The following is a 56193-nucleotide window of genomic DNA, read 5'->3' as shown; positions in this document are numbered from 1 at the left end:
GCCCTGGCCCTGTACGCCAAGCCGGGTGTCGAAGAGGCCTGCCTGAGCCTTCAGCAATTGGGCGCGGACGTTTGCCTGCTGCTCTGCGCAACCTGGTTGCAGGCGCAGGGTGTCAGCGCTGATGCCGAGCGCGCGCAGGCCCTGGGCGACCTGGCCCGGACCTGGCAGCAGGAGGTGGTGATGCCCCTGCGTAGCCTGCGCCAACAATGGCGCAGCGCTGGGCAAAACGATCCGCAGTTGGCCGCCTTGCGTGAGCAGGTCAAGGGCTTGGAATTGCAGGCAGAGAGAACGCTACTGGAGCGCTTGCAAGCGTGCTCGCGACAATGGCCCGCGGGCTCGAACGAGACCACGGACGATTGGTTGGCCCGGCTGGCACCAGACCGTTGCCGCGACCACGACGCGCTGCATCAGCTGCGCGTCGCGGCGCAACAGCTTCAGGAAGCCGAAGACGGCGTCTGAGCTGGGGCGCTGGCCGGGGCCGAAGCGGTCGAGGCTGGCGCTGCCGAGTTGGTCGCAGAGGCCGAGCTGCTCGCGGACGGTGCAGGCTTGGCTTCGGCTGGCTTGCTTTCGACCTTGGCAGCGGCAGGCTTGGCTACGGCTGGTTTGGCGGCAGCTGGCTTGGCCGGTGCTTTAGCGGCAGCGGGCTTGGCGGCGGGTTTGGCAGCGGTTTTCACGGGTGCCTTGGCAGCGGCCGGTTTGGCAGCAGGTTTGGCCGCGGCGGGCTTGGCAGCCGGTTTAGCAGCAGCGGTTTTGGCCGGTGCTTTGGCGGCGGCTGGTTTGGCTGCAGGTTTCGCTGCAGCAGCTTTAGCAGGCGCTTTGGCAGCTACTGGCTTGGCGGCTGGCTTGGCGGCTGGCTTGGCAGCAGGTTTGGCTGCAGCGGTCTTGGCCGGGGCCTTGGCGGCTGCCGGTTTCGCGGCAGTTTTGGCAGCTGGCTTGGCGGCAGCGGTTCTAGCCGGGGCCTTGGCTGCGGCTGGCTTAGCAGCTGGCTTGGCAGCAGGTTTGGCTGCGGCGGTTTTCGCCGGGGCCTTGGCGGCAGCGGGTTTAGCTGCGGTTCTGGCTGCTGGCTTAGCGGCAGCGGTTTTTGCTGGTGCTTTGGCGGCGGTAGCTTTCACCGCTGGCTTGGCAGCCGACTTAGTCGCAGCAGGTTTGGCTGCAGCTTTGCTGGCAGCAGGCTTGGCAGCAGCACGCTGGCCGAGTGCCTTGCCGGCTGCTTCACGCACTTTGCCAACACCCTGGGCAAGTTTCAGGCTTTCCTGAGCATCACGCTTGAGTTGCTGGATATAAGTACGGGTCTGCGATTGACGCTCCTTGAGTGAATCGAGCAATGCTTCAAGTTCACCCGCGGCTTTATGCGCCTTGTTCTGCGCCTTGGCTTTGCCGGCCTTGGCCGCGTCCTGCAATTTCAGACGCGAGTTGTGCAGTTTTTCCTGCGCCTTGCCACGTTGCTTTTCCAACTTTGCCAACAGTTTCTCTGCATCCGCCAGCGCTTGCGAGCAGGCATCTTCCAGATGTTCGAGCAGGCTACCGGAAAGTTGCTGGAGCAGGTGCAACGGCGTACTTACTGGCTTCTTCTTGGCCGACATGGTTTACCTCCTGGCTGACGAGATTGCGGCTCATACTATGCTTCTGCTGCTACCGCCGCTAGGGCATGTTGACAGTATTGTTAGCGCCGCGTTGCATGCCTGGGCAAAGTTGTTATCTTGCAGCTCCGTGCAAGTGTAGTTCGCCATTAAAGTATTGCTGATATTTACACGGGGCCGACAACAAGGCTGGCATACTTGCCACTCTTCGCAGCAGGAGTCGACCGTGCCTCGTTATCTTGTTTTTGGCCTGTGCCTGATGGCGCCCTTCGCCCTCGCCGCCGCTGATAAACCATCGTCCAACGACCAGGACCTGGCCTACAGCCTGGGCGCCAGCCTTGGCGAACGGCTGCGCCAGGAAGTCCCCGGCCTGCAACTCGATGCCCTGGTCGAGGGCCTGCGCCAGGCTTATCAGGACAAACCCCTGAAGCTCGACAAGGCGCGCATGCAGCGCATTCTTGAGCAGCACGAAGAGCAGGCCAATGCCGCTTCCGAGCAGACTCAGGTGAACCAACTCAAGGCCGTGGAAACGCGCTTCATGGCTAACGAACGCGCCCGCAAAGGCGTACACGAATTGCCCGAAGGTATTCTCTACAGCGAGTTGGTCGCAGGCACTGGTGCTCAGCCAAAGGCCACCGGCAAGGTGCAGGTGCGCTACGTAGGGAAGTTGCCGGACGGTTCGGTGTTCGATCAGAACCAGCAACCACAATGGTTCAGCCTGGACTCGGTAATCGAAGGGTGGCAGGTGGCACTGCCGAAGATGAAGGCGGGCGGCAAGTGGCGGCTGGTGATTCCATCGGCCCAGGCTTACGGCGCCGAAGGTGCGGGCGACTTGATCGCGCCCTACACCCCGCTGGTGTTCGAGATCGAACTGCTGTCGGTGGCGGACTGATCCGGGCCATCAGGCCTGGACCGCATCCTCTTGCTTGTGGGCGTTGTGCAGCACTTCGATCAGGCAGTCTTCCAGTTCGAAGCGCTCACGTAGCAAGGCACCGAGCTTGCTCAACTTGTCGGCGAATCGCTCAGGGTCGGTGCACTCACCTTTGGCACAGTGGTCGTTGAACGCCAGGGCGATCTGAGTGCTGTCATCGATGCGCGGGTTGATCTGGGTAGCCAGCTCCAAGGCACCCTGATCACCGAAGGCCTTGGCTTCGCTGACCAGCTGTTCGCTGATTTCGAAATGCCAGGCCGAGACATAGTCGACCAACACCGCGCAGAAACCGCTGTTCTTGTCCTTGTCGGCGAAGGCCGGCTTGGCATCGCGCAGGGCACGGAAAGACTGCACCAGCTCCTCGCGTTCCTGGAGCCAACGGTCAATCAGCTTGTGAACCCCGCCCCAGCGTTCCTGGGCATTCTGACAACTATCGAGCATGGCGATTCTTCCCTTCTGGGTAGATGCCGCTGCACCTCGTTCCACAACTCTGCGGCACAAAGGTGACATCAGCAGGACGGCATCGAGCAGTTGTGTTTTTCGGTATCCGTGCAGGGAGATTATTCCCGCACGTGCTGCCCTTCAAGGTACGCATTGGACAAAGTTCATACAAGCGTTTCATCCCTGGGTATTACGCCATTGGTCGAGCAACCGGCCCAGGCTTGCGCCAAGTCAAAGCGTGTTGAGGGTGCGGAAACGATACGCCAACAGGCGCGACAGGGGCAGCGCCGCGAGCAGCAGGAAGGCCAGCAGGCTCCATTCGGGCAGGGTCAGGTCAAGAAAGCTCCAGGTCAGCGAGCCGCAGTCCGGGCCGCCCAACAAAAACGTCTTCAGACCCTGGCTCCAGGAGTGCTCGAAAAGCCTGCCGATAGGCGCCGGGCAGGTCTCGATAGGCATGCCGCTGCCCTGCAGCCAGACATGCCGCGCCGCCAACAGCGCGCCACCTGCCGAGCAGGCCAGCGTCAGCCGCGCATAGGTGCGCCAGCCCAGCCCCGACGGCGCGTGAACAACTGCACACAAGCAGACCATGGCGTACAGCGCCAACAGCAGGCGCTGGCTATAGCACAGCGAGCACGGCGCAAGGCCCAGGCTGTTTTCCAGTACGAAGGTTGCGCTCAGGATCGCCAGCGAGGCGAGCAAGGCAGGCAGGTAGCAAATTCGATAACGGGCCAGCGACATGAGCGATGTAGGTCCCGGGGTAGTCAGTGACGTGACTTGAAACGGTAGAGGAAAGCGACAGTTTGTTTCAAGGCACTACAGTAGAGACAAGTCGCTGATTGCGCGGGAAAAGTTTCAACTTTGCGTAGGAAGATTCTGATGGCGGTCCTGTAACCCGGCCGAATGCTTGTGGCTAAACGCCGTACCCCCGGACCTGCACATCATTGCGCAGGTCCGGAGGTGGGTCAGGCGCGTACGCCCTCGGGCAGCGGCAGCGCCAGCAGGCGCTCATCCAGCAACCCCAAGCCCTCCTGGAACAACTGATTGCTGCGCTCGATCTCGCCTAATCCTGCGAGCAGACGCGCAAGCTCGGCACAGGTTTCTGGATTGCGCTCCAGGCGCAAGCTGCTTTCCAGATAGTCACGAGCTTTGCCCCAGAGACGATTCTGCAGGCTCAGGCGGCCCAGCGTGAGCAGCAGGCTTGGGTCTTGCGGGTGGTCCTTGAGCCACCCTTCGGCGGTCTGCAACTGCCGCGCGGGGTCTTCACCGCGCACCAGCCCGTAGAGCCTGGCCAGGTGGCTCTCGTATTGACGCTTGAGTGCCGCGCGCAGCACCTGTTCGGCCTCACCCTGGGCGCCCACCTGACGCAGCTGTTCGGCGTAGGCCAAGACCAGTTGCGGCTCTTGGCGCTGGGCCGAGGTCAGCTGCTGCCAGGCGCGCTCCAAGGCTTGGCGCGCGCTCTGGGAGTCTTCTCCTCGGGTCGTCGCCAGATTCAGGTTTTGCCCCCAGGCACGCTGTTCCAGCTCGGCCAGCTCGTTAGCCGGCAACACCTTGCCCTTGCGCAGCTCGGGCAGCAGGCGAATCAGCGCCGGCCAATCGCCGCGCTGCAGGTACAATCGCTGCAACAGACGCAGCACCTGGCCGTTGTGCGGGTGACGCTCGTGCATCGCCAGCAAGGTTTCCAAGGCGCCATCGGCTTCACCACGGTCCATCTGCAGTTGCGCATGGGTCAAGGCAATCGCCAGTTCTGCTTGCGGCTGACGCTCCAGGGCGCGCTCCAGCAGGTTGTCGCTGTCTTCGCTGCGGCCCAGCTCGTTGGCTGCACGCGCAGCACCGAGGTAGTACAGCAGCGGCTGGCGCTCGGCCTCGGCGGCGCGATGCAGGTGACGCTGAGCGCTGGCCCAGCGGCCTTCGGCCAGATCCAGCTGGCCTTGCTCGACAGCGATGCGCGTGCGCCGACGGCGGTTGCGCCGCGACCAAGGGTTGACCACACCACTTGAGGTCAACACCAGGCCAATCAGGTAACGCAGCAGCCACACTGCCAGGACGATACCCACCAACGCGCCCAACGCGGCCCACAAGCCAGACTGGTAGCGAAAGCTGCCATAGGCGATCAGTACGTAGCCGCTGTGCTTGGCAATGGCGATGCCCAACGCTGCGGCTACTACGATCGCCACTACTGCCAGCAGGTAGACCCGCTTCATGGCTTGCCCCCTTCTGCTTCAGTCGGCAGATGGCGGCGCTGGATGTAGGCCTGCACTGCGGCCAGGCTTTCGCTCAAATCGGGGGTAACTACCGAGACCGGCTGTTCGGCCAAGGCGTTCAAGCTGTCGAGCATGGCCTTACTTTGCGGGTTGTCGGCGTTGAAGTTGGCCAGCAGCACGCTGCGGGCATCGTCCAGGGCCTGGGTATAGACCTTCGCCTCACCATTGAGGGCCGCCCACTGGGCTTGCTCGATGGTCAGGCTCAGGGCCAGGCGCAACTGATTGAGCGACTGCCCGGCCAGCAGTGGGCGGACGTTGTCGTCTGCGTTGAATTCGATCTGGAAGTACTTGGAAATCTCTGCCCACCACTGCGACCAGCGGCTGGCACCATCGCCGTCGGAGGTCAGCGCGCCGAGGGCGTCGGCATTGCCATCGAACTCTGGCGACTGGGCGCTCAGCTGCTGGACTTGCTCGCGCTGGGCAGCCAGCTTGAGGAACAGGCCGGTGCGGTCAGGTTGCGCAGTGCTGTTGAGGGTAGCCAGGCTGCGGGCCAGTTGCTCGCGAGCGGCGAAGGCACCTGGATCGCTTTGTTCACGCAGGATCTCGTCAGCGCCTTCGACCAGGGCCTTGGCACTGGTGATGTCTTGCAGGGCGGACAAGCGCAGGGTCGCCAGGCGCAACAGGTGTTCGGCTTCAGCCAGGCGCCATTCCTTGCGGCTCTCGCCCAGCACGGTTTCCAGGCGTTGGCTCAGGCGCTGCTGATCGCCCTGCAGCTGCGACACCAGGCGGCGCCGATCTTCCAACTCACTGGCTGCCGGCAGACTGGCCAGCTGGGCGCTGATTTGTTGATCGCGCTGCTGCAAGGCAGCGGTCTGCTCGCTCAGCGCTTCGAGGCGCTGGCCCTGGCCTTGCTCGCTGCCTTGCAGCTGTCGCACCTGCCAGACGCCCCAGCCCCCGACCGCGACCCCGGCGGCACCGAGCAGCAACGCCAGCACTGCAAGGCCATTGCCTGAACGCTTGGCGGGCTTTGCGGCTGGGGTTTCCAGCGCGTCGGCTGCGGTGGGCTGTTCGTTGTTGGACAAGACAGTTTCGCTCACGTATCCATCCTTTGCATGGGGGCGCGTCGCTCTGAGCTTAGCGCCTTAAGAGGCAGGTGCAGCGCTGCGCTGCACAGCTGCCAGCAAGGCCGTGGCACTGGCGCCACGGCAATCCACAATGTGTTGGGCGCCGGCCGCTCGCGCTTGCTCGGCTACCCGCGGGCTTGGCACGAACAACGGCAAATGCGCCAAACGTGGCCAATCTGCACCTGCCAGCTGGCGCAAGTGTGCAAAACCCTGCCCACTGCTGACCACCAGGCCATTGAGGCGTTCCGCTTCGATCTGGCGTACCAGTGTGCCCGGCGGGTACTGCGGCAGGCAGCGGCGATACAGTTCCAGATAATCGACACTAGCACCTTGCTCAGCAAGACGCTCTGCCAGCAGTTCACGACCTCCGACACCGCGGATGATCAATACCCGTGAATCCGCCCTGGCGGTAGCCTTACGCAGATCGGGTAGCTCAAGCAAGGCCTCGCTGTCATCACCTGCAGTAGGGCAAGTCACCAAAAGCCCAGCATCCTCAAGCACGCGGGCGGTCGCTTCACCCACCGTGAACCAGCCCTCGCGGGGTGCTTGCAGGCCGGTCTGGGCGAGCCGTTCGAGCAATAAGCGGGCAGCCGGCTTGCTCACCACGATGAAGGCCTGGTAGCGCTGTAGCTTGCTCAGGCGCAGGGTTTGTGGCGGGTCCAGGGCAACTGGCTCGATCGCCAACAGCGGCAGGCTGCTGCTGGCGATACCGGCAAGCGCCAGGCTGTGCGCCAGTGCCGCACAATCCTCTTCAGGTCGGGTCAGCAGCAAGCGCCAGGGGCTCACGGATGGCCAGCCTCGCCATAGACTTCCTTGAGGATCGCCTCGGCGCCCTGCCCCAGCAGGTCTTCGGCGACCTGCACGCCCAAGGCTTCGGCTTGCGCGCGCGGCGCACGCGCCTCGGCGACCAGCAAGGTGCCGCCACTCGGTTGACCCACCAGGCCACGCAGCCACAGCTGCTCGCCTTCGAGCACCGCGTAGCAGGCAATCGGCACTTGGCAGCCGCCATTGAGGTGTTTGTTGAGCGCGCGCTCGGCCACCACTCGGTCGGCGGTATCAATGTGGTGCAGCGGCGCCAGCAAGGCGTGGATTTCACTGTCGGCGCTGCGGCATTCGATACCTACCGCGCCCTGGCCACCGGCTGGCAGGCTGTCGTCGACGCTGATGCTGGAGGTAATACGGTCTTCAAAACCCAAGCGAATCAAACCGGCAGCGGCGAGGATAATGGCGTCGTATTCACCAGCATCGAGCTTGGCCAGGCGGGTGTTGACGTTGCCGCGCAGGAACTGGATCTTCAGATCCGGCCGACGCGCCAGCAGTTGGGCCTGACGACGCAGGCTGGAGGTGCCGACGACGCTGCCCGCTGGCAGCGCTTCAAGACTGGCGAAGCGGTTGGAAACGAACGCATCACGCGGATCTTCGCGTTCACAGATGCAATACAGACCCAGGCCTTGCGGGAAGTCCATGGGTACATCTTTCATCGAATGCACAGCGATGTCGGCTTCGTTGTCCAGCAGCGCGGTTTCCAGCTCCTTGACGAACAAGCCCTTGCCGCCAATTTTCGCCAGCGGCGCGTCGAGCAACTTGTCGCCGCGGCTGACCATGGGCACCAGGCTCACCCGCAGGCCTGGATGAGCCTGTTCCAGGCGCGCTTTGACGTATTCGGCCTGCCACAGGGCCAGGGCACTTTTACGGGTGGCAATGCGGATTTCGCGAGTGGACATGTAACGCCCCGATGCAGAGAGATGCTGTCGATGATAACAGCTCCTCCGGGTCTGCCTGCAGACCCAGATCAGCAATCGACGGCCCTCGCCGCAAAGGCGCGGTGCTGCCCTGCGCGAGCAGCTGCCTGGGTTGTGTCAGTGCAGCCCCTGCATCATCTTGCGCACGCCGGCCACATGCCGGCGGCTGACCGTCAGCGCATCACCGTCCAGCCCTTTGAGGAACAGCTGGAAATGCCCAAGCGGCGTGCGCTGCAAACGCTCGATACGCTCGCGGGCCACCAGCGCATTGCGGTGAATGCGCACGAAGCGTTCGCCGAACTCGTCCTCAAGCGCCTTGAGCGGTTCATCGAGCAATACTTCCCCGGCCTCGTGGCGCAGGGTGACGTACTTGTGGTCGGCGATGAAATAGATGACTTGCGGCAGGGGGATCAACTCGATGCCCTTGCGCGTTCGCGCGCTGATATGGCTGCGCGGATTGCCACCCCCTTCATTGGCCGGGCGTGTCAGCGCCGCCAACTGGGCGCGGTTGGGTTTTTCGGCTTTACGCAGGGCATCACGCAGCGCCTGCGGCTGAATCGGCTTGGCGACGTGGCTGAGGGTACTGTCCTTGAAGGCTTCACTGTCGTATTCATCGCCAGCGGTGCAGAACACCACAGCTGGCGGCGCTTCGCGTTCGCACAAGCGTGCAGCGACTTGCAAGCCATCAAGGCCGGGCATGTCGATATCCAGCAGGACCACGTCGGGCTTGTGGCTTTCGATCAGGGCCAGGGCCTCATCGCCGTTGGTGGCGCTGGGCTCCAGCACGGTGTAGCCCTCCAGCTCGCCTAGCAAGCGGCTTAGGCGTTCGCGGGCTTGGGGTTCGTCATCAACGATCAGGACATTCATAATTGCGCTGGATTCCTGAATGAGTCTCGCACGGGTATAGCGTAGACAGGTGTGGGTCGACCGACACCGCGGTCACGCTCTAGACCGATGCAATGGCCAAAGATTCACTGGTCCGGCAGATTCACTGCCAGTCCTTTGTCCAACTGTAGACGGTCCGTGGAACACTGCCGTTCAATCGCTAAATATCCTTACGCAAGACAGGGTCTGGTGTTTTCTCGCGATTTCAATCGACCGGCGCCCTGCGGCAGCCCGCGCAACCCTGCTATTATCGGCGCCACTTTTTATCGTTCACGCCTTCAACGAGTGAATCCATGAGCACCGACAAGACCAATCAGTCCTGGGGCGGCCGCTTCAGTGAGCCCGTCGACGCCTTCGTCGCCCGCTTCACCGCCTCGGTCGATTTCGACAAGCGCCTGTACCGCCACGACATCATGGGTTCGATCGCCCACGCCACCATGTTGGCGCAGGTCGGCGTACTCAGCGACGCCGAGCGCGACACCATCATCGATGGCCTGAAGACCATCCAGGGCGAAATCGAGGCCGGCAACTTCGACTGGCGCGTCGACCTGGAAGACGTGCACATGAACATCGAAGCGCGCCTGACCGACCGCATCGGCATCACCGGCAAGAAGCTGCACACTGGCCGTAGCCGTAACGATCAGGTGGCCACCGACATCCGCCTGTGGCTGCGTGACGAGATCGACCTGATCCTGGCCGAAATCACGCGCTTGCAGCAGGGCCTGCTGGAGCAAGCCGAGCGCGAAGCCGAGACCATCATGCCGGGCTTCACCCACCTGCAGACTGCGCAGCCCGTTACCTTCGGCCACCACCTGCTGGCCTGGTTCGAGATGCTCAGCCGTGACTACGAGCGTCTGGTCGACTGCCGCAAGCGCGCCAACCGCATGCCCCTGGGCAGCGCCGCGCTGGCCGGCACCACCTACCCGATCGACCGCGAACTGACCTGCAAGCTGCTGGGCTTCGAAGCTGTGGCCGGCAACTCGCTCGATGGCGTCTCCGACCGTGACTTCGCCATCGAATTCTGTGCCGCCGCCAGCATTGCCATGATGCACCTGTCGCGCTTCTCCGAAGAGCTGGTGCTGTGGACCAGCGCCCAGTTCCAGTTCATCGACCTGCCTGATCGCTTCTGCACCGGCAGCTCGATCATGCCGCAGAAAAAGAACCCGGACGTACCGGAGCTGGTACGTGGCAAGAGCGGCCGCGTGTTTGGCGCCCTGACCGGCCTGCTGACCCTGATGAAAGGCCAACCACTGGCCTACAACAAGGACAACCAGGAAGACAAAGAGCCGCTGTTCGATGCCGCCGATACCCTGCGCGACTCGCTGCGCGCCTTTGCCGACATGATCCCGGCGATCAAGCCACGTCACGCGATCATGCGTGAAGCGGCGCTGCGTGGTTTCTCCACCGCGACCGACCTGGCCGATTACCTGGTACGCCGCGGCCTGCCGTTCCGTGATTGCCACGAGATCGTTGGCCATGCGGTGAAGTACGGTGTCGATACTGGTAAAGACTTGGCCGAGATGAGCCTGGACGAGTTGCGCCAGTTCAGCGATCAGATCGAGCAGGATGTGTTTGCCGTGTTGACCCTGGAAGGCTCGGTCAATGCGCGTAATCACATTGGCGGTACTGCACCGGCGCAGGTGCGTGCGGCTGTAGTGCGCGGCAAGGCGTTGCTGGCTGCGCGATAAGCTTCATTGCGAGGGCTTCGCCCTCGTTCGCGGGGCAAGCCCGCTCCCACGCGCAGCTCGACTCAAGGCGTGGGAGCCTGATTGCCAGGGCTACGCCCTCGTACCGTTCTACGCAAGGCGTGGGAGCGGGCTTGTCCCGCGATGGCTGCAACGCAGCCTTTCGCTCAGATCAGCGCTTCTTGCTGATCATCTCCAGGAAGCCCGGCATCGCCGCTGCTTTATCCGCGAGAATCTTCGCCATGTGCGGGTTATCCCCCATCAGCGCCAGCAGCGCCTTGGCCTGCGGGAAGTCTTCCAGCAAGTCCAGGTTCAACACCTTCTTGCCCACCGCACACGCCAAATCGACCGAGAAACAGAACATCAGGTCGGCGAGGGTCAGCTGCTCGCCAGCAACATACGGGGCGAACTTGCCATTACGCTTGAGCGTGGCAAACCCGGCAATCAGCTCGGCACGCGCCTTCTCCTTGACCAGCGGCTCGACCGCCTGGCCAAAGAACGCCTCGGCGTAGCAGGTACGCGCGGGGAGTTCGATATACAACTCGATCTCCCGCAGCAGCTCGCGCACCTTGGCCTGGCCGAAGGCATCGGCTGGGAGCAGCGGCTTGCCTGGCTGGGTCTGCTCGATATAGTCGAGGATCACACTGGTTTCACTGATAAAGCCATGTTCGGTCTCCAGCGTCGGCACCTTGCCACGTGGGCTGATAGCCAAGGCCTGGGGGGTTTGCCCGCCAAAGAAGGTCACCTCGTCGAACGGCAGGCCCTTCTCCAGCAAGGCCAGCTTGACCATGTTGTAGTAGTTACTGACCGAAAATCCGTGAAGCTTGAGCATTGATACAGCCTCCAGGCCGTGTGGGGATGGCCCCGGAGTTATAGCCGCAACCCCTCGCCATGACCAGCGTCATGCACCGCGTCGATGGCCGGGCATTGCCTGCGCGAGCATGGCAAACTGTGCACTTCACTACAGGAGCACCGCCATGAGCGAACCCCGCGACATCGATACTGATGAAGAAGAAGCCTTCGCCGAGGCCACCCTGACCCAGGCCATCGAAAACCAGATTGAAAGTGGCGAGCCCCCCGCCGCCAAGGCCACCTTCAACAAGCTGACCCTGGTCGGCTACGAGCGCGAAGACATCCTCAACCTGATGGCTTACGTGCTGGCCATCGAGATCGACGCCCTGCTCGACGAAGATCGCCCGTTCAATACCGAGTGGTACGAGAACGCCTTGCGGGCACTGCCGGAGCTGCCACCTGAGGCGGATCAAGGCGACCAGTAAAAAGTCTGACTACACTCCACGCTCAGGCACCCATTGCGGTGCCCCATCCTTGTCTGGAAGTCAGGAGTTGCCATGTCCCTTACCCCCGAGCTGATCGCTGAACTGGAAGTCCTTGCCCTGTTCAATCTGGACAGCAGCCAGGAAGGCATCCAAGTCCACAACAACGCCTCCCCCGCGCTGATCGCCGCCGCCAAGCGCCTGCACGAAAAGGAACTGACCGACCAGCCCGATGGTGGTTATCTGACCAGCCTGGGGCGTGATGCGGCTGAGCATGTCCAGTCACTGCTGATCATTCTGAAAAGCGCAGAGACCGCCTGATTTCTGTAATCCTGTTCGCGGCCAAGCCTCGCTCCCTGCATATCCCTGTAGGAGTGGGCTTGCCCGCGAAGAGGCCTACAGCCCCGCTAAAAATCTGACGCCAAAAATTCACATAGCCCTTATCCGACTTCCCCGCTCAGGCTAAACTCGCCACAGCCCCGGCCTGACCCTGAGTGCGCAATGAACCACCCCCACGAAATTCGCCCCGATCTGGATGAAGGCATCGACCGCAAGGTGCTGGCGAAATTGCGCGCGCGCTTTCTGCTCATCAATAACGGTCGGCTGGAACGGGCGATGGACGGCCTCTCGACACGCCAGCAGCAGGTGCTCACGCTGCTGCCGCTACTGTTCCACGTCAATCACCCACTGCTACCGGGGTATGTCAGCGGCAACACCCCCGCGGGTGTGTCAGGCTTCGAGCCTGAGCCCGAGCTGGTTGCCGAAGCCCAGCGCCTGGCCCGCTCGTTTACCCACAAGGCGCGCCTGGGCAATGCGCCACGGCCCATTCACGGTCTGTTCCTGATGGGCAGCCTGGGCACCCTGGCTCAGGCCGAACAAAGCGACATGGACCTCTGGGTCTGCCACGCCCCGGGGCTTGGTGAAAGTGCACTGGCGGAGCTCAGACGCAAATGTCAGCTGCTTGAAGCCTGGGCGATGAGCCTGGGCACCGAGGCGCACTTTTTCCTGATCGACCCGCAGAACTTCGTCCAAGGCGAGCGCGACAGCCAGCTGAGCTCCGATGACTGCGGCACCACCCAGCACTATCTGTTGCTCGACGAGTTCTATCGCACCGCGATCTGGCTGGCCGGGCGCACCCCGCTGTGGTGGTTGGTACCCGTGTATGAAGAACACAATTACCAGGCGTACACGCAAACCCTGCTGTCCAAGCGGTTCATTCGCGCCGACCACGATCTGGACCTTGGCCACCTGGCGCACATCCCGGCAGGCGAGTTTGTCGGAGCCGGCCTGTGGCAGCTGTTCAAGGGCATCGACTCACCGTACAAATCGCTGCTCAAGTTACTGCTGACCGAGGTCTATGCCAGCGAACAGCCGGCCGTGCGCTGCCTGAGCCTGGATTACAAACAGGCGGTATTCGCCAACCAGCTCGACCTCGATGCGCTCGACCCTTACGTGATGGTCTATCGCCGCATCGAGCAATACCTGCAGCGGCGCGGTGACCAGCAGCGCCTGGAGCTGGTGCGCCGCAGCCTGTACCTGAAGATCAACAAGAAACTCAGCGGCCTTGGCCGTTCGCGCAATGGCGACTGGCAGCGGCGCTTGCTCGCCCGACTGGTCGAGGAATGGGGCTGGGACGAACGCCAATTGGCCCTGCTCGACAGCCGCAGCCAGTGGAAGGTGCGCCAGGTCGCGGTCGAGCGCCGCGAGCTGGTCGCCGAGCTCAACCACAGCTACCGCTTCCTCAGCCAGCTCGCCCGCGAGCAGAACGCCAGCAGCCGCGCCGACCAGCGCGACCTCAATGTGCTCGGGCGCAGGCTTTACGCGGCGTTCGAGCGCCGTGCCGGCAAGATCGAAGTGATCAACCCTGGGATCGCCCCGGATCTGGCTGAAGACACCCTGACCCTGGTGCAATCACCCAACCGCAAGGAGCCAGGTACCCACCACTGGGGCCTATACAACGGCAATCTGGGCGTGCACGAGTGGGAGCATTTCAGCCCGATCAAGCGCTGCCGCGAACTGCTTGAGCTGCTGACCTGGGCGCACCGCAATGGCGTGATCGACAGCAGCACGCGGCTCGCTCTTCACCCCGGCGTCAGTGACTTGAGCGAGTTCGAGCTGTTCAACCTGCTGGGCAGCTTGCAGCAGAGCATTGCCCTGCCGCTGGAGCCGGTCAGCGAGGTGCGCCTGTTGCAGCCAAGCGTGGCCGACGAGATCCTGCTGCTGGTCAACGTTGGCCTGGACCCCCTGCGCCACCACCGCGACCTGAACATCCTCATGACCACCGAACGGACCGACTCGCTGAGTTATGCCGGCGTGCGCGAAAACCTGGTGCTTAGCCTCGACCAGATCACCCTCAACAGCTGGAACGAAGTGCTGGTGCAGCGCTACGACGGCGAGCATGCCCTGATGCGCTGTTTACGCGACTTCCTCAACAGCCTGGGCCAGCGCAGTCATCGCCCGCGAGTGCGGGTGCGCTGTTTCTGCCATAACCGCGCCCAGGCAATCGCCCAGCGGGTCGAGGAACTGTTCGACACCGCGCAACTGCTGCTCGATCAAAACTTGAACCACCGCTACTTGGTGCAGATTGCCCAAGACACCCACGCATTGGAGCTGCTGCCTGGGCATGTCACCTTGGCCACACTGGCCAACCATGAAGACGTGCTCAGCTACCTGGGCGAGGAGCGCGGCCAGTACAGCCCCTTGCACCTGGATGCCAATGCCCTGCAGGACCACGACCTGCCGCGGATTCTTGAGCTCGGCCAGCCCGAGTGCATTCAGGTGTTCTACCGTCTGCTCGATGGCTGGGCCGACCTGTATGTGCTGGATGAATACAATGCGCTGTGGCAACAGCGCCTGCCGCTGGATGATGAAACCCACCTGCTGCTGCCGCTGCAGCGCTTCCTTTGTTCGGTGGTCAGGCGCCGTGATGCCCAGCTACCGCTGGACAGCCTGCAAGACTCGCTGAGCATTATTTATTACCAATTGCTGCCGGGAAGCGGCAAAACTCGCAGCATTGAACAACGGCCAGTACCCGTCGATGGCAGCGACCAGCCTTATTACGAAGTCCAGGCTATCTTGCAGAAAAGCGCTGGCGACGGGGTGCATGTCACCTTGTATTGCAATCAGCAGGAGTTTTCCGAGCTGGACTACGCAGACCAGCTATACAGCGTGGTTTCCCGGCAAATCCTCAGCAAGCGTCGTAGCGCCGGCACTTACCGCTGCTATATCACTGACCTAGATCTTTCCGAACTGCTCGACGACGACCAAGGCTCGACCATTCTCTACCTGCGCTACAAGCGCGAGCTGGAGCAGGCACTGAATGCGGGTCTGGCGCAACTTCAGGCGACCTTGCAACCCTGATTGACCCTGCTCAACAGGAGGACTTTCCCTATGCCAGACGGCGTGGGGGCGCCACATCCTGCGCACTCGAATCCAAAACCGGAGTGCGAGATGAACAAAGAAAACTGGATGGGCTCCCTGCCCGAGCTGGGTCGCCTGCGCATTGATCAGTTGGTGCTACCTGGCAGTCACGATTCTGGTGCGGACAAACAATCCGACAGCCTGACATTACCTCAGGAAATCACCCAAGACGTTTCCTGCATCGAGCAAATTCGCGGCGGCATTCGTGTTCTTGACCTGCGTGTAAGGGCCAACCGTGAGTACCTGCCGGACTCACCCAACCGATACAAGCTGTTCCACCTCAATACATCAGGGCGAACCCTGCTGGGCGATGTCATCTACGAGCTGAACAAATTCTATGGCAAACCTGAAAACGCCAAAGAGATCGTCATCCTCGACTTTCATCAATTCGACAACTTCAGCCCCAATGAGCATCGTTGGCTGCAGGGGGTGCTGGACAAGTACATTGGCCAGCGATTGATTCCATGGCACTTAAAGGATCTGACCCTCGACCAGCTATGGCGCGACCACCCTGGCAAAACCGTGGTGATCGCCTACAACACTGAGAGCCCAGGGGCGCACTGGGATGGTGTGTACCAGGCCTGGATTGGCCGCAATACACCTACAACCAGCGAATTGAAGGCGTTCATGGACGAGGTCGCAGCCGAAGGTCGAGAGCTTGATCCGCTGCATGCGATCCAGTGCGCCAAGTACAACAAAGGGGTTTTCACCCCCGACGACTTCAGCGACAAGATCGATGAGTGGTTCGAGTCCCGCGACCTGGGAAGCTACATTCAGAACTTCCACATCATCAACACCGACTGGTCACTGCGCAGCCGCATCGTCGACAACTGCATCCATGCCAGCCTGTTGCGGGCACGCAACATCCCTTGATCGCTAAAAGGGTGATCAGAGGTCGAAATCACCCGAGGCTTCCGGCTGGTACTCAACCTCAAGCAGCTTGAGTTTGAGGGTCTTGCCAGCCGGCGCCGGCCAATCGATCTGGTCGCCCACCGACAGCCCCAGCAGCGCGCAACCAATGGGCGCGAGGATCGAGACATTGCCTTCCGGCCCGGCATCTTTCGGATACACCAGGGTCAGGTGGTAGTCCTTGCCACTGGCTTCTTCGCGGCAGTGCACGCGCGAATTCATGGTCACCACCCCAGCCGGGACCTCCTCGTGACCGACCACCTTGTCGGCGCGGTCAAGCTCGGCCATCAAGGCCTCCACACCTGGCGTGCTTTCATCGAGGCTGTCGATCAGACGCTCGAGACGTTGCACGTCCAATCGGGTGAGGATGAGGGAAGGTTTGGTGCTCATGATCCAGTCAGACTCCTTGTTCATCAGGCAAATTGTGGTGGGCAGATAAAGCAAAACCCCGCCCAAGGGCGGGGTTTGTGAATGCTTTCGGCAGCACCGACGCAGAGCCCGACAGTATCACAGCCGGGTAAATACTCAAGCCCGGGCGCGCAGGGCCTCGGCTTCGCGGCAAATCTGCCGGCGCCGTTCGTCGTCGGCCGAGCGCCATTCGCGGATGTGCTCGACATGGCGGTGGCAACCGGTGCAGACCCGCTGCTCATCCAAACGACAAACGCTGATGCACGGCGACTTCACCGCGGTGCTGACATTACTGTAGAGCGGCTTGGGTGGCCGCGGCTGCTCGCTCATCTCAGATCTCGTCGAAGTCCAGCTTCTCGCCGATCCGCTCCCAAACGATGCGCTCGAGCATTTCGCCGAGCAGCTCCTCGCTCTTCTCGCAGACCCACTTCTTGCTTTCTTCGTCGTAGTCGAAGTGGAAACCCCCAGACTTGTCGGCCAGCCACAGTTGGCGCAGCGGCTCCTGGCGGCTGAAGATCAGCTGGCTGCCATTGTCGAACTTGATGGTCAGCACGCCGGCGGAATTTTCCATGTCCAGGTCCAGGTCGGTTTCATCGAACAGGTCTTCCAGGGCCTGTTGGGTCGCGTCGACCAGATCGTGGAAACGCGCTTCGCTCAAACTCATTACACAAACCTCGAAATTGGCTGCTTACGGCAAGCGGGGCACGATACGGACGCTGGCCGGCGAATGCAAAGGATAACCCAATCACGAGGCAGGCCCGCGCCCGCCAGGCGGACCGGCCCTTGCATAGGCAATCAGGCAGGCGCTCGGTATACTCGGGCGCAATACTGCATATTTCAAGGATTTCACCAATGAAGCGCCTGATTTCCTCCCTCGCGGCGCTGGTCGCGGTTGCCTGCCTCGTTTCGGCCTGCGGTCAGAAGGGCCCCCTGTACTTGCCAGAAGACGGCAAAGACGGCAAGGCCAAAAAATCGCACCAGCACCAGCACGCTCAGCCCTCGCAGCAGCAAGCGCCGCAGCCAGAGCAAGAACCCGAGCAGCAGCCAGCGCAGTAAGGAAATCCAATGGACGCTTTCAACTACCGCGACGGCCAGCTGTTCGCGGAAGGCGTGGCCCTCTCGGCTATCGCCGAACGGTTCGGTACGCCGACCTACGTTTACTCGCGCGCTCACATCGAGGCGCAATACCGCAGCTACACCGATGCCCTGCAAGGCGTCGAGCACCTGGTGTGCTTCGCGGTCAAGGCTAACTCCAACCTCGGCGTGCTGAACCTGCTGGCCCGCTTGGGCGCTGGCTTCGATATCGTCTCTGGCGGTGAGCTGGAGCGGGTATTGGCCGCTGGCGGCCGGGCTGACCGCGTGGTGTTCTCCGGTGTCGGCAAGACCCGCGAAGACATGCGCCGCGCCCTGGAAGTCGGCGTGCACTGCTTCAACGTCGAATCCACCGATGAGCTGGAGCGCCTGCAAGTGGTGGCCGCCGAGATGGGCAAGGTTGCCCCGGTCTCGCTGCGGGTCAACCCGGACGTCGATGCCGGTACCCACCCTTACATCTCCACCGGCCTCAAGGAAAACAAGTTCGGTATCGCCATCGCCGATGCCGAAGAAGTCTACGTGCGCGCCGCGCAGCTGCCGAACCTGGAAGTGGTCGGCGTCGACTGCCATATCGGTTCGCAGCTGACCACCCTGGAGCCGTTCCTCGATGCCCTCGACCGCCTGCTGGCGTTGATCGACCGCCTCGGTGAATGCGGCATCCTGCTGCGCCACCTGGACCTGGGCGGCGGCGTCGGCGTGCGTTATCGCGACGAACAGCCGCCGCTGGCCGGCGACTACGTCAAGGCCATCCGCGAACGCGTCGGCGACCGTGACCTGGCCCTGGTGTTCGAACCAGGCCGCTACATCGTGGCCAACGCCGGCGTCCTGCTGACCCGCGTCGAATACCTCAAGCACACCGAACACAAAGACTTCGCCATCGTCGATGCGGCGATGAACGACCTGATCCGACCAGCCCTGTACCAGGCCTGGATGGGCGTCAGCGCGGTCCAGCCGCGTGAAGGCGAAGGCCGTGCCTACGACCTGGTCGGGCCGATCTGCGAGACCGGCGACTTCCTCGCCAAGGACCGTGTGCTGAACCTGGCCGAAGGCGATCTGCTGGCCGTCGAGTCGGCGGGCGCCTATGGTTTTGTCATGAGCTCGAACTACAACACCCGTGGCCGCTGCGCCGAGGTGCTGGTCGACGCTGACCAGGCCTTCGAGGTACGTCGCCGCGAGACCATTGCTGAACTGTTCGCTGGCGAAAGCCTGCTGCCGGAGTGAAACCATGCTGCTGCGTTTCACCAAGATGCACGGCCTGGGCAACGACTTCATGGTCCTCGACCTGGTCAGCCAGCACGCGCACATCCAGCCCAAGCACGCCAAGCAATGGGGTGATCGGCACACCGGCATCGGTTTCGACCAGCTGCTGATCGTCGAGGCGCCGAACAATCCGGACGTGGATTTCCGCTACCGGATCTTCAACGCCGACGGTTCCGAAGTCGAGCAGTGCGGCAATGGCGCGCGCTGCTTCGCGCGCTTCGTGCTGGACAAGCGCCTGACCGCGAAAAAGCTGATCCGCGTCGAAACCAAAGGCGGCATCATCGAGCTGGACGTGCGCAACGACGGACAGATCTGCGTCGACATGGGCCCACCACGGCTCAATCCAGTGGATATTCCATTCCAGGCGCCCGAACAGGCCCTGAGCTATCCGCTGGAAATCGACGGCCAGAGCTATTCGATCGCCGCCGTCTCGATGGGTAACCCGCATTCGGTACTGCGCGTCGACGACGTGCACACCGCGCCAGTACACGCGCTGGGCCCGAAGATCGAAAACCATCCGCGCTTCCCACAACGGGTCAACGCCGGCTTCATCCAGGTCATCGACCGTCATCGCGCCAACCTGCGGGTTTGGGAACGCGGCGCCGGCGAAACCCAGGCCTGCGGTACCGGCGCCTGCGCCGCTGCGGTGGCCGCAATCAGCCAGGGCTGGATGGATTCGCCCGTGTCCATCGATCTGCCGGGCGGACGCCTGAGCATCGAATGGGCTGGCCCAGGCCAACCGGTGTTGATGACCGGCCCGGCCGTACGTGTCTACGAAGGACAGGTTCGTCTCTAAGCGAGTAACCGCCATGACCGATCAGCCACAGGTTGTACCCGAACAAACCACCGACCTCGATGCCGAGGCGGTGGTGGCTTACCTGCGTGCCCACCCGACGTTCTTCGCCGAGCACGACGAACTGCTCATCGAGCAACGCATCCCCCACCAGCGCGGCGACAGCGTGTCGCTGGTGGAGCGCCAGCTCAAGCTGCTGCGCGACCGCAACATCGAGATGCGCCATCGTCTGTCGCAACTGATGGACGTGGCCCGCGACAACGACCGCTTGTTCGAAAAAACCCGCCGGCTGATTCTCGACCTGCTCGATGCCAGTAGCCTGGAAGAAGTGGTGATGGCCGTCGAAGACAGCCTGCGCCAGGAATTCCAGGTGCCCTTCGTCAGCCTGATCCTGTTTGGCGAGAACGCCACGCCTGTCGGCCGCTGGGTCAGCAACAGCGAGGCGCAACAGGCCATCGGGGCTCTGCTGGGCAGCGGCAAGACCGTCAGCGGCAACCTGCGCGAACACGAGCTGGCCTTCCTGTTCGGTGACGAGCAGCGCAAGGAAGTCGGTTCCAGCGCGGTCGCGACGCTGGAATACCAGGGCCTGCACGGCGTCCTGGCCATCGGCAGCCGCGATCCGCAGCACTACAAAAGCACGGTTGGCACGTTGTTCCTCAGCTACATCGCCGAAGTGCTCGGCCGGGTCGTCCCGCGTCTGACCCAGACCCTGCGACCGGTGCGCTGATGGAGCGCCAGCTGGAGGCTTATTGCGCACACTTGCGCAACGAGCGCCAGGTATCGGAGCACACCCAGCTGGCGTACCGTCGCGACCTGGAAAAGGTCCTCGAATACTGCAACAGCCAGGGCATCGCCAGCTGGCAAGCGCTGCAGATACAGCAGATGCGCCAGCTGGTGGCGCGCCAGCATCACCATGGCCAGTCTTCACGTAGCATCGCCCGGCTGCTGTCGGCAGTGCGCGGGCTGTATCGCTATCTCAACCGCGAAGGCGTTTGCGCGCACGACCCAGCCAATGGCCTGACGCCGCCCAAGGGCGAAAAGCGCCTGCCCAAGGCACTGGACACCGACCGCGCCCTGCAACTGCTCGAAGGCGGCGTCGACGACGACTTCATCGCCCGCCGCGACCAGGCCATTCTTGAGCTGTTCTACTCCTCAGGCCTGCGCCTGTCGGAACTGACCAACCTCGATCTTGAACATCTGGACCTGGCCGCCGGGCTGGTCCAGGTCCAGGGCAAGGGCAGCAAGACCCGCGTCCTGCCAGTCGGTCGCAAAGCTCGCGAGGCGCTGCAAGAGTGGCTCAAGCTGCGCGGCATCAGTGCTCCCCGTGACAACGCGGTGTTCTTGAGCCGCCAAGGCCGGCGCCTGGGCCCACGGGCCATCCAGCTGCGGGTCAAGGCGGCCGGAGAGCGCGAGCTGGGCCAGCACCTGCACCCCCACATGCTTCGCCATTCCTTCGCCAGCCATTTGCTGGAATCGTCCCAGGACCTGCGCGCCGTGCAAGAGATGCTTGGCCATGCCGACATCAGCACCACGCAGATCTATACCCACCTGGACTTCCAGCACCTGGCCGCGGTGTACGACAGCGCCCACCCCCGGGCCAAACGCAGCAAAGGCACAGACTCATGAGCATCAAGCTGATCACCTTCGACCTGGACGACACCCTGTGGGACACCGCACCGGTCATTCTCAGCGCCGAAACCGTCCTGCGCGACTGGCTCGAAGCCAACGCTCCGCGCCTGGGCGGTGTGCCGGTCGAGCACCTGTATGCCATCCGCGAACGCCTGGTCCAGGCTGAGCCTGGGCTCAAGCACCGCATCAGCGCCCTGCGCCGGCGGGTGCTGTTCCATGCCCTGGAAGAGGTCGGCTATAGCGAACTGCAGGCCCAAACGTTGGCCAACGAAGGCTTCGAGGTGTTCCTGCATGCGCGGCATCAGGTCGAGGTATTCCCTGAAGTGCAGCCGGTGCTGGAGATACTGCGCCACCACTACACCCTGGGCGTGGTCACCAATGGCAATGCCGACGTCAGCCGGATCGGCCTGGCGGACTACTTCAAGTTCGCCCTGTGCGCCGAGGACCTGGGGATTGGCAAGCCAGACCCGGCGCCGTTCCTCGAAGCGCTCAAGCGCGGTGAAGTGCAGGCGGCGCATGCCGTGCACATTGGCGACCATCCTGGCGATGACATCGCCGGGGCCCAGCGCGCTGGTTTGCGCGCGGTGTGGTTCAACCCGCAAGGCAAGGCCTGGGCCGGCGACAAAGCGCCGGACGCCGAGATTCAGCGGCTGTCGCAATTACCCGAGGTGCTAGCGCGCTGGCGCTGAGGCAATCAGCAAGCACTCAAGCGACTGGGTGGGAGCGGGCGTGCCCCGCGACATCACCCACAAAAAAGCCCGCAGCGACGGCGGGCTCTTTTGCAAACAACCACTCAGATAGGGCGGCTGCCGTACTTGTTGTCCGGCTTCTTGGGCGGATCGGCGACCACGTTGGCCTCCACTTCCTGCACCTTGCCACCGCGCGACAGAAACTCTTCCATCGCCTTGGCCAGCGCATCACGCTCCTTTTGCTTGGCTTCCATGCTCGGCATCTCGTCTACCGAGACCGCCGCCTTGGACTTGCCCTTGGCAACCGGAGCGGGGCTATCGTCGCCAGCGTCTTCCGCGCCGTCGTCAGCCGCAGCTTCCAGGCCGTCATCAGCCTCGTCTTCGTCGCCTACTTCGAGGTCATCATTTTCCAGATCGTCGTCGCTCATGTTCTACCTCATGACTTGCGAAAAGCAGGTTAGTTATAGACCAGTGCAGCCGTAGACCGGCTGCCACCGGTGAAAATTCAACTGGCCGTGGGTTGGCCACTGCCCTGGGCATCCGCCTCCTGATGGGCGGCGGGACCCTGCAGGCCCTGCTCCTGGCAGGACCTGACGAAATCTTTTGAGCCCTTGCTGGCCATACGATATTGGCAAGCCTAGCAAAGGGTAGCGAAGTGTGGGGACTACTCGTCTAACACCCTTCGGCGCGCATTCTAGCGTGCTCGCAGAAAAAGCAAAGCTCCATAAACGCCCTATGTGTTGTAAGTTTTTTGCGCGCGTCGCAAACGGCGCAGATAAACCGTTTGCTGTACGCGAAACTGCAAAATTCAGGCAAAAAAATGCCCGGCGAACCGGGCAAGTTTTTCCAGCGTCGCAGTTACAGGTTGTAGCCGCGTTCGTTGTGTTGAGCCAGGTCGAGGCCGACCGACTCTTCTTCTTCGTTGACCCGCAGGCCCATCAGCACATCCAGCACCTTGAGAATCACGTAGGTGACGATGGCGGTGTAGACCACGGTGAAGATCACGCCTTTGGCCTGGATCCAGAACTGCGCGCCGATGTCCTCGACCGCGCCGAAGCCGCCCAGGGCCGGTGCTGCAAACACACCCGTCAGCAGCGCGCCGACGATGCCACCAATACCGTGCACGCCGAAGGCGTCCAGCGAGTCGTCATAGCCCAGCTTGCGCTTGAGGCTGGTGGCGCAGAAGTAGCAGATCACACCCGAGGCCAGGCCGATCACCAGGGCGCCCATCGGGCCGACGGTGCCGGCGGCCGGGGTGATGGCGACCAGACCGGCAACCACACCCGAAGCAATACCCAGGGCGCTCGGTTTGCCGTGGAAGATCCACTCGGCGAACATCCAGCCCAGCGCCGCAGCAGCGGTGGCGATCTGCGTGACCAGCATGGCCATGCCCGCAGTGCCATTGGCCGCAGCAGCCGAGCCTGCGTTGAAGCCGAACCAGCCGATCCACAGCATGGCTGCGCCCATCAGGGTGTAGCCCAGGTTGTGCGGGGCCATAGGGGTGGTTGGGTAGCCTTTGCGCTTGCCCAGTACCAGGCAGCAGACCAGGCCTGCGATACCGGCGTTGATGTGCACCACGGTGCCGCCAGCGAAGTCCAGTACGCCCCAGTCCCACATCAGCGCGCCGTCACCGCTCCAGACCATGTGCGCAATCGGCGCATAGACCAGGGTGAACCACACGGCCATGAAGATCAGCATTGCCGAGAACTTCATCCGCTCGGCGAAGGCACCGACGATCAGCGCCGGGGTAATGATGGCGAAGGTCATTTGGAAGGTGATGAACACCGCTTCCGGGAAGGCCGCGGTCAGGCTGTCAGGGGTAACGCCATTGAGGAAGGCCTTGGAGAAGCCGCCGACAAAGGAGCTGAAATTGAGAACGCCTTTTTCCATACCGGTGGTATCGAAAGCCAGGCTGTAGCCGTAGACCATCCACAGGATGCTCATCAGGCCGGTAATGGCAAAGCACTGCATCATCACCGACAGCACGTTCTTGGAGCGGACCATGCCGCCGTAGAACAGGGCCAGGCCCGGAATGGTCATGAACAGGACCAACGCCGTCGCAGTGAGCATCCAGGCGGTGTCGCCGGAGTTCAGTGTGGGGACAGCTTCCTCGGCCAGGGCGAGGCCTGGCATTGCGAGGGACAATAGGGCTCCTAGCCCTGCGATCTTACGCAGAGTCATGTTGTTTTCTCCTGGGGCGTTGGGTTTGGTGAGGCTTTTTTTGTTGCTTAGATCGCGTCGGTATCGGTTTCGCCGGTACGGATGCGGATCGCCTGCTCCAGATTGACTACGAAAATCTTGCCGTCACCGATCTTGCCGGTGTTGGCGGCCTTGGTGATGGCCTCGATTACCCGGTCCAGGTCCTTGTCGTCGATGGCAACGTCGATCTTCACCTTGGGCAGGAAGTCGACCACGTATTCAGCACCGCGATACAGCTCGGTGTGGCCCTTCTGCCGACCGAAGCCTTTGACTTCGGTGACGGTGATGCCCTGCACGCCGATTTCCGACAGCGACTCGCGCACGTCGTCCAGCTTGAACGGCTTGATGATGGCAGTGACTAGCTTCATGAAACTCTCTCCCGATTTGGTGGACTTGCCCCAGGAAAACAAACCCGTCTCAAGTCTAAGCGCAGCGCCCGGCTTTGTAACGCATCGTTGGCACCCTCCTCACCGTCGATGCACGCCTCGACGGTGCTGAACAGCCTTTCGGCTCGGCCTGCGCACTGCCTGGTCACAAGGAACTGCATCAGTGCATGGCTCGCAGAGGTCTTTGCAGAAACCTTGCCAGGTCGGATAAACCGCCAAAAAACAGCGTGTTGCGTAGAAAACCGGGGATTGGCCAGTCGCCACCAGCAAAAACATGCACAACTTCGGTGCGCGCCATTCAGGGGCGCTGCGCAAAAACTGTGCAACGCACGGGCCGCCAGGGAGCCAAAAGCAGCGTGCTACACTGGCGCTCTTTTCACTGATCAAGCGGACAGCCGAACATGCTCGCGCCCAAAGCCCTCCTCGACGCCCTCAGCGACCAAGCCTCACGCCTGTTCAGCGGCGACACCGCGCAACCGCGCGCCGAACTGGAAAGCCAGTTCAAAGTCCTCATGCAAAGCGCCTTCAGCAAGCTGGACCTGGTCAGCCGCGAAGAATTCGACAGCCAGATGGTGGTCCTGGCGCGCACCCGCGCACGCCTCGAGGCCCTGGAGAAACAAGTCGCCGAGCTGGATGCGCGAATGGCTCCCGCTGCAGCGCCCCAGCCAGCAACGGATAATCCAGCAGCAGATTGATGCAGGCCGTCATTTGGCTTCGTTAGCCCTGCCCTCCAGGGGGCAGACGCGCGGGTCTGAATTTTGTTTTATACCAACATTATCTTTTTAGGTATAAATTATACCAAGCGAGATAATTTAGGATAATTCGATGAGCCCTTCCCGCCCGATCTTCAAACGAGAGCTATTGGCCAAGACACTTGCCAACGATCTGGCCGGGGAATCGCTGGTCGACTATAGCTCGGGGATGTTCCTGGCAGCCCCGCGGCGTACGGGTAAGAGCACCTTCCTCAACAACGACCTGATCCCCGAGTGCGCACGCCGTGGCTGGCTGCCGGTGTATGTCGACCTCTGGGCAGACCGCGAAGCCGACCCCGCCGACTTGATCAGCGCCGCCATCGGCAACGCCTTGGGCCAATACCAAAGCGCGTTAGAAAAAGTCGCCAAGAAGGCGGGAATCGACAAGATCAACTTGCTACGTACCCTGAGTTGGGATTTCAGCAAGCCGCGCCTGCCACAAGGCACCACCCTGGCTCAGGCACTGGGGGTATTGCATGAGGTTGCGGGCAAGATGGTCGTGCTGGTGATCGATGAAGCGCAGCACGCGCTCAATACCGAAAGCGGCATCAACGCCATGTTTGCCCTCAAGGCTGCCCGCGATCAGCTCAACCGTGGCAGCGACCCGGACGGCCTAAGGCTGGTATTCACCGGATCCAGTCGCGACAAACTGGCCAACCTGGTACTCAAAAGTAAACAGCCCTTCTATGGCGCCAACATCACGCCCTTTCCGCTCCTGGGCAAAGAGTTCGTCGCATTCATCACCCAGGTGTGGAACCAACGCCTGGCCGCTACCAACCAGTTCAAGGTCGAAGATCTCGAGTATGCATTCGGCCTGGTCGGCAGACGCCCGGAAATGCTCGCCAAATTGCTCGCGGAAGTCAGTGTCGGCTTGGGCGAAGCGGGCAATCTTGGCGAGCTGCTGAAGACCGGTGCACTCAATCATCAGGCCGGGGTCTGGAGTGATTACGAAAGTGCCTTCAACGAGCTTTCGCCCTTGCAGCAGGCGGTATTGGAGGTGATGGCGCGGCGCGTCATCGACACACAGCCGTTTTCGCCGTTCAGTGAACAGACCTTCACAGAAATCAACCATCGGCTGGAGCTGAGCCAGAACCTGCCGAACGCGACGGCTCCGAATGTGCAGAAAGCCCTTGAGGTGCTGCGCGAGCAAGAGCTGGTATGGAAAGCCAATCGCGGCGAATACGCACTGGAAGATTCCGCCATGGCCGAGTGGCTGACCAGAGCGTGAGCCGCGCACCTGCGCGTGCCGGTAAAACCTCGACTCACTCTTTGCGGTTGCCTCGGTGACGGCGCCGCTACGCTTTGAAAAGCCGCAGGACGCGGCCTACATCTCAGCGACCACGGAGTGTCCATGTCCCTTGCCCTTGTCCACAGTCGCGCCCAGGTCGGCGTGCAGGCGCCGGCTGTCAGCGTTGAAACCCATCTGGCCAACGGCCTGCCCAGCCTGACCTTGGTCGGCTTGCCGGAAGTGACGGTCAAAGAAAGCAAGGACCGCGTACGCAGCGCCATCGTCAATTCCGGGCTGAACTACCCCGCCAGGCGCATCACCCAGAACCTCGCCCCCGCCGACCTGCCCAAGGATGGCGGACGCTACGATCTGGCCATTGCCTTGGGCATTCTCGCCGCCGATGGCCAGGTCCCGGTAGCGACCCTGAGCGACATCGAATGCCTGGGCGAACTGGCCCTTTCAGGGGCGGTGCGCAGCGTGCAAGGCGTGCTACCCGCCGCGCTCGCTGCCCGCGAGGCCGGTCGCGCCCTGGTGGTGCCGCGCGATAACGCCGAAGAGGCGAGCTTGGCGAGCGGGCTGGTGGTGTATGCCATCGGCCATTTGCTGGAACTGGTCGCTCACCTCAATGGCCAGGTGCCGCTGCCACCCTATGCCGCGAACGGCCTGGTCCTGCAGAGCACGCCTTACCCAGATTTGAGCGAGGTACAGGGCCAAATCGCGGCAAAACGCGCCCTGCTGGTGGCGGCGGCAGGTGCGCACAACCTGCTGTTCACCGGCCCGCCAGGTACTGGCAAGACCCTGCTCGCCAGCCGCTTGCCGGGTTTACTGCCGCCGCTGGATGAACACGAAGCGCTGGAAGTTGCCGCCATCCAGTCAGTCAGCGGGTGCACACCCTTGAACAGCTGGCCACAGCGACCCTTTCGCCACCCGCACCACTCGGCCTCCGGGCCGGCATTGGTCGGTGGCGGCAGTCGTCCCCAGCCAGGCGAGATCACCCTGGCCCATCACGGCGTGTTGTTTCTGGACGAACTGCCCGAGTTTGAACGCCGCGTGCTTGAGGTACTGCGCGAGCCGCTGGAATCGGGCGAAATCGTCGTCGCCCGGGCCAAGGACAAAGTCCGCTTCCCTGCCCGCTTCCAGTTGGTGGCGGCAATGAACCCCTGCCCCTGCACGGTCGACATGGACGACGTGGACAGACATAGTCTACATTGCGCTCCCCATGGACATTTAGACCCTCACACCTAAATGGCAACCCTAGAAAGAATTCGCTACACCCCCAGCCAAATTAAGCTGCTAGACGGTGAGTTGCACAGAACACCAGCGTCAGCTAAGAACATCATCGAGTCACTCCCGCAAATCGTTTGGGCTGACCAGACCCCGTGGAGAGAAGCGAACCTTTGGGCATTCGAGCAGGCGAGCAAAAGTACCGACTCGAAAACCACTTTATCTTCGATCACGCACCTTCACGCTTATGCCAAATGGCTAGAGGTCCAGGATGTTCAGTGGTGGCATTTTCCGGCGCGTGAGGCAGATCGATGCTTAGTGCGATTCCGAGGCGACCTGATCGCGGCTAGAGATTGCGGAGAGCTGGCACCGTCTACGGCGTCTCAACGCATGGCGGCAGTTGTCAGATTCTATAAATGGTTGGCAGCGTCCCGGTTGCTGTCTACAGAATGGCCCATGTGGACTGACGAGCAAGTCGGCGTCCGGCTGGTGGATGAGTTCGGTTTTGCTAGAACGATGATGGTCGCGACCACAAATTTGGCGATCCCAAATCGCAAGGCTCAGGGAGAAAAACTTGAAGATGGGCTCATCCCACTCACCGCAGAGGCTGCCAGTCAGGTGGTTAGCTTCGCTTTAACCCATGGGAATTATGAGCTCTACCTTCTATTGAGGCTCGGCTTCGGCACAGGGATGCGGATAGGTACGCTATGTGATCTGAGGATCGCCACAATTAAGCGGGCCGTGCCTGATCCCATGTTCCCAGGCTTCAACAAGCTTGCAGTTGGCCCAGGAGCGCACCCGCCAGTACACACTAAGTTTGGTGTGACGGGTCAGATCTGGATCAGCGACGAAGATCTGAAGCTTTTGAATGAATACATTTACTCGACACGAAGGTTAGCCCGGCAGAGCCAAGCTGCCCCTGATAGCCGCGATGTGATCTTCCTGAGTCGTTACGGGAAAGCTTTCGGCCACGGAGATGGCAACGCTAGTCGCGGTATCAGTGTACAACTGGGCAGGCTGCGAAAAGACGGAATTTCAAATGGGATTAGTGCCTTTCGGAGCTTTCGATTTCATCAAAGTAGGTGCACTTTCGCGACTGAACTCGCTCGCATTGCATTAAAACACGGCACAGTTAGCACGGCTATTCAACTGGTTCGACAAGCACTGCTACATAAAAGCGAAAAAACCTCCCTTACCTATATTCGCTTCATCGAGAAGATGGAAGTTATGTCAGAAATAGCGGACGCTTTCACACGTGACTTCTTAGGAATAGCCGGCTCGGATGCATTCGGCAATGAGTAAAATTCTAGACCTAACCTTTCCAGCGCTCCCCTATGGCACGCATGAAGCTAAGTTTGACCTCGCTTCTTTGCTATACATCGGGGCCTCTAAAGCCCCCGCTGACAAGGTTATGAAATTGATTGAGGCTGGCCATTTCGGCCTCCCTGACGCTAAGCGATTGCCGCTAGTTCAGGCATTGCATGACGAATTAAGCGCACAGATAGTCCGTGGTGTTCAGCAAGTTACTGTCAAAACCAGAATCCGCACTTTGCGCACATTTTTCTCATGGTGTGACCAGAACACTTCCCAGGCGACTATAGAGCAAGTCGCTGCGTCCTACCAATCTTGGGTAGAACACTTGATCCAGAGAGTGCGGGTCAATCGAGACTTAAAAAATATGACCGCCTACAGGCAGGCACAAACGATTGACAACTTACTAAAGCCTTGCCTCCGGCTCACTGTCGGCCTTCTATCCACAACTAGGCTTAGGGTGAGCTCAAAAAAAAATAGAGCCTTGGGCACAGAGGCTGATAAACAAAACTTAGAGGAGCTCTTTAGGTTCGGCAGCTTATTGATGGATCTATCAAATAACTTAACGGTGGAGGCGATGACTGGACCTCTGCCGTTATTAATAAAATTAAAATCCGGCGATGTGCTTACTGAACAACCGGGGCTGCTAAACATAAAAATCGAAGATTCCTGCCAAGCCGCCTCAGAAAAAAATAGATTTTTAGAGCGCAGAGCGGCAATTCCACCTCATCTGGTTTTTGAAAAGCGGAAATCATTGGTAAACCTCCGGATAGAGGTCGAGATTTTAATTTTCATATCCCAGACCGGAATGAATCTTTCCCAAGCCGCCAGACTGAAAGTTGGAAGTTTTAGATATAAGACTGATGGGAATGACGTTGTAGTTTACAGAGTCTACAAGGGGCGTCTTGGCGGGGAAGCTGAGTTTGTAATATTCAAAGAATATGTACCACTGCTCAAGAGATACCTAGAATGGGTTAAAATTTTAGGATTCGCTGACGACGACCGATTGTTCCCCTTTGTGTACTCAAACAAGATACCCGTCGAGGGTAGCTTTCCAACATTTCAGGGTATTATTTCTCGGTGCAGAACGCTAGGAATAAAACATTTCCGCCCTATGGCCTTGCGCAAGTCTAGAATCAATTGGTTACTTCGGAAAAGTCGCAGTCCTGACCTCGTGGCTGAAATGGCCCAGCATACAAAAGAAACCTTGCTACATATATATGAGGAGCCACATCACCAAGCAGCGGCTGTAGAGATATCTCGATTCTATCGAATGACCGATCCAGCTGTCGCGTCAGTGGGCCCCGGAATGTGTATAGCACCAGTTCATCCCATGATGTCGGGCACGTTATTGGATGGAGCCTATAAGCCTGATTGCTCAACACCTGCAGGTTGCCTTTTCTGCGAATACCAACGCGATGTAGATAGCGAAGATTACGTGTGGTCCTTAGCTACCTATAAATACCTAAAAGCGTTGGAGCTAGATCGTTCTATTCCTTCCAAGGAAACAAAAAAAGATCACCCCATAATTACACTGATAAAACGCATCGATGCAAAGCTTAACCATTTTTCCAAAAGTGGTGAGCCTCGCACATCTTGGGTGATAGAATCTGAGAACAGAATGAGAGAAGGCCGCTTTCATCACAACTATGAGGGACTGATACAACTTATGGAGCTAGCGCGGTAATGCCGAGTATGGTTTTTGCTGGATTGAATATAGTTACAGCCACGGTATCGCCAAGCGACGTGAATTTTATGCCGAGCTCATGGCCGCCCGCACCTGACTTTCCAATCTGCATATCTACCGAGGGTGAAATCACAGCGAGGTATGGCGATAACGAGTGGGACCTAACACCATGGGCAGGCTTTGTACTAAAGCTAAACTTTGGAGAATCTAAGAGAAAAAAATCTGGAGATATCAGCCCGGAGAACTCTGAAATCTTCAAACGCATTGTAGCATTTTGGATTTACGGCCCTAATCCGTGTAGAGAAATCCGGACACTAGTGAGTCAATATGAAAATTTTAGACAGGTCTTCACATACTGCACAAAAAACAATATTGTAGCGACTGACTTGTATCGATTCCCAAAAGTTATTGAAAGCTTCTCTAAGGTCGTCTGGCCGTCTCAGGCTCGTCATCTTATCGTACTGCTTCATACCTTATGGGAGCGGCGCGAGCATTCTGGCGTATACATTCTTGACGCCAAAGGAATAGCCGAATTACAGTCAAAAATCCCTGCACATGAAAAATCACAGACAGCTTATATCCCACCCCGTATATGGCTGTATCAATTAAGTCGACTCCGTGATTTCCTTGAAGACTTCAGGAATAACTTGGGTGCTTTGGAGGCATGTGCGGAATACTGCCTTCAAGCATATGCTCTAAATGCCGGAAGCGTGGGAGCTGCATGCTCACAACAATTGACAAAATATAATCTCCCCTTTGTATCACTAAGCAATCCAGCTTTGAAGTCTAAGTTATTTAGCGGTCATCAATTTGGCCCTTTTTATATCACCGCCGAAAATTTTGGGATATTGGATCTGCTAGAGAAATGGTGTGGAGATGTCCGACATAATGGCGTAACCATCTTATCGCAGTATTTTTCAATGGCTAGCAATATCGGTAAAGCATACTTACTAAATTTTACGCTAATGCGTATCGACGAAACATCCTCGCTCAGATCCGATTGCTTGGTGATTGAAAAAGACAAGATTACAAAAGAGGACATTTACCTCCTTAGAGGCTCGACTAACAAAACAGTCGAGGACGATGAAGCATGCTGGATCACCTCCCCATCTTCTAATATGGCCATTGAGGTAATGAACTCAGTTAGCAAATTTAGGACCAGGTGTGCCTCCTTCAACTCAAATATTTCATTGACTGAGGAAGACAAAAAAAATCCTTTTCTTGCACTTAGAGCTTACGAGCCATGGCGTAGAAGTACCAGATTTGATACCGCCCCCGATATCCGCTGCCATGAACTCCATTACAGTATGTTTCTAAGCAGATATCCAAGATTATTTGATACGAACGAGCTTAAGATCCAGGAAGGCGATTTAGTAGGGGCTCTTTTGATCACTCCAACATTATCCCCTGCAAAATATGCTGTGGGTAAAATCTGGCCGCTTGCATGGCATCAGCTTCGGCGCACGGGGGCGGTTAACATGAGCGCCTCAGGGATTGTGAGCGACCCCTCAGTTCAGTATCAACTGAAGCATGCGAGTCGAGCCATGACTAGGTATTATGGAAATGGGTATTACCATCTCAATGCTAACTTAAATCAAGAAGCGCAGGCTGAGTATATCCGCGCCATGTATGAATCAGTGGCTAGAAGCTTCTCTGCACTCAACACCTCTACCTTCGTAAGCCCACATGGCGAAAAGAGAAAAGACCAAATTTTAAATCTGGTCAGCGCGAAAGATCACAACAAGCTTGTAAAGGCTGCGAAAGACGGCGCGATTGGTTACCGCGAAATTCTTCTAGGAGCATGCGCCAACCCTATGCCCTGCCCCTATGGGGGGATAGATTATGTTGGCAGATGTGGTGGTGGCGATGGCAAACCCCCGTGTCTTGATCTGCTGATTGATAAGGGTAAAAAACAACAAATCCTAAAATTGCGGGACGTCCTTCAAAAGCGTTCGAGAGATGCCGAAGATGGATCTCCATTCCATATATCAATCAAGTATCAGCTGCAGGCTGTAGAGAGCGTCTTGGATGTCATCAAAAATTCCTAATTCACCTCGCGGCGGGCGTGCCGAGACAGCGTTCCGTGAGGCTTTTGACAGGCTCAAGCGTGGTAAACCGAACCTATTACCTAAAGGAGCGCGGGTTACTCAAAATAATGTGGCCAGGGAGGCGGGTTTAGATCCATCGGCTTTGAAAAAAGCCAGGTTTCCCACACTTGTTGAGGAGATCCAGTATTGGATCAACCAGTACGGTGATGAGCAACCCCGCTCTCCATCACAATCAATTTACGCCCAGCGCAATCGCAATAGGACGCTACGGGAGCAAATTGAGGCCCTCAAAAGCCAACGGGATAATGCTCTGGCTCTGCTAGTGGAGGCTGACTCAAAAATCCTTGAACTCACGATGGAAAATCAACGGCTCCAAGCATCAAAGCCAAAAAGCAACATTTCCAAGTTAGGCAGGTAAGCCGAGATTTTCTCACCCATTTGCATTTCGGCATGACCAGATATTTCCGACGGATTTGATCATTCTGACGATCTCGCAACTCCACAGATATTATTGTCAGCGGGTGAAAGTTCGTTGGGGTTGAAATCGGAAATGGAATGGAAGCTCGAAGGGTGAGAGGTCTTCACATCTTTTTTACTTCGAGCTTCGATGGGATCGCTCTGAGCATTCACCGTTTCAGCTGGGGCTCGGTGCTCAGTCCCTGTGAGTTCTAACACCTTGCTTACTAACGTGAGCAACAGGCCGATAACGAATGGCATCCGTGGATGAATCATAGAACGATTGGTAAAACGTGAATTCTTCGCGACCTCTTATCTGACACATCTTTTCTACCATTTCTAAAAGCTTATATTTGTCTGAATCCGCTGTTTTTATCCCAAATATAATTCCGTCTAGATCATCAAAGGTATAACGAAGCTTCCTATCTTCTTCGTTAAGATAGGAGTTAAACTGAGACTTAAGAATAAGCCTGTACTCCTGTTCATTCGACCAGTGCCTTGTTTTCACTGTAAGACTTTTAAAATTGTCCCTGTGGTAATTAGCCCGCCATTGCGAATTATTCTCGAAGACATCTGCTTTTCTCGAGCTTACATTTCCATTTTTATCGGTATACCATTTATCTATAACTTCCTGTGCACCATATGCAGCTAGGCTACAAAAAAAATCAAGATTCGGGCTTTTTTCTGTATAAGATACTTTAGTGAAATGAAATTTGGTTTGAGTCCACCACTTTATGCCCTGTTTTAATCCGGGCTTCATAAGCGAGATCCCAGGCTGCCCTTCCTCATTATTTACTTTAAATTTTAGACAGACGCCTTGGTGGTTATTGCCATACGTACCCCAGATTGCCGAGTTCTCACAATTCTCCATAAAACAGCTTACGAACCATTCAGAGGTTGTGAGTCTGATCCTGGATCTCAAAAACTCTTCTGGAAAATCTATGCAAAGCCGTGTCCAATTTTTGGATTCGCCTACTTTAGATCTAGCATAACCTTTTACCAAATCATCACTTCTTAAAAAAGCCAATGCAGAACTATCGAACTCAGCATTTAAAAGCTCGTCACCTAGCCCTTCTAGATAATCTAGAAGATTGGTTGAAACTGCTAGCAACTCTTCATGCGAAGCGCCATTTATACCGAAACCTTTTTCAACAAGATTGTAGGAAACTAACACTTCAGAAATAATATGCATTGCAAAGGATTGAATCGATCGCAGATGCAGTATTAGCTCGTGTTCGTTTACTTCCCGCCCCTTAAAAGCCAAAACTGCGATATGTCTTTTTACATTTGGCGAGTCAAAAAATCTCGATACAAGACCAGCGATCTCTTTGTAATTTTCAGGTGGTATTGCTTGAACATCATAATTTGGAAATATCGGAAAATCTAAAGCTTCAAACTCGTCAGTAAAATATTGTGTATTTCGAATGAGTAAGCAGTCCATGAAGTGCTGGAAGAAATTCTCCCATACGACCGAGTCTCCTTTCCATATGATCTCTCGATGTCCTTCCAGTGGGTCGTTGAGCTTTTCCGGTGGCGAGAAATAGATATAGCACCCTTCCAGCTCGCTTTCTCTGGTACCGCCAAGCAGGCTACTGACAGGACGAAACCTATATAGATGATTGAGCACTACCGTCCCTCCATGTCTTTTTGAGCTTCTATTTTTCACCATGATGGGCACCTGCGCTTAGATCTGCCCTGTGACTGCAAGTCACACCAGCAAGATTACGTCAGTTAACGATCGCTTCGTTCCGTTTTTGCCGATCATCGTCAAAATGTGTGCATGGCAAATCGTGGTATCGAAGATGAGCACGAATGCAGAAGACTGGTTCCGGTCAGGGGAGCTCAACGGCCTACCCCTGTGCATGGCACCTTCCCAGTTGTCGAGCGTCTTAACGGGCATCTCTAGCTGGCGGGCAGCTTCGGTTCTGCCAACGCTTTCAGCTAGCGCAACAGCCTGAGCCCTGAACTCATCGGTGTAGTTACGGAGAGTGCTCGGGTACCTAGCAACCTCCAAGATAGCGATCTAAGTATCGCTTTTTGGCATCCGTTGTCACGGGACAGGTCCAGCAATCCTTTTTCACTCCCATAAACACTGGCCTGTAAACTACTTTTTTACTTGTAAACCACTGTGGTTTACAGTGAAAAAAAGTAGTTAACACGAAGCCAGGACATGCCGGATTTACAAGACGAAGCTAAGACCTACATCGAGTCCGCTCTAGGTGTAAAAGCGCACCTAACGCCGATGGCACTTCGGGTCCCCTACACCATCCGGGATAGCTACAAGACCTACGAATTGAGAATGCCGATGGGGAAAAGCTCGGTGTTCAATATTATGCTGCTGGTCTCGCGTGATGAGGTTGTTTATCCGGGCATCGTGAGCCTGCAGAAGCACATCGAGCTCGTGCACAAGGTCACCAACCAGGTAGTAGTCTACGTCTGCAGATCATTGACGATTCAAGAGCGCCGTAGCCTCATCACGCATCAAGTCAACTTCATCCAGCCCAGATCCCAGATGTTCATACCGGAAATAGCACTGGACCTGCGCGAAAGCTTCCGCCTGCGTCGAGAGAAAAGCGAGGTGTCCGCCCTCTTCCCCGCCGCCCAAGCCATGCTGCTCTCATGCCTGTATGCCGGCAAAACCTACGAAGCCTATTTCACGACGAACGCCCTCCTGGGCGACCTCAATTACAGCCGGGTAACTCTCTCGAAGGCTGTGGAGCAGCTGACCTCCCTTGAGGTGATTACCCCTGCACAGAGCGAGCTTCACTGGAAGACCTATGCGTTCAACGGGACACCAGCTGAGGTGTTCCGAAAGGCCAAGCAATACCTACGGTCCCCCGTCAGAAAGAGAATTGGCATAACCCGCAACACTCTCCCCATGGCGACCGACGTGTGTCTCGCGGGGGAAACTGCCCTGGCCAAATACACGATGCTGGCGGAGCCTAAGCAGGCCGTATGGGGAATGACCAAGAAAGTGTTCAACGATATGTTGGCGCTTGATGCGTTCGAAGTCATAGATTCGTTGGACGAGATCGAGGAATGGGTTGAGATCTGGGCCTATCCGTCGCTCACCGAAAGACACTACATAGCAGACGCGGCATCGCTGTATCTGAGCCTGGAAGAAAACCCCGACGAACGCATTCAGACTGCGTTGGATGAACTCAAGCAGCAAGTCAATTGGCTAGCGTGAAAGGCTTTAGGCGACCTCTTTCGCTGGGTTAGGCATAAATCTCAGATAGACGATGCCAGGCCCATGGGTAGCCGTCTTGTTGATAGCCGGTGTGATGCAGGACGACCAGCTGAGCAGGACGAGGGCGAACGCTGCTGGTTTACTCGATGTCTGGGAGCATCAATTGATGCCACCTTGGCCGCGCAGAATGCTTCGTTAGCTGCAGAGTCCCGCGAGTACTTAGACGCTTAGCTGCCTTTCGCGGAAGACAGCTAAACTCACTGGGACGCTCTAACGTGGCATTGGAATTTGGGATAGGAAGCTTATTGGAGCCTCGGGGCGAAGGCCTTCGTCTCCGAAGTCAAACCGCCAATACCCCACATCATGCCAAGCATCGAGCTTGAATCCGACCCGCGGAAACGTACCGATGTGCTGGAACCCGAGTCGCTCGTGCAGCCCGATACTGCCTTCATTAGGCAAGGCAATGCCGGCATACGCCGAGCGATATCCCAGACGCTTCAGAACTGGCAGCAGCACGTCATAGAGCTGCCGACCAACCCCGCTGCGGCGCTGGCCCTCGGCGACATAGACCGTCACATCCACCGCCCAGCGGTACGCCGCACGCGCCCGGTGCTGACTGGCGTAGGCGTAGCCGACTACCCGCCCCTCCTGCACCGCTACCAGATAGGGGTAGGTTTGCACCGTCGTGGTAATCCGCTCACGCATCTGCTCCACGCTCGGCACCGCCTCTTCGAATGAGATGGCCGTGTTGAGCACAATGGGCGTGTAGATGATCTGGATCTCTTCTGCATCCTCTGGTAGGGCGACACGAATCTCGATTCCGCTATGCATCCGTCTGCTCCAGCTGCTCAGGTATTCCACTACTTCGTTTACGGTGCTGCGCGCGGTACGGGTGACGCCGATCAGCGTCGCCGAGGCTAGTCCGGTCCAGTCGCCATATCCGACCAGCCAGAGGCGCGGCTCGCGAATAGAGCGCGACCCGTCAACCTCGACCTTACCGCTGTCATCCAGCACGTCCAAGTCCCGCAAGTGATCCAGAGCCGGCCGGAAACCGGTACACCAGATCACCGCATCGACCTGGGTTTTCTCACCATTGGGCCAGACGACCCCGTCAGGCGCGAATGAGACAAAAGGCCTTACAGACCGCAGGGCTCCTCGCTCGCGGGCCCGGACCACCGGGGGCACCATGACTATATCGCCAAGCCCACCGACCGGGGCGTCGATAACACCGCCCTCCTGTTGAGCCTTGAGACGCTCGGTAGCCCGTTCGAACAGCACCCGACCATCCACGTCATCAGGCAGAAACGCCGGTTCCTCCGTGGTTACCCACGTTGCGTCGGCGACCTCGGACAGCTCCGCATAGATTTGCGCCCCCGAGTTGCCACCACCAACGACCAGCACGCGCTTTCCTTCGAAAGCCTTCGGTGACTGGTAATGGGCGGAGTGAATCTGCTGTCCCTGGAACAGCTCTATCTCCGGATAGGCCGGAACATAGGGGTTGCTCCAGGTCCCCGTTGCGCTGATGACGGCACGAGCCTCCCAGTCGCGGTCCTTCGAGCGTACACGAAGGCCACGCCCGGTCCGCTCCACAGCCGTGACGCTAACGGGTCGAGCGACAGGGAACCCGTATCGTGCCTCGTACTGCTCCAGATAGCTGATCACTTGATCCCTATTTGGATTACCTTCGGCGACTGGTGGCATCGGCCAGCCCGCAATCGAGCTCCATGCGGAGGGAGAGAACAGCGTCAGCGAGTCCCAGCCATGGCGCCATGCCCCACCCGCGGCCTCTTCGGCGTCGAGCAACAGGAATGACAACTTGGCCCGCTTGAGGAAATAGGCCACCGTAAGCGCGGACTGCCCGCCGCCAATCACGATGACATCGAGTAGTTCGCCGTCGGTGGCCATGGTCTCTCCTGTCTGGCTGGAGCGCTCAATCTTCGCCGAATTGGTTGATGTAGTTGATGTGCGCAGGCTTCTGAATCGCGCGTGGGCGCAGTTCCTGCACCCATGCGATCGCCTCGCGGCGCGGCATTCCGGTTTCGATCAGCAGACGGGCAGCGAACAGCCCGGTGCGGCCGGAGCCGCCCTTGCAGTGGATGGCCAGAGCCTTGTTGGATGCGAGCAAAGCGTCCAACTGGTGGCGGATCTCTCCCAGCCCGGCCTCGAAGTTTTTATCCGGGGCCTGATCATCCTCGATCGGCAGCTGGTACCACTCCAACCCATGCTGCTTGGCCGCGATGCCAAGCTCGCCGACGCCGTTTTCCTGAAGCTCTGCGTCCGACATCAGCGTAACCAGCGCTACGGCACCGGCCTGCTTGAGCGTATCCAGGCTTTCAGCGAGAGCGCTGGTCTGGGTGCCCGGACAAGGCGTAAAAATCAGTACACCCGGAGCATGGGGCAACGATTTCAATGAGTAAGGATGCGACATGCTCATGACCTCAAATAGACCGAATATTGACTCTCTTGGATAGTTCTTCCGCCGACTCTTTGCGCTCGGAGTAGCGGTCTACCAAATAATCCTGGCGATCACGCAGCAGCAGCGTGAACTTGGTCAGTTCCTCCATCACGTCGACCAGTCGATCGTAGAAAGAAGATGGCTTCATGCGCCCGGCTTCATCGAACTCCAGGAAGGCTTTCGGCACCGACGACTGGTTCGGGATGGTAAACATACGCATCCAGCGGCCAAGCACGCGCAGTTGATTCACCACGTTAAAGGACTGCGAGCCTCCACATACCTGCATCACCGCGAGGGTCTTGCCCTGGGTTGGGCGAACGGCGCCCATGGCCAGCGGTACCCAATCGATTTGCGCTTTGAAGGCAGCACTCATTGAGCCGTGACGCTCGGGCGAGCACCACACCTGGCCCTCGGACCATTGCATAAGCTCGCGGAGCTCCAGCACCTTCTCGTGGGAGTCGGGAGCGTCATCCGGCAGCGGCAGGCCGGAAGGGTCGAAGATACGGGTTTCGGCGCCGAACTCTTCCAGCAGGCGCGCAGCTTCCTGGACCATCAAGCGGCTGAATGAGCGCTCGCGGGTCGATCCATACAGCAGCAGAATGCGCGGTTTGTGTGTAGAAGGATCCTTCGGCGCCAGCCGCTCCAGCGACGGCAGATCAATCAATTCTGGTTGGACATTGGGCAGGTGGTCGTTCATTTCGGTCTCCATTGATCCAGGGTCTACAGCGCACCGATGCGGGCAAGTTCGGCTTTCAGTTCGTCCTGGCTCAGTTGCGAGAAAGGCAGCGCAATGAAGGCGCGCACGCGCTCATTGATCTTCGCAAGTGTGGTCTGGAAGGCTTCTTCGATTTCTTCCTCACTCCCGGTGACCGCCGAAGGGTCGGCCAGGCCCCAGTGGGCTTTGAGCGATGGACCAAAGAAGATCGGGCAGGCTTCGCCGGCAGCGCGGTCGCACACGGTGACAACGATGTCGGGAGGAGAGCTCTCGAAGGCATCCGAGGCCTTGCTTGAAAGACCAGCGGTGGAGATACAGGCGGCTTCCAAGGTTTTCAGTGCCCGCTCATTGACCTTGCCGCTTGGGAAGCTGCCAGAGCTCACAGCTTCCATACCCTCGGGGGCCAGGTGATTGAACAGCGCCTCGGACAGGATGCTGCGGCAGCTGTTGTGGGTGCACATGAACAAGACTTTCATCAGGTATCTCCGGTTCAAAAGCTCAGGCGGATGGCCAATGCGGCCAAGGTGGCAAGCAGGATCGGCAGCGTCAGGACGATGCCGGTACGGAAGTAGTAACCCCAGGTGATGACGATGTTCTTGCGGGCCAGCACGTGCAGCCACAGCAAGGTGGCCAGGCTGCCGATAGGGGTGATTTTCGGACCAAGGTCACAACCGATGACGTTGGCGTAGACCATGGCCTCGCGCACGATGCCGGTGGCCTCGGCGGAGTGGATCGACAAGGCCCCTACCAGCACAGTGGGCATGTTGTTCATGACCGACGACAGGCCAGCAGCGAGCAGCCCCGTCCCGAGGGATGCGCCCCAGATCCCGTAGCCGGCGAAAACATTGAGGATCTGCGTCAGATATTCGGTGAGCCCGGCGTTACGCAGGCCATAGACCACGAGGTACATGCCAAGCGAGAACACCACGACCTGCCAAGGCGCGTCCTTGAGCACCTTGCGGGTAGAAATCACGTGCCCGCGCGCGGCGATCAGGTAGAGGATCAGCGCACAGGCAGCAGCGATGGCGCTGATCGGAACGCCCAGCGGCTCAATGGCGAAGAAGCCGACCAGCAACAGCGCAAGCACCCACCAGCCGGCAACGAACGTCGCTTTGTCGCGGATAGCGGCCTCGGGAGCCTTCAGTTGGTCGAGTTCATAGGTACGCGGCAGGTCCTTGCGGAAGAACCACAGCAGCATTCCCAGGGTGGCAGCGATGCTGACCAGGTTCACCGGCACCATGACCGAGGCGTATTCGCTGAAGCCAATGCCAAAGTAGTCGGCGGAAACGATATTCACCAGGTTGGACACCACCAGCGGCAAGCTCGCGGTATCGGCGATGAAGCCCGCCGCCATGACGAATGCCAGCGTCGCCGCCGGAGAGAAGCGCAGGGCCAGCAGCATGGCGATGACGATCGGGGTCAGGATCAGTGCCGCACCGTCGTTAGCGAACAGAGCCGAGACGGCGGCGCCCAGCAGGATGATGAAGGCGAACAGCTTGCGGCTGCTGCCATTGCCCCAGCGGGCCACGTGCAATGCCGCCCACTCGAAGAACCCCGCCTCATCCAGTAGCAGGCTGATGATGATGACGGCGATGAATGTTGCGGTGGCGTTCCAGACGATCTGCCAGACCACTGGAATATCGGACAGGCTCACGACGCCGGCCACCAGCGCCACGACAGCTCCTAGAGCTGCACTCCAGCCCACGCCTAAGCCCTTGGGCTGCCAGATGACGAGAACGATCGTCACAAGAAAAATCAGAAATGCGATCAGCATGACTACAACTCAATCAGCGAAGGAAAGTCTCAAGCACAAGCAATAGGGTTCTGCGGCCGCTCGCCCATTTCGGCAAGGCGCAATGCATCGGGGCTCAACCATTCCTGGTTGGCATCGACCACTCCCTTCAACATTGCGTCCACCCAATGCGGAAGTTCGGGGTGCAGTCGGTAATACACCCATTGACCCTTGCGTCGATCCATCAGGATTCCAGCCTCGCGCAACTGGGCAAGATGGCGGGAGATCTTCGGCTGGCTCAGCTCCAGCGCGTGGGTAAGTTCGCAGACACAGAGTTCGCCTTCACGGGCGATCAGCAGGGTCATCCGGGCCCGGGTGTCATCAGCCAGGCATTTGAAAACGATGGGGGGAGTCAGTGTTTCCCGCATGTGCCCTCCTGAGGAATGTGTGCACGGCCAATATCTGGAAATCCGAATATATGTTGAATCGAATATGCGGTAAAGCAGATATTTACAATCGCCTCTCCTTACGAGACGTCATAGAACTGGAAAAAGCCCGCGCTCTGGGCCCTATACTGGGCGTCGATACCACCCCAGAGTCGCCAATGAACCAGTCTGATATCTCTGTCCGATTGCTTGGTACCGATCAAATCCAAGGCCTAGCTGCGCATCTGACTGCAGCGGGCTTGCCGACCCAAGACCTTTTGCAGCCCGGTCGAATGTTCTATTCCTTTCACCGGGGAGAAACGGAGCTGGGATATGGGGGCATTGAAGGAAGCGGTCGGACTCGTCTGATTCGCTCACTGGTTGTCGTACCGGCCCAGCGAAAGTCAGGGATCGGTACCCTGCTGCTCAGAACACTTGAGCGAATAGCGGAAGCTGACGGAGCCCAAAGCCTTCATCTGCTGACCACAACAGCACCCGAGTTCTTCGAGGCTCGGGGATATGCGCAGAGAGACCGATCCCAAGCCCCAAAGGCAATTTCCAGTTCGGAGGAGTTCAACAGCCTCTGCTCGACGTCTGCGGTTTACATGGTGAAGGAACTTGGCGACACAAACTCGGTGTCACCACAGGTAACTCGCCTCCACGGACGTCAGTGAGTTCGTTCTCAGGTGTCCCAGGAACGAGTCCGAGGGCTGTCGAGGACTGCTACGGGTCGATAGATGCCGGTCAAGGCGCTCCTACTGTGCTGGTCAGATCCGATGCAACCGGCTGATCGAGTCGAATGCAGATGACCGGTCAGCGGCAATGCAAAATCGTGGTCAAGTGGAGTGCAATTGCCCAGCCAATGACTAAATCCCATCGCCTATGGACATTTTCGGGTCTGATGTCCACGTTCATTCAAGATATCCATGGACACTTTATGATCAGCTCAAACCGTTCGTTTACGCCGCCTTCAGCGCTTGTCCATTGATATTATGTCGACAGTGCATGTGTGGTTACCTGGGCGACCCCAGCGGACGCTGTCGCTGCAGCACCGAGCAGATCCAGCGTTATCGCAACAAGCTCTCCGGCCCGCTGCTCGACCGCATCGACCTGCACCTGACCGTGGCCCGCGAAAGCACCGTGCTGACCAACGCCCCCAGCGGTGAAACCAGCGCCCACGTCGCCCGCGTGGTCGCCGAAGCTCGCGACGTACAGCAGCGCCGCCAAGGCTGCGCCAATGCCTTTCTCGACCTCAAGGGTCTACGCCGGCACTGCCACTTGAGCGCCGAGGACCAGCGCTGGCTGGAAAACGCCTGCGAACGCCTGACCTTGTCGCTGCGTGCGGCGCACCGATTACTGAAGGTCGCACGGACCTTGGCCGACCTGGAACAGGTGCAGGACATCGCACGCACGCACCTGGCGGAGGCGTTGCAGTATCGGCCAGGGTCCTGACAGGAGCGGGTTGGGATGCCCATACACCGGTTCAATCCCAGCCATAGCAGCAATATATTTTGCGCGCTAACTATTTGCGCTCAATATTGCCTCCAGACAGCAAGCAGTCGTCGCCCACTACCGACTAATCTGGAGAACGATCATGACCCTTCGCAAAAGCTTCGCCATTGCCGCTACCACCTTCGCCATTGCCAGCAGTGCCAGTGCCTTCGCCCAGTCCGGTGAAGTCCGCGCCTACCACTACGGCATGGACATCGATCAGGTGATCAGCGTGCAGGCCCCGGCAAACCCTCAAGGCCACAGCAGTACCGCCACACTCACTTACCGCGACAGCAATGGCCAGGTACACCAGGTGAGCTACAGCCAACCCAACACCCTCGCCAATCAGAACTGAGTTTGAGTCCAGACACACCGAACAGGGCCGCTTTGCGGCCCTTTCGTGTTAAAAGGCCATCGCTGGCTTAGAAACATCTTGTAATATTTAGCGCGTAATTTTAGTTGTACGACATCCTATCTACTGTGTTCGACTGCGCCGGCTCTCACAACAAAAATAACGGAGACACCATCGATGACGAGCATACCTTCCGTGGAGGGCAAAACTGCCACGCCCTCGCAAAGCCGCCTTTCTCGGGTAGTCAAACTGCTCGGGCCGGGCATCATTGCCGTGCTGTCCTGGCTCGGCGCAGGTGATCTGATCACCTCGTCGGTGGCCGGGGCCAACTACGGTTACGCGATGATGTGGGTGCTGGCAGTGTCACTGCTGCTGCGCTACCTGATCGTCAACATCATTGCCCGCTTCCAGCTGTGCAATAACCAGGGCATGACCATTCTCCAGGGCTACGCCCAACTGCATCCGGTGTTTGCCTGGTTCATGCTCGGCTATGCCTTGCTCATGGGCCATCTGATGAATGCCTACATGATCAAGGGTGCTGGCGAAGCGCTGGCGATGCTGCTGCGCATCGACTATCCGCTGCTGTGCTCGATGGCCGTGGTGCTGGCGGTGTGGATGCTGGTCGGGCGCAATATCTATTCGATGATCGAAGGGGTGATGAAGCTGCTGCTGGCAGTGATGACCCTGGCGTTTCTCGCCCTGGCGGTGATGTCTGGCCCCGATGTGGTCGGCATCGTCAAAGGCACCATCGGCTTTAGCATCCCTGCTGATGAAGGCGTGCACGGCGCCATGCTGGTCGCGGTGTCGGTGATCGGTGCGGTGGCAGGCTCGGTGGCCAACTTCGTCCACCCGTACGTGATGCGCCAGAAAGGTTGGACCGGCCCGCAGCACAAGCGCGTGCAGCGCAATGACCTGCTGTTCGCGGTGTTCGTCGGCATCGTGATCAACCTGGCGATCTGGATCGTCGGCGCAGAAATCCTGCGTCCCAATGGCATCGAAGTGAACACCCTGGGCGACCTGGGCAAGGCCCTGGAAATGTTCTTCGGCCCGATCGGTTGGTACATCTTCTTCATCGGCGTGTTCGCGACCTTGTTCGCCAGCATCTCGGGCAAGACCACTGCCTTCCCGATGCTGATTACCGACGCCTTCCAGCACGTGCGGCCACAGCGGCGCGAGCGCTATGGCAAGGAGTTCCACAAGGACCCTGCGCACCGCTGGTTCATGCTGTTCATCCTGGTCACGCCGCTGATCTGGTCGATCCCCGGCATGCCGGACTTCGTCACCCTGACCATCGGGGTCAGCGCACTGAACATCGTCGGTTTGCCGGTGATCTCGCTGGGCTTGCTGATCATGTCCAACCAGAAGTCGCTGCTGAGCAAGGAGTACCGCAACAACCTGTTCGAGAATATTGCCCTGGCCTTCGCCACCGGCCTTGCGTTGTGGGTAGCGTTCCAGCTGGGTGTGGATCTGTTCACCTAAGTCATCGTACAACGTGCCCGGGGCTGCTTCGCGGCCCCGGCATCAAACAGCCAAGGCCAAGCCTATTGCCTGCAACAACGCCTCTTCGCTGAATGGCTTGCGCAAACAGGCCACCGCCCCTTCGCGCATCGACTCATCCAGCCCGGCATCGCTCCAGTGTGCAGACATGCAGATCACTGGCAAGCGCCAACCCATCGCCGCCAGTTCACGCAGAACCTGCAAGCCACCGAGCCCCGGCATTTTCAAGTCGAGCAAGGCGCAGCCCGCCTCACGCGCCAACCCAGACCCGAGGAATGCCTCCCCCGAGCTGAACGGCAGCGGGTCGAAGCCTGCTGAGCGCAACAGGTTGGCCAGGCTTTTGCGAACGGACGCATCATCGTCGACGATGCACACCCAAGCCTTGGCGGTTGAAACGGGTCCGTTCATGCGGCGCCCTGGCCCTCGACGCTACCGCAGCCAGCGACCACGTTGTGCATCGAGACCAGATCGACCAGCGAGCGCGACTGCATCTTGTTCATGATGTTTTTCTTGTGCACCTTGGTCGTCACTTCGCTGGTTCCGATGTGTTTGGCGATCTGTTTGTGCGACAGCCCACTGACCACCAGCGAAAACACCTGGCGCTCGCGAGTAGTGAGGCGCGCATACTTGTCTTTAACCTGTCGCGCATGCTGCCACGCCCTGCCCGCCGCCACCGCGCGCAAACGTACGACATCGAGCAGCGTTAACAGCTGCTGCTCGTCGAACGGTTTGGTCAGCACCTCGATCGCCCCCGCGCGCATTGCCTGCACCGCCATGGGAATAGTCCCGTAGCCGGTCATGAACACCACAGGCCACGGCAAGTCGAGCTTGCCGAGCATGTCCTGCAGCTCCAGCCCAGTGGCGGCTGGCAGATTGATGTCCAGCAACAGGCAGGCATAAGGCGAATCCCACCGCGCTTGCAGCAGCTCTTCTGCCGAGGCGTAAAGCCGGTGAGGGATACCCTCTACCCGCAACAACCTGCCCAGCGCGGAGCGCACCGACGGATCGTCGTCCACCACCAGAACCGGCACAGCGGCGCCATCGTCGCTCGGTGGCGGCAGGTCGGGATCGAGGTTGAATGAAGGGCTATGGGCGAATGACGCAAGGTCTGCGGCAATATCGACTGCCAACCGGTAGCCTCGACGGGCGACGGTCTGGATCAGGCGCTTGTCACCGAGCATCTTGCGCAGCAGCGATACCTGCACCTGAAGATTGTTGTCCTCGACCACGGTGCCCGCCCAGACCTGGCTGAACAGCTCTTCCTTGCTAACCACGCGGCCCTTGGCCCTGACCAGCATCGCCAGGACATCGAACGCACGGCCACCCAGAGGCAATGGCTTGCCGTCGAGGAAAGCCTCTCGTCGCTCAAGCGACACCAGCGCATTGCCTAGTCGGATCATGATCGTCTCAAGTTTCACAGGCCAAGGCGGTTGCGCAGCCCTGTGCAATCTAGGTGAGCGTGCGCGTTCAGACAATTATCCCGAGGGATAGGTTGGCCTGAGGATACACCTCCAAGGCACGCGGCAATCGAGCAAAGGCCGCGGCGCAGGATCCAGAACGGTCAGATTGGTTCCCATTCCTGCCAAGCCGCCTACAACGGGCATTCGCGCCGGGTCCGCTGCGTATACTCGCGTGGAAAATGCAGGCTGCAGGGGATGCGCGATGCTGGGTGAACGCCTCGTTCAATGGCCTATCGATCACGATCCGTCGATCGATGAAGATTGGCTCAACCGTTGCGATACTGCCTTGCTGACACAGGAGGGCGAGCTCAGCTACTTCCGCTTGTGGGACGCACGTTCTGCTCGAGCCTGGACGGCGATACGCGCGCCAGTGGAATCGCCGGCTGCCTGCCAGCGTCTGGAGCGCGACTACCGACTGCGGCTCGACCCTGAATGGGCTGTCACGCCATGTGCATTCGTGCGCTCGGCCGAAGGCCCATTGTTGGTCTACCCAGCAGGTGAATCGCTGGCCGAGGTCATCGCCCAAGGACGGCCTACCTTGCGCGCGTTTCTGCAGATCGCGGTCAACGCCAGCAAGGCGCTGGCGCAGGCCCATCAGGCCGGGGTCTTGCATGGCGCGTTGCAGCCGCAGCATGTCGTATTGCTCGCTGATAATCGGGTCAAGCTCGGTGGGTTCCAGGCCGACAGCGGCGAGCGGATCAGTGATCAGGGTACAGCGACCGATACCTGGTCCTTCCTTGCGCCCGAGCAGGTTTGCCCACACGGCGCCAGCAGCGACCGACGCAGCGACCTCTACGCCCTAGCCGCCATCCTCTACCAACTGCTGGTGGGTGAACTACCGCTGGCCGGTCGCGACAAGCAGCATTGGCGCCAGCTGCACGCAGGCGTTCTGCCCCGCCCCGCCGCCGAGCTCAGCCCAGACGTGCCCCAGGCGATCAGCCTGATCCTCGCCAAGGCACTGGCCAAAGAGCCTGATGCGCGTTACCAGAGCGCCCAGGCGCTGGCCGTCGATCTTGCCCATTGCCAGCGTCAATGGCAGGCGAGCCAGACGATCGCGACCTTTACCCTGGGCTGCTCCGACCCCATGCCCTGCACCCACGAGCGCCTGTATGGCCGCAGCAGCGAGTTGCAGTCCATCGCCCGCATCCTCAAGACCTTGCGTCGTGACAGCACAGCCCAAGCGCTGTTCATCAGCGGGGCGACGGGCATGGGCAAATCGAGCCTGGTCAAGGCGGCCTTGCGCGATCATGACGCCGGCTATTGGGCGGCCGGCAAATGCAACAGCCTGGAGCAGGCCATCCCCTACGCCCCGTGGGTCGATATCCTAGGTGCGCTGACCACCCAGTTGCTGGCCAAGAACCGTGCAGACCTGGAGACCATCCGCAGCCAGATCCAGCAGCGCATCCAAAACCGCGGCCGCTTGCTCGGCACGCTGGCTCCAGAGCTGAAGCTGATCATCGGGCCAATGGCCGAACTTCCGCAACAACCCTCTCGGCTGGCACTGGAAAAGGAGTTGCGGGCAATCGTCGATTTCCTTCAACTGTTTACCGCGCCTGGCCGGCCATTGATTCTTTTTTTCGACGACTTGCAGTGGGCTGACGACGCCTCGTTGCACCTGCTCAGGGAGTTGCTCGCGCGCTCCCCGGCTAACCTGCTGCTGATTTTTGCCAGCCGCTGCAATGCTGCCGGCAACCCGGCTGGCAAAGCCTACGAACTGGCCAACTCCACCCATTTGACCCCGCTGCACAGCCATCACCTGGAGCTGCTGGCGCTGCCGGTCGATGCCGTCGCCCAGCTGATCAGCGAGCGCTATCACGTCACCACTGACGACGCCCGGCAGGTCGCTGAACTGGTGCACGCGAAAACCGCCGGCAACCCGCTGTTCGCTCGGCAAATCCTCAAAGCCATGGTCGAAGACAAATTGTTCACCTTCGACCCCCTGGCCATGCGCTGGTCGTGGTCTCTCGAAGCTGTGGCCCAACACCGTTATGCCGACAATGTCGCCGACCTGATGATCCATCGCCTGGGCCGCTTGCCAGCGGCGCAACGGGAGATCCTGCGGGTCGCCGGCGCCGCTGGCGGGCGCTTCGACCCACCGCTGCTGGCCAAGCTGGTGACGATCGACCACGATCGCTTGGGCGAGCATCTCAACGCTTTGCTGGACGCAGGCTTTCTTGCGGCCAGCCAGCACGGCTTGAGTTTCTCGCACGACCGCGTGGAGGAAGCCGCCTACCTGCTGACTGCCGCTCCGGAGCGCGCTGCACAGCATGCCCAGATCGCCCGGGTGATGAAATACGTGTGGCGCAACGCGCTGGCCGATGCAGTGTTCGAGATCGCCAATCAGGTCCAACGTGCAGAAAAGTCTGTGTTCAGCACTGAGGAGTGCGAGGCCTACCTGATTCTCCTGATGGAGGCGGCACGCCGCGCCCGTGACTCGGCCTCGCACGAGCAAGCCGCTGGATATCTGAACGCCGGCGAAGAACTGCTACAGACCTGCGGCTCGCCAGCGGTCGACTACCGACACGCCTTCAGCCTTGCCTGCATGGCGGCAGAATGCGACATGCTGCTGTCGCGCATGAGCCAAGCCCAGCAGCGGATCGGCGAATGCAGCAAACGGGCGCGCTCGCCGCTCGACCAGGCCATCGCCTGCAAACTGCGCGCGCGATTCAAAACCCTGCATTCAGACTATGACGCGGCGATCAACGATGCGCTTGAAGGCCTGCGCCTGCTGGGCATCGAGCTAGGCCGTGGCAACGACGCGCTTCAGGTCGAGACTCAGCTGCGCAGCATCCAGGCGCTGATCGAACAGCGCGGCCGGCATTGCCTTGAGGCGTTGCCCAAGGCCGAGAGCGAAACAGTCATCGTCGCCATTGGCCTACTGGCGACCTTGTCTTGCTCCTTCTTCATCGATGACGATATCCGTTACCTGCACCTGGCGAAAATCCTCGAACTGACCCTCGCGCACGGCGTTGCTCCCGGCAGTACCTACGGCCTGGCCTGGTTCGGGGTGATGGCGGCAGAGCGCTTTGGTGCGTATCACGATGGTCACGCCTACTGCCTGGCGGCGCTCAAGCTGATCGAGCGGTACGGCTTTGAGGTCGACCTGACCAGCACCCTGCTAGCCCTCGACCAAGTCAGCGCCTGGACTGCGTCGATGGATTTCGCCCGGCGCACCGCGCAGCAAGCCATCGACTCGGGACGCTTGAGCGGCGACCTGGCGATGGCCTGCTACGCCTGCAACCATTTGGTCTCCGATTCGCTGGTGATGGGCCAGCACTTGCATTCGGTTGCCGAGGAAATCCAACTCGGCCTGGCTACTGTGCGCCAGTATGGCTATCGCGATATCGAACAGATCCTGCTGGCCCAACAGGCCTTCGTGAGCGCCTTGAGCGAAGGTGGCGAAGCCCACCGCGACAGCCTCGAAAGCGCGCTCTACGACGCCTTGGAAACCCACGCCACTTCGCGCACGACGTTATTCTTCAAGCGGCTGTTCGAGGGCATGTCGGCGTTCTACCTGGGGGATATCAACCAGGCCGTGGTCGCCCTCGAACGCGCCGCACCCCTGACCTGGGCAGCGCCTGCGCATATCAACCTGGCCGACTATCACCTGTTTTGCGGCTTGACCCTGGGCAGCCCGGAAGCGCCCGGCAGCCTTGAGCACAAGCGTGAACAGTTGAGCCGCCTGCGCGAGCTGTTCAGCCAGTGGGCACAGTTCAATCCAGTCACCTTCCGCAACAAACTGCTGTTGATCGAAGGGGTGATCGCCAAACTCGACGGCGATGGACTGGCAGCCATCCGCTGCTTTGACCAGGCGCAGATCGCCGCTACCGCCGCAGGCTTCATTCATGAGCAAGCGCTGGCCCACGAGCAACTGGCCGAAGTGTGCATCCCCAGCGGTCTGATATCCGGGGCCAACCTGCATCTGCGTATTGCCCGCGACTGCTTCCATATCTGGGGGGCAGCCGGCAAGGTGCGTCAGTTGGAAACACTGCACCCGTTTTTGCGTACCCAGCCGATTCAGGAGACCTATCGCTCGACCTCCCAGGCCAGCCTGGACCTTGAAGCCGGCATCCAGGCTGCGCGGGCGCTGTCTGAAGAAGTGCTGCTTGAAGGGCTGATCGAAACGCTCATGGGCCACCTGACCCTGCATTCCGGTGCCGACCACGGCGCGTTGCTGATCGTCAGCGGTGCCGAGTTCCAGATGGCCGCCAGCGCAGCCATCAGCGACGGCGGGCTGCAAGTGAGCATGGAAGATTGCCAGAAGTTCATCACCCAAGCGCCGCTGTCGATCATCAACGCGACCATGCGCACCAAAAAGCCGCTGCTGCTGCATGACGCCCTGTCCGACTGCCCCGAGGCCTTCCGCCACGACCTGCAAGCGCGCGGCGCGCGCTCGGTGCTGTGCCTGCCGCTGGTGATTCAAGGGGTGTTGATCGGCCTGGTCTATCTGGAAAATCGACTGGTGCCCAACCTGTTCGGCAGCCAGCGGCTAGCCATGCTGGAAATCCTCGCCTCGCAGGCCGCAGTATCGCTCCAGACGGCCAAGTTCTATACCCGCCTGGCCGAAGACAACCAGGCCCGCGCGCAGATGGCCGCGGAACTGCGCCACTCGCGTGCCGAGCTTGCGCGCAGCTCGCACCTGCAGGTGATGAACGAGTTGTCCGCCTCGATCGCCCACGAAATCAGCCAGCCCCTGCTGGGCATCGCCTCCAATGCCGCGGCCAGCCTGCGCTGGCTCAAGCGCGAACAGCCCAACCTTGAGGAAGCCATCGACGGCCTGCAAGACATCCGCGCCGACAGCGAACGGGCGGCGAGCATCGTCAAGGCGTTGCGCGCCCTGGCCAAGCAGACGCCGATGCAGCTCAAGGTGGCCAGGCTGGATGAGTTGCTCGAAGACGTTATCCGCATGACGTCATCCGATGCGCTCAGGGCTGCGGTGAAGGTCCAGGCGCAACTGCAGCCTGGGGTAAGCGCCAAGGTCGATGCAGTGCAGATTCAGCAACTGGTGTTCAACCTGATCACCAATGCCCTGGAAGCGCTAAGCGATTTTCGCACTGACGGGGTGCTGCAGATTGCCTGCACCCTTGGCGAGGCAGGCGTTGAAATCAGTGTGGATGACAACGGCCCAGGCATCGCGCCAGAGGAGCAAGGGCGAGTTTTCGATGCGTTCTATACCACCAAGGCCAGTGGCTTGGGGATGGGCTTGGCGATCTGCAATTCAGTCGTGCAGGCGCATGGCGGCAGTCTGCGTGTGCAGGCCTCGACGCTGGGCGGCTGCCGGATTATGGTGACGCTGCCCTGAAAGCTGGGGCCGCCGCAGCGCCCCCGCGGTATTACTTGGCCGTGAGTGCCGAATAGCTGTTCATCAGGTTGCGATAGTTAGGAATCCGCTGCGACAGCAGATTGCCCAAGCCTTCGATGTCGTTGCGCCAGTCACGGTGCAGCTCACACGCCACCGAGAACCAGTTCATCATCTGCGCCCCGGCCTGGGTCATGCGCACCCACGCCGCCTGCTGCACGGTTTCGTTGAAGGTGCCGGACGCATCCGTCACCACGAACACCTCAAAGCCTTCGGCCAGTGCCGACAAGGTCGGGAACGCCACGCACACGTCAGTGACCACGCCCGCGATGATCAACTGCTTGCGCCCAGTGGCCTTGATCGCCTTGACGAAATCTTCGTTGTCCCACGCGTTGATCTGCCCTGGACGGGCAATGTACGGCGCGTCCGGGAACATTTCCTTGAGCTCGGGCACCAGCGGGCCGTTCGGGCCTTGCTCGAAGCTGGTGGTCAGAATGGTCGGCAGGCCGAAGAACTTGGCCAGATCGCCCAGGGCCAGGACGTTGTTCTTGAATTCGTTGGGCGAGAAATCCTGGACCAACGAAATCAGACCAGTCTGGTGATCGACCAGCAGTACCACGGCATCATCTTTGTTCAGGCGCTTGTAGTCGGGATTGCTCATGATGGTAACTCCTTGGGTTGGGAACACCCTTCAGACCTATCCATAGGGATAGAAATGGCTTAAGGGTGGTAGCTCGGAACTTGCGATCTAGCCGACTGGCGCCAGGCCTTGGGCGGCTGCCCGACCAGGCGGCTGAAGACACGGGTGAAGTGCGACTGGTCGAAAAACCCGCACTCCAGGCTGACATGGGTGATTGGCGCTTCAGTGACCAGCAGTTGCTTGGCCTTCTCCAGCCGCGCCAGCAGGCGCCAGGCCTGTGGTGACAGCCCGGTATTGATCTTGAACGCGCGAGAGAAGTGGCTGCGGGTCAGGTTGCACACCGCGGCGATCTCGATGATCGACAGGTCGCTGCGCAGCATCAGCTCCTTGGCTCGATGCAGACGCCCGGCCGTAAGTGCGCCTGGCTCGGTCTGGGTGGGCATGTCGAGGCTCCTCTTTCAATGGGAGCAGTCTCGCCGCCGGCTCATGACAAAGTCCTGAGGCAAAGCTTAATAGTTCTTAATTGTGCCGCCCGCGCCTTGTTAAGATGCCGCACAGATTCAAGAGGTATATGGGTTATGCAGCAGCCTCATGCTCACAAAACCGTGGCAGTGGTCCTGTTCGATGATGTGCTGATGCTCGACGTGACGGGCCCAATGGACGCGTTCGCCCTGGCCAACCGCTTCTTGCCAGCAGAGCGCCGTTACCGCCTGCTTACCCTGGCAGAGGGCGAAGGCAAGATCCGTAGCTCCTGTGGCTTGCAGGTGGTGGCTGACCTCTGCTTGCAGCAGCTGCCCGGCGACATTGACCTGTTGCTGGTACCTGGCGGACCGGGCGCCTATGACCTGGCACTGCCTGGGCTGGAAAGCTGGCTGCCCCAGGCCGTAGCCAGCGCCAAGCGCTTTGGCGCGATCTGCACCGGGGTGTTCTTGCTCGGCCGCGCCGGCCTGCTCGGCGGCTTTCGCTGCACGACCCACTGGAACTACGTGGAGCGCCTGGCCCAGCAGTTTCCCGAAGCGAAGGTCGAGACCGAGCAGATCTACGTGATTGACCGCAACCTGATCACCTCGGGCGGAATTACCGCCGGGATCGACCTGGCCCTGGCCGTGGTCGCCGAAGACCACGGCAAAGCGCTGGCCTTGGAAGTGGCCAAGGTGCTGCTGGTGGCCCGCCATCGCCAGGGCGGCCAGTTGCCCTACGGGCCCTTGCTTGCCGCTGTACCGCGCGATGGCTCACCTATCGCCAGGGTCCAGGCGTATATCGTCGATCACATCGACCAAGCGTATACCGTGCAAAAAATGGCCGAGCTGGTGGCCATGAGCAGCCGCAATTTTGCTCGCACCTTCCACCGCGAGGTGGGCCTGACACCCCTGCAGTACCTGCAAAATGCACGCATCGACCACGCCCGCAAACTCCTTGAAGGTAGCGACCTTGCGTTAAAGGTAGTGGCGGCGCGCAGTGGTTTTGGTAGCGATCGGCACATGCGCAAGGTGTTTTGCGAACGGATCGGGATGACGCCGAATCAGTATCGCGCGCAGTTTGGCGAGGGCTGAGGGCACAACTGACTGTCACCTTGAAGGAGACAATCAGTCTCACGCGAGCCAGATTGTCCAAACCTCACCGGCACCCCACAATCCGCCCTCCACCTATCAACGCTGCCCCGTAGCAGCTCATGGAGTCCGAGCGATGCCACACGAAGGCAGCCTTTTACAAACCGCGGTGATCTTTCTGCTTGCCGCCGTCATTGCCGTGCCTCTGGCCAAGCGCCTGCAACTGGGCGCCGTAATCGGCTATCTGCTCGCCGGGGTCGCCATCGGCCCACAGGCCTTGGGGCTGATCCGTGATACCGAAAGCGTCGCGCATATCTCTGAACTGGGCGTGGTCCTGCTGCTGTTCATCATCGGCCTGGAGCTTTCGCCTCGACGCCTGTGGCTGATGCGCAAGGCGGTCTTCGGCGTGGGCCTGGCACAAGTGCTGCTGACCGGCGCCGTGATTGGCGCCATTGCCGTGTTCGGCTTCGGCCAATCGCTGCCGGCGGCGCTGGTGGTGGGCCTGGGCCTAGCGCTCTCCTCCACTGCGCTTGGCCTGCAAAGCCTGGCCGAGAGTAAGCAGCTCAACGCGCCGCATGGCCGCTTGGCGTTTGCCATCCTGCTGTTTCAGGACATCGCCGCAATTCCCCTGATCGCACTGGTGCCGCTGCTGGCTGCCAGTGGCCCGGAGACCAGTCATGGCGACAGCCTGGAGCATGGCCTGAAGGTATTCGCCAGCATCGCGGTGGTCATCGTCGGCGGTCGTTACCTGCTGCGCCCGGTGTTCCGCATCGTCGCCCGCACCGGCTTGCCGGAAGTCTCCACCGCCACTGCGCTGCTGGTAGTAATCGGTACCGCCTGGCTGATGGAAGAAGCCGGCATCTCCATGGCCCTGGGCGCTTTCCTGGCCGGCCTGCTGTTGGCGGACTCGGAGTATCGCCACGAGCTGGAATCACAGATCGAACCGTTCAAAGGCTTGCTGCTGGGGTTGTTCTTCATCAGTGTGGGCATGGGCGCAAATCTCAGCCTGCTGCTCGAGGCCCCCCTTCTGCTGCTGGGCCTGACGCTGCTGCTGGTGGCGGTGAAACTGCCACTGCTGATGCTGGTCGGGCGCATCGGCGGCCTCAACAAAGCCAATGGGCTGCGCTTGGGCGTGGTGCTGGCGGCTGGTGGCGAGTTTGCCTTCGTGGTCTTCAAGCTGGGCAAGGACCAAGGCCTGTTCGACGCCTACACCTATGACCTGCTGCTGATGACCATCACCCTGTCGATGGCGGCTACCCCGCTGCTGTTGATCATCTGCGCACGCCTGCTCAAGCGCCCGCAAGCCGCCCGCGAAGTGCCCGAACAGTACAAACAGATCCAGACCGATGCGCCGCGCGTGGTGATCGTCGGCATGGGCCGCATGGGCCAGATCGTCTCGCGCATCCTGCGCGCGCAGAACATCCCCTTCATCGCCCTCGACACGTCGGTGGACGCCATCGAAATGACCCGCACCTTCGAACAAGTACCGGTGTTCTATGGCGACCCACTGCGCGCCGAGGTGCTGCATGCGGCGAAGGTCGGCGAGGCCGAGTATTTCGTGATCACCACGGATGATCCTGAGATCACCACCCGCACTGCCGAACGGGTCAAGCGCCTCTACCCGCACTTGAAAGTGTTGGCCCGGGCACGTAACCGCCAGCATGTGCACAAGTTGACTGACGTTGGCGCCGTACCGATTCGGGAAACCTTCTACTCCAGCCTGGAGATGACCCGGCGCGCCTTGGTTGGCCTGGGCTTGACCGAGGAGCAGGCGGCGGATCGTATCGAGCGCTTCACCGAGCATGACGAACAGGTACTGGAGACCCAGGGCCGTGTGCGTGATGACCGCGCCAAGGTAATGCAGAACGCCAAGGAGGCGCGGGAGGAGCTGCAACGCTTGTTCGAGTCTGATGCCGATTGAGCGGCTCAGGCAAAAGCCAGACGGGTACATTTGGGGCCGCTTTGCGCCCCTTCGCGGGCAAGCCCGCTCCCACAGGGACAGCGCGAAGCTTCAAAGCAGCGCTGTACTTGTG

The 56193-nt window shown here is 59.8% G+C and carries 52 protein-coding genes and 3 pseudogenes (1 of these 55 only partly in view); 28 read left to right on the top strand and 27 right to left on the bottom strand.

Annotated elements, in window-relative coordinates:
* A protein-coding gene (locus tag AAZU54_RS19410) for a TIGR02444 family protein (RefSeq protein WP_186552931.1) crosses the window boundary here: on the top strand, positions 1 to 459 show its 3' portion. The gene continues 24 nt to the left of window position 1, outside the view; 459 of the gene's 483 nt are visible here — the last part of the coding sequence; the start codon falls outside the window, past its left edge; its stop codon occupies positions 457 to 459.
* Here AAZU54_RS19410 and AAZU54_RS19405 read toward each other — a convergent pair.
* On the bottom strand, positions 435 to 1583 hold the full coding sequence (locus AAZU54_RS19405) for an AlgP family protein (protein WP_405129755.1): 1149 nt from the start codon (positions 1581 to 1583) through the stop codon (positions 435 to 437). The two genes, AAZU54_RS19410 and AAZU54_RS19405, sit on opposite strands and share 25 nt — an antisense overlap.
* A 223-nt stretch (positions 1584 to 1806) precedes the next feature.
* On the opposite strand from AAZU54_RS19405, the gene AAZU54_RS19400 reads away from it, so the two are divergent.
* Positions 1807 to 2472: an FKBP-type peptidyl-prolyl cis-trans isomerase gene (locus tag AAZU54_RS19400; RefSeq protein WP_186552933.1), complete on the top strand. Its 666-nt coding sequence runs from the start codon at positions 1807 to 1809 to the stop codon at positions 2470 to 2472.
* Between the two features lie 9 nt (positions 2473 to 2481).
* Here the strand turns inward: AAZU54_RS19400 and rsd are convergent, their stop codons facing one another.
* From rsd to AAZU54_RS19365, 7 genes are all read right to left on the bottom strand, one after another.
* Positions 2482 to 2952, bottom strand: coding sequence for a sigma D regulator (gene rsd / locus AAZU54_RS19395; RefSeq protein WP_186552934.1), 471 nt, complete (start codon positions 2950 to 2952; stop codon positions 2482 to 2484).
* Between the two features lie 231 nt (positions 2953 to 3183).
* Positions 3184 to 3690, bottom strand: coding sequence for a disulfide bond formation protein B (locus tag AAZU54_RS19390; protein ID WP_264233873.1), 507 nt, complete (start codon positions 3688 to 3690; stop codon positions 3184 to 3186).
* 224 nt (positions 3691 to 3914) lie between these two features.
* On the bottom strand, positions 3915 to 5153 hold the full coding sequence (locus AAZU54_RS19385; RefSeq protein ID WP_312153040.1) for a heme biosynthesis protein HemY: 1239 nt from the start codon (positions 5151 to 5153) through the stop codon (positions 3915 to 3917).
* Positions 5150 to 6250, bottom strand: a complete 1101-nt coding sequence (locus AAZU54_RS19380; protein WP_312153038.1) for a uroporphyrinogen-III C-methyltransferase — start codon at positions 6248 to 6250, stop codon at positions 5150 to 5152. The genes AAZU54_RS19385 and AAZU54_RS19380 overlap by 4 nt, the downstream gene beginning before the upstream one ends.
* Before the next feature lie 45 nt (positions 6251 to 6295).
* Positions 6296 to 7063, bottom strand: a complete 768-nt coding sequence (locus AAZU54_RS19375) for a uroporphyrinogen-III synthase (protein WP_434727529.1) — start codon at positions 7061 to 7063, stop codon at positions 6296 to 6298.
* A complete protein-coding gene (gene hemC, locus AAZU54_RS19370; RefSeq protein WP_312153036.1) occupies positions 7060 to 8001 on the bottom strand; it encodes a hydroxymethylbilane synthase in 942 nt (313 codons plus the stop codon). The genes AAZU54_RS19375 and hemC overlap by 4 nt, the downstream gene beginning before the upstream one ends.
* A gap of 135 nt (positions 8002 to 8136) precedes the next feature.
* Positions 8137 to 8886, bottom strand: coding sequence for a LytR/AlgR family response regulator transcription factor (locus AAZU54_RS19365; protein WP_186552938.1), 750 nt, complete (start codon positions 8884 to 8886; stop codon positions 8137 to 8139).
* A gap of 311 nt (positions 8887 to 9197) precedes the next feature.
* Here AAZU54_RS19365 and argH point away from each other — a divergent pair, with 311 nt between their 5' ends.
* Complete coding sequence (gene argH, locus AAZU54_RS19360) at positions 9198 to 10592, top strand: argininosuccinate lyase (RefSeq protein WP_186552939.1); 1395 nt, start codon at positions 9198 to 9200, stop codon at positions 10590 to 10592.
* 169 nt (positions 10593 to 10761) lie between these two features.
* Here the strand turns inward: argH and AAZU54_RS19355 are convergent, their stop codons facing one another.
* Positions 10762 to 11421, bottom strand: a complete 660-nt coding sequence (locus AAZU54_RS19355; protein ID WP_405129752.1) for a glutathione S-transferase — start codon at positions 11419 to 11421, stop codon at positions 10762 to 10764.
* 145 nt (positions 11422 to 11566) lie between these two features.
* On the opposite strand from AAZU54_RS19355, the gene AAZU54_RS19350 reads away from it, so the two are divergent.
* The 4 genes from AAZU54_RS19350 (at position 11567) to AAZU54_RS19335 (ending at position 16156) form a co-directional block, all read left to right on the top strand.
* Positions 11567 to 11866 carry a hypothetical protein gene (locus AAZU54_RS19350; RefSeq protein WP_434727528.1) on the top strand — a complete coding sequence of 100 codons (300 nt, stop codon included), beginning with the start codon at positions 11567 to 11569 and terminating at the stop codon, positions 11864 to 11866.
* A gap of 72 nt (positions 11867 to 11938) precedes the next feature.
* Positions 11939 to 12184 carry a TIGR02647 family protein gene (locus AAZU54_RS19345; protein WP_186552942.1) on the top strand — a complete coding sequence of 82 codons (246 nt, stop codon included), beginning with the start codon at positions 11939 to 11941 and terminating at the stop codon, positions 12182 to 12184.
* 180 nt (positions 12185 to 12364) lie between these two features.
* A complete protein-coding gene (locus AAZU54_RS19340; protein WP_186552943.1) occupies positions 12365 to 15223 on the top strand; it encodes a class I adenylate cyclase in 2859 nt (952 codons plus the stop codon).
* Between the two features lie 90 nt (positions 15224 to 15313).
* Entirely contained in the window at positions 15314 to 16156 is an 843-nt protein-coding gene (locus AAZU54_RS19335) for a hypothetical protein (protein WP_312151549.1), read from the top strand.
* A gap of 15 nt (positions 16157 to 16171) precedes the next feature.
* Here the strand turns inward: AAZU54_RS19335 and rnk are convergent, their stop codons facing one another.
* The 3 genes from rnk to cyaY all read right to left on the bottom strand — a co-directional run bounded on the left by rnk (position 16172) and on the right by cyaY (position 17264).
* Positions 16172 to 16582, bottom strand: coding sequence for a nucleoside diphosphate kinase regulator (gene rnk, locus AAZU54_RS19330; protein WP_312151551.1), 411 nt, complete (start codon positions 16580 to 16582; stop codon positions 16172 to 16174).
* Between the two features lie 135 nt (positions 16583 to 16717).
* Positions 16718 to 16930, bottom strand: a complete 213-nt coding sequence (locus AAZU54_RS19325; protein WP_186552946.1) for a DUF1289 domain-containing protein — start codon at positions 16928 to 16930, stop codon at positions 16718 to 16720.
* A 1-nt stretch (position 16931) separates the two neighbouring features.
* Positions 16932 to 17264: an iron donor protein CyaY gene (gene cyaY, locus AAZU54_RS19320; RefSeq protein WP_186552947.1), complete on the bottom strand. Its 333-nt coding sequence runs from the start codon at positions 17262 to 17264 to the stop codon at positions 16932 to 16934.
* Between the two features lie 188 nt (positions 17265 to 17452).
* Between cyaY and lptM the strand changes: the two genes are divergently transcribed.
* The 6 genes from lptM to AAZU54_RS19290 are packed head-to-tail and all read left to right on the top strand — an operon-like array spanning position 17453 to position 22063.
* Entirely contained in the window at positions 17453 to 17656 is a 204-nt protein-coding gene (gene lptM / locus AAZU54_RS19315) for an LPS translocon maturation chaperone LptM (protein WP_186552948.1), read from the top strand.
* Between the two features lie 9 nt (positions 17657 to 17665).
* The gene (gene lysA / locus AAZU54_RS19310; RefSeq protein WP_434727527.1) at positions 17666 to 18913 is read left to right on the top strand and encodes a diaminopimelate decarboxylase; all 1248 of its coding nucleotides are present in this window, start codon (positions 17666 to 17668) and stop codon (positions 18911 to 18913) included.
* Between the two features lie 4 nt (positions 18914 to 18917).
* Positions 18918 to 19748: a diaminopimelate epimerase gene (dapF, locus tag AAZU54_RS19305; RefSeq protein WP_186552950.1), complete on the top strand. Its 831-nt coding sequence runs from the start codon at positions 18918 to 18920 to the stop codon at positions 19746 to 19748.
* Between the two features lie 13 nt (positions 19749 to 19761).
* The gene (locus tag AAZU54_RS19300; protein ID WP_186552951.1) at positions 19762 to 20472 is read left to right on the top strand and encodes a DUF484 family protein; all 711 of its coding nucleotides are present in this window, start codon (positions 19762 to 19764) and stop codon (positions 20470 to 20472) included.
* Positions 20472 to 21371 (top strand): tyrosine recombinase XerC, encoded by a 900-nt coding sequence (gene xerC, locus AAZU54_RS19295; RefSeq protein WP_405129749.1) that lies wholly within the window; start codon positions 20472 to 20474, stop codon positions 21369 to 21371. Before AAZU54_RS19300 ends, xerC begins: the two co-directional genes overlap by 1 nt.
* Positions 21368 to 22063 carry an HAD family hydrolase gene (locus AAZU54_RS19290; RefSeq protein WP_186552953.1) on the top strand — a complete coding sequence of 232 codons (696 nt, stop codon included), beginning with the start codon at positions 21368 to 21370 and terminating at the stop codon, positions 22061 to 22063. The genes xerC and AAZU54_RS19290 overlap by 4 nt, the downstream gene beginning before the upstream one ends.
* A 104-nt stretch (positions 22064 to 22167) precedes the next feature.
* On the opposite strand, the gene sutA is transcribed toward AAZU54_RS19290, so the two are convergent.
* From sutA to glnK, 3 genes are all read right to left on the bottom strand, one after another.
* Positions 22168 to 22491: a transcriptional regulator SutA gene (gene sutA, locus AAZU54_RS19285; RefSeq protein ID WP_186552954.1), complete on the bottom strand. Its 324-nt coding sequence runs from the start codon at positions 22489 to 22491 to the stop codon at positions 22168 to 22170.
* A 430-nt stretch (positions 22492 to 22921) separates the two neighbouring features.
* Positions 22922 to 24244, bottom strand: a complete 1323-nt coding sequence (locus AAZU54_RS19280) for an ammonium transporter (RefSeq protein WP_186552955.1) — start codon at positions 24242 to 24244, stop codon at positions 22922 to 22924.
* A gap of 47 nt (positions 24245 to 24291) precedes the next feature.
* Positions 24292 to 24630: a P-II family nitrogen regulator gene (glnK, locus tag AAZU54_RS19275; protein WP_002555808.1), complete on the bottom strand. Its 339-nt coding sequence runs from the start codon at positions 24628 to 24630 to the stop codon at positions 24292 to 24294.
* 419 nt (positions 24631 to 25049) lie between these two features.
* Between glnK and AAZU54_RS19270 the strand changes: the two genes are divergently transcribed.
* The 7 genes and pseudogenes from AAZU54_RS19270 (at position 25050) to AAZU54_RS19240 (ending at position 33316) form a co-directional block, all read left to right on the top strand.
* Positions 25050 to 25343, top strand: a complete 294-nt coding sequence (locus AAZU54_RS19270) for an accessory factor UbiK family protein (protein ID WP_186552956.1) — start codon at positions 25050 to 25052, stop codon at positions 25341 to 25343.
* A gap of 130 nt (positions 25344 to 25473) precedes the next feature.
* A complete protein-coding gene (locus AAZU54_RS19265; RefSeq protein ID WP_434727526.1) occupies positions 25474 to 26628 on the top strand; it encodes a hypothetical protein in 1155 nt (384 codons plus the stop codon).
* A gap of 123 nt (positions 26629 to 26751) precedes the next feature.
* Positions 26752 to 27846, top strand: a pseudogene (locus tag AAZU54_RS19260) (YifB family Mg chelatase-like AAA ATPase); the annotation flags it as partial.
* A gap of 462 nt (positions 27847 to 28308) precedes the next feature.
* The gene (locus AAZU54_RS19255; RefSeq protein ID WP_405129748.1) at positions 28309 to 29154 is read left to right on the top strand and encodes a site-specific integrase; all 846 of its coding nucleotides are present in this window, start codon (positions 28309 to 28311) and stop codon (positions 29152 to 29154) included.
* Positions 29147 to 30850 carry a site-specific integrase gene (locus AAZU54_RS19250; RefSeq protein ID WP_434727525.1) on the top strand — a complete coding sequence of 568 codons (1704 nt, stop codon included), beginning with the start codon at positions 29147 to 29149 and terminating at the stop codon, positions 30848 to 30850. Before AAZU54_RS19255 ends, AAZU54_RS19250 begins: the two co-directional genes overlap by 8 nt.
* Positions 30850 to 32898 (top strand): hypothetical protein, encoded by a 2049-nt coding sequence (locus tag AAZU54_RS19245; protein WP_434727524.1) that lies wholly within the window; start codon positions 30850 to 30852, stop codon positions 32896 to 32898. Before AAZU54_RS19250 ends, AAZU54_RS19245 begins: the two co-directional genes overlap by 1 nt.
* On the top strand, positions 32879 to 33316 hold the full coding sequence (locus tag AAZU54_RS19240) for a hypothetical protein (RefSeq protein WP_405129745.1): 438 nt from the start codon (positions 32879 to 32881) through the stop codon (positions 33314 to 33316). The genes AAZU54_RS19245 and AAZU54_RS19240 overlap by 20 nt, the downstream gene beginning before the upstream one ends.
* Positions 33317 to 33550: 234 nt before the next feature.
* On the opposite strand, the gene AAZU54_RS19235 is transcribed toward AAZU54_RS19240, so the two are convergent.
* Positions 33551 to 34981 carry a DUF2971 domain-containing protein gene (locus AAZU54_RS19235; RefSeq protein ID WP_405129744.1) on the bottom strand — a complete coding sequence of 477 codons (1431 nt, stop codon included), beginning with the start codon at positions 34979 to 34981 and terminating at the stop codon, positions 33551 to 33553.
* A 543-nt stretch (positions 34982 to 35524) separates the two neighbouring features.
* On the opposite strand from AAZU54_RS19235, the gene AAZU54_RS19230 reads away from it, so the two are divergent.
* Entirely contained in the window at positions 35525 to 36544 is a 1020-nt protein-coding gene (locus tag AAZU54_RS19230) for a hypothetical protein (RefSeq protein ID WP_405129743.1), read from the top strand.
* Between the two features lie 270 nt (positions 36545 to 36814).
* Here the strand turns inward: AAZU54_RS19230 and AAZU54_RS19225 are convergent, their stop codons facing one another.
* The 7 genes and pseudogenes from AAZU54_RS19225 to AAZU54_RS19195 all read right to left on the bottom strand — a co-directional run bounded on the left by AAZU54_RS19225 (position 36815) and on the right by AAZU54_RS19195 (position 41874).
* Positions 36815 to 37375, bottom strand: coding sequence for an arsinothricin resistance N-acetyltransferase ArsN1 family B (locus AAZU54_RS19225; protein ID WP_434727531.1), 561 nt, complete (start codon positions 37373 to 37375; stop codon positions 36815 to 36817).
* 12 nt (positions 37376 to 37387) lie between these two features.
* Positions 37388 to 38449: pseudogene (locus AAZU54_RS19220) on the bottom strand (ArsO family NAD(P)H-dependent flavin-containing monooxygenase); the annotation flags it as partial.
* A 25-nt stretch (positions 38450 to 38474) separates the two neighbouring features.
* Positions 38475 to 38978: a phosphatase domain-containing putative toxin gene (locus AAZU54_RS19215; protein ID WP_434727523.1), complete on the bottom strand. Its 504-nt coding sequence runs from the start codon at positions 38976 to 38978 to the stop codon at positions 38475 to 38477.
* 4 nt (positions 38979 to 38982) lie between these two features.
* Complete coding sequence (arsH, locus tag AAZU54_RS19210; RefSeq protein WP_434727522.1) at positions 38983 to 39696, bottom strand: arsenical resistance protein ArsH; 714 nt, start codon at positions 39694 to 39696, stop codon at positions 38983 to 38985.
* 23 nt (positions 39697 to 39719) lie between these two features.
* Positions 39720 to 40190 (bottom strand): arsenate reductase ArsC, encoded by a 471-nt coding sequence (locus AAZU54_RS19205; RefSeq protein ID WP_434727521.1) that lies wholly within the window; start codon positions 40188 to 40190, stop codon positions 39720 to 39722.
* A gap of 14 nt (positions 40191 to 40204) precedes the next feature.
* The gene (locus AAZU54_RS19200) at positions 40205 to 41488 is read right to left on the bottom strand and encodes an arsenic transporter (protein ID WP_434727520.1); all 1284 of its coding nucleotides are present in this window, start codon (positions 41486 to 41488) and stop codon (positions 40205 to 40207) included.
* Between the two features lie 29 nt (positions 41489 to 41517).
* Positions 41518 to 41874, bottom strand: a complete 357-nt coding sequence (locus AAZU54_RS19195; protein WP_434727519.1) for a metalloregulator ArsR/SmtB family transcription factor — start codon at positions 41872 to 41874, stop codon at positions 41518 to 41520.
* A 50-nt stretch (positions 41875 to 41924) separates the two neighbouring features.
* Between AAZU54_RS19195 and arsN2 the strand changes: the two genes are divergently transcribed.
* The 4 genes and pseudogenes from arsN2 (at position 41925) to AAZU54_RS19175 (ending at position 45193) form a co-directional block, all read left to right on the top strand.
* Positions 41925 to 42545, top strand: coding sequence for an arsenic resistance N-acetyltransferase ArsN2 (gene arsN2 / locus AAZU54_RS19190; protein ID WP_434727518.1), 621 nt, complete (start codon positions 41925 to 41927; stop codon positions 42543 to 42545).
* 328 nt (positions 42546 to 42873) lie between these two features.
* Positions 42874 to 43323, top strand: a pseudogene (locus AAZU54_RS19185) (ATP-binding protein); the annotation flags it as partial.
* A gap of 142 nt (positions 43324 to 43465) precedes the next feature.
* Positions 43466 to 43717, top strand: coding sequence for a DUF2790 domain-containing protein (locus tag AAZU54_RS19180; RefSeq protein WP_186552975.1), 252 nt, complete (start codon positions 43466 to 43468; stop codon positions 43715 to 43717).
* Between the two features lie 174 nt (positions 43718 to 43891).
* Positions 43892 to 45193, top strand: coding sequence for an Nramp family divalent metal transporter (locus tag AAZU54_RS19175; RefSeq protein ID WP_186552976.1), 1302 nt, complete (start codon positions 43892 to 43894; stop codon positions 45191 to 45193).
* 42 nt (positions 45194 to 45235) lie between these two features.
* On the opposite strand, the gene AAZU54_RS19170 is transcribed toward AAZU54_RS19175, so the two are convergent.
* Both AAZU54_RS19170 and AAZU54_RS19165 read right to left on the bottom strand, forming a co-directional pair.
* A complete protein-coding gene (locus tag AAZU54_RS19170; protein WP_186553234.1) occupies positions 45236 to 45586 on the bottom strand; it encodes a response regulator transcription factor in 351 nt (116 codons plus the stop codon).
* Between the two features lie 29 nt (positions 45587 to 45615).
* Entirely contained in the window at positions 45616 to 46611 is a 996-nt protein-coding gene (locus AAZU54_RS19165) for a response regulator (protein ID WP_186552977.1), read from the bottom strand.
* A gap of 262 nt (positions 46612 to 46873) precedes the next feature.
* Between AAZU54_RS19165 and AAZU54_RS19160 the strand changes: the two genes are divergently transcribed.
* A complete protein-coding gene (locus AAZU54_RS19160) occupies positions 46874 to 51973 on the top strand; it encodes a trifunctional serine/threonine-protein kinase/ATP-binding protein/sensor histidine kinase (protein ID WP_434727517.1) in 5100 nt (1699 codons plus the stop codon).
* 31 nt (positions 51974 to 52004) lie between these two features.
* Here the strand turns inward: AAZU54_RS19160 and ycaC are convergent, their stop codons facing one another.
* Both ycaC and AAZU54_RS19150 read right to left on the bottom strand, forming a co-directional pair.
* Positions 52005 to 52631: an isochorismate family cysteine hydrolase YcaC gene (ycaC, locus tag AAZU54_RS19155; protein WP_186552979.1), complete on the bottom strand. Its 627-nt coding sequence runs from the start codon at positions 52629 to 52631 to the stop codon at positions 52005 to 52007.
* Positions 52632 to 52690: 59 nt separating this feature from the next.
* The gene (locus AAZU54_RS19150; RefSeq protein WP_186552980.1) at positions 52691 to 53053 is read right to left on the bottom strand and encodes a helix-turn-helix domain-containing protein; all 363 of its coding nucleotides are present in this window, start codon (positions 53051 to 53053) and stop codon (positions 52691 to 52693) included.
* 135 nt (positions 53054 to 53188) lie between these two features.
* Here AAZU54_RS19150 and AAZU54_RS19145 point away from each other — a divergent pair, with 135 nt between their 5' ends.
* Together AAZU54_RS19145 and AAZU54_RS19140 are read left to right on the top strand one after the other, a co-directional pair.
* Positions 53189 to 54163 (top strand): GlxA family transcriptional regulator, encoded by a 975-nt coding sequence (locus AAZU54_RS19145; protein ID WP_405129735.1) that lies wholly within the window; start codon positions 53189 to 53191, stop codon positions 54161 to 54163.
* A 133-nt stretch (positions 54164 to 54296) separates the two neighbouring features.
* Complete coding sequence (locus AAZU54_RS19140; protein WP_186552982.1) at positions 54297 to 56081, top strand: monovalent cation:proton antiporter-2 (CPA2) family protein; 1785 nt, start codon at positions 54297 to 54299, stop codon at positions 56079 to 56081.
* Positions 56082 to 56193 lie beyond the last annotated feature (112 nt).

It is taken from the genome of Pseudomonas sp. Je.1.5.c (genome assembly GCF_051129895.1).
GTDB lineage: Bacteria > Pseudomonadota > Gammaproteobacteria > Pseudomonadales > Pseudomonadaceae > Aquipseudomonas > Aquipseudomonas urmiensis.
This window is presented reverse-complemented; position numbering and strand designations above follow the sequence as displayed.

What these genes read in the sequence shown, in the direction of transcription:
- rnk (WP_312151551.1), bottom strand. Translation starts at nt 16,582, where the DNA reads ATGAGCACCAAACCTTCCCTCATCCTCACCCGATTGGACGTGCAACGT.
- arsH (WP_434727522.1), bottom strand. Translation starts at nt 39,696, where the DNA reads ATGAACGACCACCTGCCCAATGTCCAACCAGAATTGATTGATCTGCCG.
- dapF (WP_186552950.1), top strand. Translation starts at nt 18,918, where the DNA reads ATGCTGCTGCGTTTCACCAAGATGCACGGCCTGGGCAACGACTTCATG.
- AAZU54_RS19205 (WP_434727521.1), bottom strand. Translation starts at nt 40,190, where the DNA reads ATGAAAGTCTTGTTCATGTGCACCCACAACAGCTGCCGCAGCATCCTG.
- AAZU54_RS19145 (WP_405129735.1), top strand. Translation starts at nt 53,189, where the DNA reads ATGCAGCAGCCTCATGCTCACAAAACCGTGGCAGTGGTCCTGTTCGAT.
- AAZU54_RS19345 (WP_186552942.1), top strand. Translation starts at nt 11,939, where the DNA reads ATGTCCCTTACCCCCGAGCTGATCGCTGAACTGGAAGTCCTTGCCCTG.
- AAZU54_RS19365 (WP_186552938.1), bottom strand. Translation starts at nt 8,886, where the DNA reads ATGAATGTCCTGATCGTTGATGACGAACCCCAAGCCCGCGAACGCCTA.
- lptM (WP_186552948.1), top strand. Translation starts at nt 17,453, where the DNA reads ATGAAGCGCCTGATTTCCTCCCTCGCGGCGCTGGTCGCGGTTGCCTGC.
- AAZU54_RS19140 (WP_186552982.1), top strand. Translation starts at nt 54,297, where the DNA reads ATGCCACACGAAGGCAGCCTTTTACAAACCGCGGTGATCTTTCTGCTT.
- AAZU54_RS19290 (WP_186552953.1), top strand. Translation starts at nt 21,368, where the DNA reads ATGAGCATCAAGCTGATCACCTTCGACCTGGACGACACCCTGTGGGAC.
- argH (WP_186552939.1), top strand. Translation starts at nt 9,198, where the DNA reads ATGAGCACCGACAAGACCAATCAGTCCTGGGGCGGCCGCTTCAGTGAG.
- AAZU54_RS19385 (WP_312153040.1), bottom strand. Translation starts at nt 5,153, where the DNA reads ATGAAGCGGGTCTACCTGCTGGCAGTAGTGGCGATCGTAGTAGCCGCA.
- AAZU54_RS19160 (WP_434727517.1), top strand. Translation starts at nt 46,874, where the DNA reads ATGCTGGGTGAACGCCTCGTTCAATGGCCTATCGATCACGATCCGTCG.
- AAZU54_RS19340 (WP_186552943.1), top strand. Translation starts at nt 12,365, where the DNA reads ATGAACCACCCCCACGAAATTCGCCCCGATCTGGATGAAGGCATCGAC.
- AAZU54_RS19255 (WP_405129748.1), top strand. Translation starts at nt 28,309, where the DNA reads ATGTGGACTGACGAGCAAGTCGGCGTCCGGCTGGTGGATGAGTTCGGT.
- AAZU54_RS19195 (WP_434727519.1), bottom strand. Translation starts at nt 41,874, where the DNA reads ATGCGGGAAACACTGACTCCCCCCATCGTTTTCAAATGCCTGGCTGAT.
- xerC (WP_405129749.1), top strand. Translation starts at nt 20,472, where the DNA reads ATGGAGCGCCAGCTGGAGGCTTATTGCGCACACTTGCGCAACGAGCGC.
- cyaY (WP_186552947.1), bottom strand. Translation starts at nt 17,264, where the DNA reads ATGAGTTTGAGCGAAGCGCGTTTCCACGATCTGGTCGACGCGACCCAA.
- ycaC (WP_186552979.1), bottom strand. Translation starts at nt 52,631, where the DNA reads ATGAGCAATCCCGACTACAAGCGCCTGAACAAAGATGATGCCGTGGTA.
- AAZU54_RS19225 (WP_434727531.1), bottom strand. Translation starts at nt 37,375, where the DNA reads ATGCATAGCGGAATCGAGATTCGTGTCGCCCTACCAGAGGATGCAGAA.
- AAZU54_RS19200 (WP_434727520.1), bottom strand. Translation starts at nt 41,488, where the DNA reads ATGCTGATCGCATTTCTGATTTTTCTTGTGACGATCGTTCTCGTCATC.
- AAZU54_RS19180 (WP_186552975.1), top strand. Translation starts at nt 43,466, where the DNA reads ATGACCCTTCGCAAAAGCTTCGCCATTGCCGCTACCACCTTCGCCATT.
- lysA (WP_434727527.1), top strand. Translation starts at nt 17,666, where the DNA reads ATGGACGCTTTCAACTACCGCGACGGCCAGCTGTTCGCGGAAGGCGTG.
- AAZU54_RS19215 (WP_434727523.1), bottom strand. Translation starts at nt 38,978, where the DNA reads ATGAGCATGTCGCATCCTTACTCATTGAAATCGTTGCCCCATGCTCCG.
- AAZU54_RS19390 (WP_264233873.1), bottom strand. Translation starts at nt 3,690, where the DNA reads ATGTCGCTGGCCCGTTATCGAATTTGCTACCTGCCTGCCTTGCTCGCC.
- glnK (WP_002555808.1), bottom strand. Translation starts at nt 24,630, where the DNA reads ATGAAGCTAGTCACTGCCATCATCAAGCCGTTCAAGCTGGACGACGTG.
- AAZU54_RS19240 (WP_405129745.1), top strand. Translation starts at nt 32,879, where the DNA reads ATGTCATCAAAAATTCCTAATTCACCTCGCGGCGGGCGTGCCGAGACA.
- AAZU54_RS19270 (WP_186552956.1), top strand. Translation starts at nt 25,050, where the DNA reads ATGCTCGCGCCCAAAGCCCTCCTCGACGCCCTCAGCGACCAAGCCTCA.
- arsN2 (WP_434727518.1), top strand. Translation starts at nt 41,925, where the DNA reads ATGTTGAATCGAATATGCGGTAAAGCAGATATTTACAATCGCCTCTCC.
- AAZU54_RS19150 (WP_186552980.1), bottom strand. Translation starts at nt 53,053, where the DNA reads ATGCCCACCCAGACCGAGCCAGGCGCACTTACGGCCGGGCGTCTGCAT.
- AAZU54_RS19230 (WP_405129743.1), top strand. Translation starts at nt 35,525, where the DNA reads ATGCCGGATTTACAAGACGAAGCTAAGACCTACATCGAGTCCGCTCTA.
- AAZU54_RS19250 (WP_434727525.1), top strand. Translation starts at nt 29,147, where the DNA reads ATGAGTAAAATTCTAGACCTAACCTTTCCAGCGCTCCCCTATGGCACG.
- AAZU54_RS19165 (WP_186552977.1), bottom strand. Translation starts at nt 46,611, where the DNA reads ATGATCCGACTAGGCAATGCGCTGGTGTCGCTTGAGCGACGAGAGGCT.
- hemC (WP_312153036.1), bottom strand. Translation starts at nt 8,001, where the DNA reads ATGTCCACTCGCGAAATCCGCATTGCCACCCGTAAAAGTGCCCTGGCC.
- AAZU54_RS19355 (WP_405129752.1), bottom strand. Translation starts at nt 11,421, where the DNA reads ATGCTCAAGCTTCACGGATTTTCGGTCAGTAACTACTACAACATGGTC.
- AAZU54_RS19175 (WP_186552976.1), top strand. Translation starts at nt 43,892, where the DNA reads ATGACGAGCATACCTTCCGTGGAGGGCAAAACTGCCACGCCCTCGCAA.
- AAZU54_RS19335 (WP_312151549.1), top strand. Translation starts at nt 15,314, where the DNA reads ATGAACAAAGAAAACTGGATGGGCTCCCTGCCCGAGCTGGGTCGCCTG.
- rsd (WP_186552934.1), bottom strand. Translation starts at nt 2,952, where the DNA reads ATGCTCGATAGTTGTCAGAATGCCCAGGAACGCTGGGGCGGGGTTCAC.
- sutA (WP_186552954.1), bottom strand. Translation starts at nt 22,491, where the DNA reads ATGAGCGACGACGATCTGGAAAATGATGACCTCGAAGTAGGCGACGAA.
- AAZU54_RS19300 (WP_186552951.1), top strand. Translation starts at nt 19,762, where the DNA reads ATGACCGATCAGCCACAGGTTGTACCCGAACAAACCACCGACCTCGAT.
- AAZU54_RS19280 (WP_186552955.1), bottom strand. Translation starts at nt 24,244, where the DNA reads ATGACTCTGCGTAAGATCGCAGGGCTAGGAGCCCTATTGTCCCTCGCA.
- AAZU54_RS19350 (WP_434727528.1), top strand. Translation starts at nt 11,567, where the DNA reads ATGAGCGAACCCCGCGACATCGATACTGATGAAGAAGAAGCCTTCGCC.
- AAZU54_RS19265 (WP_434727526.1), top strand. Translation starts at nt 25,474, where the DNA reads ATGAGCCCTTCCCGCCCGATCTTCAAACGAGAGCTATTGGCCAAGACA.
- AAZU54_RS19245 (WP_434727524.1), top strand. Translation starts at nt 30,850, where the DNA reads ATGCCGAGTATGGTTTTTGCTGGATTGAATATAGTTACAGCCACGGTA.
- AAZU54_RS19405 (WP_405129755.1), bottom strand. Translation starts at nt 1,583, where the DNA reads ATGTCGGCCAAGAAGAAGCCAGTAAGTACGCCGTTGCACCTGCTCCAG.
- AAZU54_RS19325 (WP_186552946.1), bottom strand. Translation starts at nt 16,930, where the DNA reads ATGAGCGAGCAGCCGCGGCCACCCAAGCCGCTCTACAGTAATGTCAGC.